Genomic DNA, 56,501 nt, shown 5'->3' with positions numbered 1-56,501 from the left:
GGCATCGCTGCTCGCCGCCATCGACGCGAACGACGCCGCGTCGACCGCGGTGCTCCGGCCGGCGCTCGAACGCCTCGCCGCCGACGTGCGGTGGGACGACGACGAAGAGGGCCATGGCGTGCTCGGGCCGGGCGCGTGGTGGGTCACGGACGCCGCCGAGGGCAACGTCAACCACGTCCACGGTTCGCCGGACTGGGGCGTCACCGCGACGCTCGTCCGGGAGGACGTCCCCGTCCTCACCGTCGTGGCGCTGCCCGCGCTCGGACAGGTGTTCACGGCGGTGCGCGGCATGGGTGCACGGCTGAACGGCGAGCCCGTCACCGTCTCGGCGAAGTCCGAGCTGTCCGCTGCGCTCGTCGGGACCGGGCAGGCGAAGCCCGGCGAGGACCCGGCGGTCCGTCGGCGGATGAGCACGTCGATCGACCGGATGCTCGACGCCGCACTGCTGGTGTCCGCCACCGTCCCGGCCAACCTGCAGCTCGTGCAGGTCGCCGCCGGGCACACCGACGCGTTCTGGCAGGAGGGGCAGGTGCGGTCCGGCCTCGTCGCCGGGGCGCTGCTGGTCGCGGAGGCCGGCGGCGCCGTCATCGACTCGACCGGCGCGCCGTGGACCCTCGCGAGCGCCGACTTCATCGCCACCAACCAGGGGCTCGGACCGGCCGTCGCGGCCGTCCTCGCCCGATGACCACCAGCACGACGACCACGAAGGACAGCACCATGACCACCACGAACGACGCCACCACGAACGACGCCACCACGAACGACGCCACCACGAACGACGCCACCACGAACGACGCCACCACGAACGACGCCATCACCATCGCCGTCCTCGGCTCGGGACGCGTCGGCGGCACGCTCGCCCGCGGGTTCGCCGCCGCCGGGTACCCGGTCACCCTCGGGGTCCGCGACCCGTCGGTGCACGGCGACGGTCCGGTGCCCGTGACCGACACGGTGACCGCGATCAGCACCGCGGCACTGGTCGTGAACGCGACGCCGGGTGACTCGTCCCTGGAACGGTTGTCGGGCCTCCGTTCCGAACTCGCCGGGCGGATCCTGCTGGACGTGTCCAATGCGACCGTGCGGACCGCCGACGGGCTCCCCGGCGGGTTGCAGTACGCGGACGGGAGCCTGGGGGAGCGGCTGCAGCGGGCGCTGCCGGAGACGCGGGTCGTGAAGAGCCTCAACACGATGCTGTTCTCCGTGATGACGGATCCGGGTGCGCTGGACGTGCCGCCGACCGTGTTCGTGTCCGGTGACGACGGGGGCGCCAAGGGCGTCGTCCGGCAGGCGTTGCACGGGCTCGGGTGGCGGGACGAGTGGATCGTGGACCTCGGGGCGATCGCGACCGCGGCCGGACCCGAGGCGATGGCGGTGATGGTGCCGAGCCTGCTCGGGGCGATCGGGTTCGCGCCGTTCGCGCTCTCCGTGGCGCGCTGACGCGGCCGCGGGTGCTGCGGCCGCTCCGGTCCTAGGATGGCGGGGAAGGGCCTTTAGCTCAGCTGGTAGAGCGCCACGTTTACACCGTGGATGTCGTCGGTTCGATCCCGGCAGGGCCCACCCCGCAGACCCTCGCGGTCTCGTACGCGAGGAGCCCGTCGGTCTCCGTCGCATCGAGCGCCGAGCGCACCCGATCCAACCGAGCCAGTGCTGACCGTCGACGCGGCGGCAGGGTGCATGACGCTTCGGGCGCTGGAGAAACGGTCAGTCACTGTCACGTTCGCCAGGAGATCGTGGACGAGCTCGTCGCGCTGCTCGCCCTCGGCGGTCCGGGATGTGCTGGCGCCCATACCGGTGAATGAAAACAACGTGTTACAAGGTCAATGTGACGAATAAATTGCGTTGACGCCGGTCCAACGACCGATTACGTTCACTGCATGACCACCACGGACACCCACGCAGCGGGAGCGGACGACGTCGACCGCGCCGTGCTCCGCGCACTCGCCCACGACGGCCGTGCATCGTGGGCGACGATCGGGGAGCTCGCGGGCTGCTCGACCTCCACGGCCCAGCGCCGGGTCACCCGACTCGTCGAGGACGGTGCCGTCCGGATCATCGCCGCGTCGGACGTCCTCGCGTCGGGGTTCGGCGTCTCGACGAAGGTCCGGGTCCGCTCCGGCGCCGCCCGAGCGGACGCGCTGGCCGATGCGCTCGCCCGCCGGCCGGAGGTGCGGTTCGTCTCGACGCTGACGGGGTCCGCGGACTGTACGGCCGAGGTCGTCCTGCCACGGGTCGGCGACCTGACCGCGTTCCTCAGCACGATCGAGGTGGACGGCCGACCCGTCGAGACCGAGGCGCTGCCGATCGTCCGGACGTTCACCGCACCCTTCACGGTCTTCCCCGGCGACGCGCTCGCGCCGACAGCGGAACGGTCCACGACCGCGAACGCGCCGGCGCCGGACCCGTCGACGGGCCAGGGCGTCACCCCGGTGCACGCCGACGCGACCCCGGAGGAGCGAGCGGTCTTCGCCGCGCTCGTCCGCGACGGCCGGAAGCCGCTCACCGACCTCGCGCGTGAGGTCGGCCGCTCGGAGGCAGCCACCCGCCGCACCCTCGAGGACCTCGTGCAGAGCGGCCGGCTCCGCATCGGGCCGCTCGTGGCCCCGTCGCTGCTCGGCCGGGCGACCGAGCTCGAGGTGTGGATCTCCGTCGCGCCCGACCGGCTGTCGGCCGCAGCGGCGCAGCTCGCCGGGCACCCGTCGGTGCACTACGCCGCGGCGTCCCTCGGCCGGTTCAACCTGATCGGACAGGCGTTCCTGCCGGACTTCGCCTCCGTCTACACGTTCAGCACCGACGTGCTCGGGGCGCTTCCCGGCGTGCGCGAGGTCGACGTGACGGTGCAGCTCCGCACGGTGAAACGGATGTGGAGCCGCATCGAGGAGGGACGCTTCGTCCCGACGAGCGCCACCTCGGTTCCGGCGATCCCATGACCAGCAGCGCACGCATCGCATGACCGACAGCGCACGAGAGGACGACATGGACGACATCGCAAGCCAGCAGCCGTGGCAGTGGGACGAGGCCACCTGGCGCGGCCACGTGGAAGAGGTCCGCGCGGGTCGCACCCTGCTGCCGCCCGAGGGACCCGAGCGATGGCCGGGCGGTGCGCGCGTGGCGGTCGCGATCTCCTTCGACTCCGACCACGAGACCCCCTCGCTCCGCGACGGGGAGACGTCACCGGGCCGGATGGCGATGGGGGAGTACGGCGCCCGCGCTGCGGTCCCGCGCATCCTGCGCCTGCTCGACCGCTACGAGGCACCGTCCTCCTTCTACATGCCGGCCGTGTGCGCACTGCTCCGACCGGACGAGGCACCGTCCTACGTCGAGCACGGGCACGAGGTTGCGGTGCACGGCTGGATCCACGAGCGGAACACGCAGCTCGGCCACGACGACGAGCTCGACCTGCTGAGCCGCGCCGTGGACGTGCTGACGAGTCAGACCGGCGTGCGGCCGACCGGCATCCGGACGCCGTCGTGGGACTTCAGCGACTCCACCCTCGACGTCGCCCGGGAACTCGGGTTCCGGTACGACTCCTCGCTGATGGCGGACGACGACCCGTACGAGATCCTGCACCGCGGCGCCCCGACCGGGATCGTCGAGATCCCGGTGGACTGGATCCGCGACGACGCCCCCTACCTGATGATGGAACGCTTCCAGTCGCTGCGGCCGTACACGCCGCCGCACGAGGTCGGCCGCATCTGGCGCGACGAGTTCGACGTCGCACGCGCCGAGGGCGGCGTGTTCCAGCTCACCATGCACCCGCACTTCATCGGGCACCGGTCCCGCCTCGTGGTCCTCGAGGCGCTCCTCGCCCACATCCGCTCGTTCGACGACGTCTGGTTCACCACCCACGCCGGCCTCGCCGAGCACGTCGCGACCGTCAGCGGTCTCGACCCGGTGGTCACGCCCGCCACGGACGTCACCACCTGACGGACGGGAGGCTCGGTGCCAGCCCGCGCCGAGCCTCCAGTCCGCTGCTCCACCCGTTCCGCACCCCCGTTCCTCCCACCAGGAAGTCGACGCAACGATGACAGCAGAAGCACCCAACACCACGATCGGCGCCACCGGCGCCGGATCGACGGCCGTCCACGAGACACGACTCTCGGCCCGCGGCCGCAAGGCGATCCTGGCCGGCGGCATCGGCAACGTCGTCGAGTGGATCGACTGGGCCGTCTACACCACGTTCTCCTCGGTGTTCGGCCACCACTTCTTCCCGCCGGGGAACGACGCGGCGGCGCTCCTCGCGACGCTCGCGGTCTTCGCGGTCGGCTTCGTCATGCGCCCCGTCGGTGCGGCGGTGCTCGGCGTGTACGCGGACCGGCACGGCCGCAAGAAGGGGCTGATGCTCACCATCGGGCTGATGGCCGCAGCGTCCCTCCTCATCGGCATCACGCCCGACTACGGGACGATCGGGATCGCAGCACCGATCATCCTGCTCCTGGCACGACTCGTGCAGGGCTTCTCGGCCGGTGGCGAGTTCGGGTCGTCCTCGGCGTTCCTCGTGGAGTCGGCGGCCCCGAAACGACGGGCGTTTGCCGGCTCGTGGCAGCAGGTGTCGGTCGGCGCGGGCGTCCTGATCGCCTCCGGGATCGGCGCGATCATCACATCAGTGCTCTCGCCGGCAGCACTCGACGCGTGGGGCTGGCGCGTGGCCTTCGTGTTCTGCGCCCTCATCGGGCTCGTCGGCATCTGGCTGCGGACGTCCGTCCAGGAGACCGAGTCGTTCACCGCGCAGCGGGCGCGTGACGAGGAGTCCGCCGCCCCGAAGCGCAACCCGGTCGCCGCGATGTTCCGCGACCACCCGGGCGCGACCGCACGGGTGTTCGGCATCACCATCGCCGGCACGCTGCTCTACTACATGTGGGTCTCGTACATGCCGACCTACGCGCACGTGACCACCGGGCTCCCGCTGAACCAGGCCCTCATCGCGAACGTCATCGCCATGGTCGTGTTCCTGGTGCTGCTGCCCTTCGCGGGGATCCTGTCGGACCGGATCGGTCGCAAGCCGACGATGTCGATCTTCGCCGGCGGGTTCCTGCTGTTCGCGTGGCCCGCGTTCACGTTCCTCAACGGCACGTTCTGGTCGCTGCTCATCATCCAGGTGATCGGCATCCTGTTCCTGCTGGGCTACTCGGCGAACTGCGCGGTGATCATGGCCGAGCAGTTCCCGCCGGAGGTGCGTGCGACCGGCATCGGACTGCCGTACGCCCTCGCCGTCGCGATCTTCGGTGGCACCGCCCCGTACATCACGACCTGGATGAGCGGCGCGGGCTTCGGGAACCTGGTGTGGGTGTACTGCGCGGTCGCCGCCGCGATCGGCCTCGTCGTCTACCTGACCATGCCGGAGACGAAGGGCAAGGTGCTCCGATGACGCGGCACGTGCTCGTCACCGGGGCTGCGAGCGGGATCGGTCTCGCCGTCGCACAGCGGTTCGCCTCGCTCGGCGATCGCCTGACCCTCGTCGACCACCGTGCGGATGCGCTCGCCGCGGCCGCCGGGTCGATCGGTCCCACTCCCGTCGGCACGATCGCGGCGGACCTCCGTGACCCCGACGCGCCGACCCGAGCCGTGTCCACGGCGTGGGAGCAGGCACCGGTCGACGTCCTCGTGAACGCCGCCGGCGTCTACCCCGCGACACCGTTCCTCGAGCTCGACGCCGCAACGTGGGACTCGGTGCAGGACGTCAACGTCCGGGCGCCACTGCTGGCCACCGTCGCGCTCGCCCAGCTCGCCACGGCGGCGGGCCGGACGCCCGCCGTCGTGAACATCACCTCGGGAGCAGCGCTCCGCGCCCGACCGGGCGCCGCGCCGTACAGCACCTCGAAGGCCGCACTCGAGATGGTCACCCGGGCCAGCGCCCTCGAGCTCGGAGCCGCCGGGATCCGGGTGAACGCCGTGTCCCCGGGGTTCGTCGTCGTCGACAGCGCGGTGAACCGCGTCAGCGACGAGTACGCGGCCGCCGTCTCCCCGAACCCGCTCGGCCGTCCAGGGGAACCGTCCGACATCGCGAAGGCCGTGGTGTGGCTCGCCGACCCGGAGCAGTCCGGCTGGGTCACCGGGACGGTGCTCCGCGTCGACGGGGGATCGTCGACCGGAGCGCACACCCTGCCGCTCAGCACCGCACGAGAGGAAGTCACCGCATGACCGACACCACCCCGTACACGATCGTCGGCGCCGGCGCCATCGGGGGCACGCTCGCCGTGCACCTCCACGCCGCCGGCGTGCCCGTCCAGCTGGTCGATGCTGACCCCGACCACGTCGTAGCCGTCCGGGCCGACGGGCTCCGGCTCCGCACGGCGGACGGCGAACGGGTCGCGCGGTTGCCGATCTGGCACCTCGACGACGCCGACGCGCCGACGGTCCTCGGACCGGTGCTCCTCGCCGTCAAGGCACTCGCCACCGACGCCGCATCGGCCTGGATCGCACCCCGACTCGCGCCGGACGGGTGGGTCGCGTCGCTGCAGAACGGGCTCAACGAAGCGACCATCGCGCGGCACGTCGGGGCGGACCGCACGGTGATCGCGTTCGTCGACCTGTTCGCGGACGTCGTCGCCCCCGGCGTCGTGCAGGACGGCGGACTCGGCGCGATGGCGCTCGGCGAGTACGCCGGGGGCACGAGCGACCGGAACCGCCGACTCGCCGAGGACCTGCGGCTGTGGGGATCGCCGGTGGTCACCGACAACGTCGCCGGGTTCCTCTGGTCGAAGCTCGCGTTCGGCGCGATGCTCACGGCCACCGCGCTCACGGACGAGGACATGAGCGTCCTCATCGACCGGAACCGTGACGTCATGGCGTCACTGGCCCGGGAAGTGCTCGCGGTCACCGAGGCGCAGGACATCGTCGCGGAGCCGTTCGACGCGTTCGAACCCGCAGCGTTCGCTCCCGGCGCGGACCCGACCGCGACGTCGGCGGCGCTCGACGGCCTCGTTGCGTGGCTCGCCACGCAGGCGAAGACCCGTTCCGGCATCTGGCGGGACATCGCCGTCCGGCACCGGAAGACCGAGGTGCCGCTGCACTACGGACCCGTCATCGAGGCGGGGACGTCGCTCGGCGTCGCGACCCCCGGCATCCGCGCGCTCGTCGCCGAGATCGTCGCCGTCGAGGAGGGCGCGCCGATGGACGAGGACCGGATCCGCGGCCTGGTCGCTGCGGCGGAGGCAACCCGGTGACGGGGACGACCGTGCACAGCCCCCTGCTCGACGCCGCGGAGTCCCGGCGCGCCCGGATGGTCGACGACCTCGTGGCGTACGTCGAGACCGAGACCCCCTCGGACGACCTGGTGCTGCTCCGGGCCGGTCTCGCACACGTCGAGCGGTTCCTGGCAGAGACCGTCGGGCCGTTCACCGAGCGGACGCTGCACGAGCCCGAGCGCCACGGGCCCGTCGTGGTCGGTGACCTGGCGGCGCCCCGCCCCACCGACTCCTGGGTCGTGGTGCTCTGCCACTACGACACCGTCTGGGCAGCCGGGACGCTCGAGGGCTGGCCGGTCCGCATCGACGGTTCCCGGCTCACCGGCCCCGGTGCCTACGACATGAAGGCGGGGCTCGTGCAGTTCGCCCACGCCGTCGCCCTCCTGGACTCCCTCGACCTCGATCGGCCGAACATCCGCCTCGTGCTGAACGGCGACGAGGAGGTCGGCAGCGTCGGCTCCCGCCCGGTCATCGAGGACGTGGTCCGGCGTACCCCGGGACCGGTGCTCGTCTTCGAGGCCTCGGCCGGAGCAGACGGCGCGCTGAAGACCGCACGGAAGGGCGTCGGGCTGTTCGATGTGGACATCCGCGGCGTCGAGGTGCACGCAGGTCTCGACCCGGCCGGCGGAGCCAGCGCCGTGGACGAACTCGCCCGGGTGGTCCTCGCCCTGCACGGTGCGGCGGATCACAGCGCCGGCACCTCGCTCAACGTCGGGGTCGTCACGGGTGGGACACGGCCCAACGTCCGAGCCGGCGCGGCGACCGCCGCGCTCGACGTCAGGGTGTCGTCCGACAGTGAGGCCGCGCGGATCGACGACGTCCTCGCCGGGCTCGTGCCAGCGGCGTCCGCTGCCTCGATCACGGTCACGGGCGGGTGGAACCGTCCCGTCATGGCACGGACCGACCGGAACGTGGAGCTCTTCCGGACGGCCGAGGCCGCGGCGGCCGCGATCGGTCTCGTGGTCACCGAGACGAGCGTCGGCGGCGCCAGCGACGGGAACTTCGCGGCAGCGCTCGGCGCGGCCGTGCTCGACGGTCTCGGGGCGGTCGGGGACGGAGCCCACGCGCGGCACGAGTGGGTCGACCTCGACGCGATGGTCGAGCGGACGGCGTTGGCGGCGGAGGTGCTCCGGCGGCTCGCCTGAGGCGGGCGGTCGGCACGCTCCACGGCGGGTACCTGCTGCCGACCGTCGCGGGGTCGCTGCTCGCCGCGCAGTCGCTCGCCACGATCGGTGCGATGACGCTGGCGATCGGGTACTTCGCCGTCGGGATCCTGTTCTGGCTGCTGATCGGCGCGATGCTCATCGCGCGTCTGGCGACCGGCCCGGCGATCGCGCCGGCGTTGCTGCCGACCCTGGCGATCCTGTCCGCGCCACCCGCGGTCGCGGGCAACGCGTTCTGGGTGATCACGGGAGGAGCGCCGTCGGTCGTGCACACCGTGCTCGCCGGCACGATGGTCGCCCTGCTCCTCCCGCACCTCTTCCTCGTCCGCCGTTACGTCGCGACAGGCTTCGCGATCGGGTTCTGGGCGATGACGTTCACGGCCGCAGCGAGCGCGACCTACGGTGTCCGCCTCCTGGCCACGGGTGATCTCGGGTTGCTCGGGAACGTCGCCGCGTGGACGGTCGTCGGTGTGGCCACTGCGCTCGTCGGCACCATCGCGATCCGCTCGCTGGGTCTGATCCGAGCCGCGCATTCGCGAACTCTGCGTTAACTCTTCCTCGGATGTGACGGATGTTCGCCACACTGACGGTGGGCACGGCGCGCAGCCCCGAGTCCACTCCCATCCAGAGCCGCCAGCGCTGGCGGCGAAGCGAACGAAGGAACGTCCATGGGCACGATCACCACGACAGACGGCACCGAGATCTTCTTCAAGGACTGGGGCTCGGGACAGCCCATCGTGTTCAGCCACGGCTGGCCGCTGTCCGCCGATGACTGGGACACGCAGATGCTGTTCTTCCTGGCTCAGGGCTACCGGGTCATCGCGCACGACCGACGCGGCCACGGCCGTTCGACCCAGACGTCGGACGGGCACGACATGGACCACTACGCGGCCGACCTCGCGGCGCTCACGGAACACCTCGACCTGCACGATGCCATCCACATCGGCCACTCCACCGGCGGCGGTGAGGTCGCCCACTACATCGCCCAGTACGGCGAGGAGCGGGTCGCCCGGGCCGTCCTGATCAGCGCCGTGCCGCCGATCATGGTGCAGACCGACGCGAACCCCGGAGGCCTTCCGAAGAGCGTCTTCGACGACCTGCAGGCGCAGCTCGCCGCGAACCGGTCGAACTTCTACCGCGCGCTGCCCTCCGGCCCGTTCTACGGCTACAACCGTCCGGGCGTCGAGCCGTCGGAGGCGATCATCCAGAACTGGTGGCGCCAGGGGATGATGGGCGGCGCGAAGGCGCACTACGACGGGATCGTGGCGTTCTCGCAGACCGACTTCACCGAGGACCTGAAGAAGATCAGCGTCCCCACCCTCGTCATGCACGGGGAGGACGACCAGATCGTCCCGTTCGCGGACGCCGGCCCGCTCTCGGCGGAGCTCGTCCAGAACGGCACGCTGAAGGCCTACCCGGGCTTCCCGCACGGGATGCCGACGACGGAGGCCGACACGATCAACGCGGACATCCTGGCCTGGCTGCGCTGAGTCCGGAGTGCGGCGGCCGGTCGATGGCCGCCGCACCTCGGCGCGGCGCTCAGCACGCGTCGTTGCAGAACCTCCCGACGAGCGTGAAGCGGCTCGTCGTCGGGAGCTGGACGTCCAGGTGCACCGTCGACCCGGCGGGCAGGGGGATCTGGTAGTCGCTCGTGTCGTCCAGCCCGGAGCAGGTGTCCTGCTCGAAGACCCGCGGATCCTCCTGCAGCGTGTAGCCGCCGGTGCCGGTCGAGCAGGCGAACTCGGCCATCAGGTACCGGGGGTGGGATGCGGGGACGCGGACGGTGACGTCCTCCGGACCGGTACCGGATGCGTCCACGCCCGCAGGTGCGGCTGTCGTCGTCGGGGAGGCAGTGTGGGCTGGTGCGGTGCGGGCTGCGGCCGTGGTCGTGGTCGTGCCGGCGCTGGCACATCCGGTCAGCGCCGCGACGACGAGGACGGCGGTGATCGCTGCACCGACCTTGGTGGACCGTCCGTGCATGGGTGGCTCTCCGATTCCTGATTCGGCACCGTCTTCGGTGCCCCACACCGAAGAGCATCCCGGAAGTCGGGGCGCGGTGACAAGCCTCGACGGCTCCTGGAGAACCCGTCAGTCACTGTCATGATCGCCAGGAGGTCAGGAACAAGCGCGCCGCGCCGCGCAGCCCGCCCCCCGCCGCGGCCCCGCCCGACGGTCCTGGCCCCGGCCCACAGCCCCGGCCGCAGCGTCGGCGGTTCAGGCCACCGTCGCCCGCTCCACGTCCAGCGCCCGGTCCGCAACACGTTGCGCGAGGATCCGGACCTCCCCGATCGCCGTGGTCTCCCACAGCGCCCCACGGAGCGCGTGCCCGATCCCGAGCAGCCGCCCGTCGGCCACACCGTGCACGTCGCGGAGGGCCCCGCTCGCATCGGCGTCCGGCCCGAGCCCGACGGGCTCCGGCACGATCCGCCCCGCCGCCAGGAGCGCGTCCACCACCGGGCTCCACCCCGGCGTGGTGACCGCGGCCGGCCCCGTGCAGAACACCACGACGTCGTACGCCGCCGGGTCCGCGTCGCGCTCGTACCGCAGGGTGCCGGCGTCGACGAGCGCGGTGAGCTCGGCGTGCACGGACGGTGCCATCCGGTGCCGGTGCACGTCCCACCGTCGTGCGAAGTGCGACAGGAACCGTCGCCGTTCCGGCTCGCTGAGTCCGAGCCAGTGGTCCATGAGCCGCGGGCGGATCCCGTCGATGACCGGCTGCCAGGGGGCGCCGTCGGCGTCGGCCGCGACGAGCTGTGCCCGCAGGTCCGATGCGAGCGAACCGAGGGAGCGCGCGTCCGGGGAGAGTCCCGGTCCGGGTGCGGCGGGGGAGTCGAGGTGCACGGCCGGCACGAGCAGGTGTCGGCTGGTCGCGGTGAGGCGGATGCCGTCGTCGCGACGGGCGAGCGACGTGGCGACGTCGACCATGGTGAGTCCGGTCCCGATCAACAGGACGGAGGCTCCTGCCGTGATCCCGGCGATCGCGCCCGGCGCCCAGGGGTCGTCGATCTGCACCGCAGCTCCGGTCTGCCAGGTGGCGGGCGGCGGGTTGCCGATGGCGAGGACGGCGACGTCGGCATCGATGGTGATGCCGTCGGCGAGGGTGACCGACGCCCCGGCGTCGTCCACGCGGAGGTCGACGGCGTCGCCCTGGACGGCGCACACGCGGCCGTCGGACCGGGCGACGAGTCGCGCCCAGACGTCCTCGAGGTAGTCGCCGAAGAACCGGCGTTCGACGAAGTCCCCGGGGGCGAGTTCGCGACCGTGCTCGGCGGCCCAGCGCAGGAAGTGAGTGTCGTCCTCGGCGCTGACGCTCATCTTGCCCGCCGGGCTGTTCAGCCGGTGGTGCTCGTCGGCACGGCCGTACGCCACGCCCCGTCCGATCGTCGGTTCCGCGGCGACCACGGTGATCGTGGGGGACTCGGCCCCGCGGGCGAGCGACCGTTCCTCGAGCGCGACCGCGACGTACACCGCGCTCGCTCCACCACCGACGATGACGATCGACGTCCCGGTCACGTGTTCCTCCGCTCCCGCGCACCCTCCGGCACGCGTCTCCTCCGACGCTAGTGGCTCACCCGTGGCCGCGCGGCGACGATGCGGTCCGCGCCGACCCGGATCGCCTGGACCAGCTCGGTCATCGCGACGCTCGGCGGGCCCGTCCGCGACACCAGGGTGAACTCGGTGGGGCCGGGGTCGGGGAGCCCGACGAGGGGGACGAGTCCCGGCGGCAGGATGGCGCCGGCGTGCACCGTGACGCCGAGGCCCGCTGCGACCGCGGCGCGGATGCCCTGCTGGCTCGCCGAGACGCACGTGATCCGGTAGTGCAGCCCGGCGCGCTCGAGCGCGCCGATCGCGGCCTCCCGCGTGACGCTCGGCCCCGGGTAGGTCACCAGGCGGACCGGTTCTCCGGGGACGACCCGGTCGTCCGGACGCCCGGCCCAGACCAGGTCGTCGCGGAACACCAGGTCGCCGACGTCCTCGGTCGGGCGGCGCTTCACGAGCGCGAGGTCGAGCCGGTTGTTCCGCACCTCGTCGCGGAGCTCACCGGTCAGCCCGACGCGGAGCTCGAGGTCGACCGCCGGGAACGCCGTCCGGAAGTCGAGCAGGATGTCCGGCAGCCCGGTGGCGACGATGTCCTCGGACGCGCCGAACCGGATGTGGCCGGCGAGCCCGGTGTCGGTGAAGTACGCGGCCGCCTGACCCTGGGCGGCCAGGATCTCGCGGGCGAAGCGGACCATCGCGACGCCGTCCGGGGTGAGCTCGACCGTCTGCGTGCCGCGGCGGAACAGCTGCCGACCGGTCTGCTGCTCCAACCGGGCGACGTGCCCGCTCACGGTGGACTGGCGGATCCCGAGGTCCTTCGCCGCGGCGGTGAACCCGCCGGTGCGCTCGATCGCCAGGAACGTCTGCAGCAGTGTCGTCTCGAACACCGGGCCGTCCTCTCATCGTGGATCGTGATGACCCTACCCGGCCTGCGCGGGGGATCCGATGGGCTCCCGGTCCTCCCTCGGGTGCTCGTCGTCCTGTGCGCTGAGGTACAGGCGGTGGCTCGTGATGATCAGGGACAGCCAGCCCGCGCCGGTGACCCAGCCCACCGCGACGTCGGTGAACCAGTGCGCGCCGAGCAGCACCCGGGACAGACCGACCGTGACGGCCGTGCCGGCCGCTGCCCCGATCACCACCGCCTGCGGGCCGTCGTCCCGTTGCCGGAGCGCGAACAGGTAGGCCAGGACCCCGAGGATCGTCGTCGCGTTCAGGGTGTGCCCGGACGGGAACGACGGGGACTTCTCGAACGGCGGGATGGCGTCGCGGCGGTGCGGCCGGTTCCGCTTGATGAGGTCCTTGCCGACGAGGGTCATCGCGAGCGAACCGGCTCCCGCGGCGACGAGGAGCACCACGGGGCTCGCGCGGCGCTCCCGGACCGCGAACGCGACCGCCGACCCGATGGTCAACGCCGGCATCGCGACGGGGCCGAAGACGTGCGCGATGCCCGCGGCGGCACCGTCGGCGACCGGGGAACGGAGCCGCTTGGCCCGCTCGAGCACCGGACGGTCGAGGCTCGCGATGCCGTCCTTGCCGGTGACCCCGTCGTAGATGTACGCCGCACCGGCCGTCGCCGCGACGGCGATGCTGCCGCCGACGGCGAGGGTCGCGACGAGGGCACGCCGGGCGCCGATCCGGTCGGCGACCCGCTGGTGTCGCGACGCCAGGCGCCTGCCGGCGCGGCTGCGCCACTCGGTGAGGTCGCGACGGCCGATCCGCCGGTCGTGGGGGGTCGGGCTGGTGGACGCGGCGTCGGTCATCCCACCACCATGGCCCGACCCGAGGTCGCGCGTGCTCACGCGACGCTGCGCAGCGCGGCCGCCGGACGCAGTCGGGATGCGCGCCACCCGCCGAAGGCGCCGGCGAGTGATCCGCCGAGGACGGAGAGTCCGACGGCGACGAGGACGATCCCCGCCGTGATCGGGATCTGCAGGACGATGTCGCTCGCCACGCTCGACGACGCGGCTGCCCCCGGACCACCGGCACCGGCACCGCCGCCCGCCGTCGTGGAGGCGGTGGAGAGCGTCGGGGCGATGACGTTGACGACGATGATCCCGATGATCCCCGCCGCCGCACCGATCGCGCCGCCGATGAGCCCGGTCACCATCGACTCGCCGGCGACCTGCCGGACGATCCGGCCGTTCGACCACCCGATCGCCTTCAGCGTGCCGAACTCCCGCGTGCGCCGGGTCACACCGGACACGGTGAACAGGATCGCGATCGCGAACGCCGCCGCGAGGACGAGCAGGGACAGCCAGGTCCCGAGGTTCGACAGCAGGTTCGACACCGTCGCCAGCGACCCGGAGATGCTCGACGCGAGGTCGGCCTGCGTGGAGACCGTCGCCTTCGGCAGGGCCTTCTCGATGGCGGCCTTGACGGTGCTGACATCGGACGCGGAGGTCGCGGCGACGGAGATGTCGCTGATTTTCCCCGTCAGACCGGAGAGCGCCTGGGCGGTGTCGAGCGGGATGTACGTGTCGGTCGCGGTGGCGGAGTCCGACGACGTCGATGCCACGATGCCGACGACGCTGAACGTGGTGCCGCCGATGTCGAGCGTGTCACCCACGTCGAGGTCGGCACCGGTGGCGTAGGTGCTGTCGAGCACGACCACGTCCTCGCCGTCGTCGCTCGACTTCAGGTACCGGCCACCGGAGAGCTCCGTCGAGGACATCGGACCGACCGTCGTCGCGGCGGTGGAGATGCCCGTCACCGTGAAGGAGTCGACGCTGAAGGAGCTGTCCCCGGTCCCGGACGCCGACGGAGCCGCGGTCGACCCGGACGACGGTGCGGCCGTCGAGCCGGACGTCGGCGCCTTCCCGATCGACCCGGAGAACGAACTGTTCTGCAGCGACAGCGTCGCGGTCGCCGCGCTGACCCCGTCGATCGCCTCGACCTTCGTCAGCGCACTCGCACTGTAGGTCGCGGTGCCCATCGCCGCGGAGAGTGTGCTCTTCGCCACGCTCGTGTCCCCGCTGGAGTCGTCGGTCGACCCGTCGCCGGACCCGAAGTCGAACTGCTGCGGCCCGCCGGAACCTGCCGTCGCCGCCTGCGTGACGGTGATGTCCGTGCCGACGCCGTACACCGACTCGAGCGCGGTGGACTGGGCCTTCGCCACACCGGCGGAGAACCCGCTGACGACGATGACGAGCGCGATCGCGAGGGCCATGCCCAGCGCGATGACGACGCTCTGCTTCTTCCTGTTGACGAGTTCTCGTCGGAGGTACGCGAGGAACATCTGGACTCCCGGTTCGGTGGGTCGGCGGATGCCCGACGCTACGAACGGGGACGGGCAGCGACCCGGCAGCCGCCGGAGGACCGCCTAAGAGCGACCGAGCGTCGGGTCGACCAGCACCTTGGTCTCCTTGCTCGTCCCGCTCCCGAGGTCCCGGAGCACGGCCTCGAGCCCGTCCAGTCCGACGGTGGCGGTGTGCAGCACGTCGACGTCGACCGCGCCCGACGCGATCGCCGCCATCGCCCCGACGAAGTCCTCGTGGGTGTAGGCGAGCGAGCCGATCACGGTCAGCTGCCGGCTCTGCCAGTCGCCGTAGCTCACCTCGGAAGTCGTCATCGGGTACCCGAGCAGCGCGAGCGTGCCGCCCCGACGAACCAGCTCCGCGGACGCCTGGAACAGCGTCGGCGCTCCGGTGCACTCGTAGAGGACGTCGGCCCCGAGCCCGTCGCTGACGCGCTGCAGGTGCGCGCGGAAGTCGTCGCCGGGCGCGAAGACCGCATCGAAGCCGAGCGCCGTCGCCGTGGCGCGTCGTGCTGCGTTCGGCTCGACGACGATCACGGTGCGGGCCCCGGCATGCCGCGCGTGCTGGGCGGTGAGCAGACCGATCGGACCGGCGCCCTGCACGACCACGACGGCACCGAGTCGCTGTCCCGCGCGGCGGACGGCGTGGAACGTGACGGTGGTCGGCTCGACGAGGCCGGCCTGCTCGTCCGTGAGCCCGTCGAGCAGCGGCTGCACGCGGCGCTCCGAGACGACGACCTCGGTCGCGAACGCCCCGTGTGCCGGAGCGTCCGGGTCGATGCCGTTCGCCTCCTGGTACACGAGCTCGCACTGGTCCGTCTGGCCGGCGCGGCAGTACGCGCAGCGCCCGCACGCGGGACCGACGCTCGCGACGACGCGCTGCCCGACCTGGATGGTCGAGACGCCCTCACCGACGGCGGTGACCGTGCCGGTCCACTCGTGCCCGAAGACCGCGGGCGGCAGGAACTCCGGCGCCTGGAAACCGTGCACGTCCGTCCCGCAGACGCCGACGTAGCGCACCCGGACGACGACCCGGCCGGCTGGGGGAGCAGCGACCTCCTCGTGGTCGACGGTCAGGGTGTCGGGTTCGACGACGTGGGCGAAACTGGAGGTCATACCGCCACAGTAATCCGACAGGCGTCGTTTAGTCCGCGGACGGCGACGGCGGACGGGAGGCACGGGGCGGGCCCGACCCGTGCCTCCCGTCCGGTTGATGGCTAGGTTCAGGGCCATGGATGCAACGCAGCAGACCGTCACCACCCCCGACGGCACCGCGATCGCGGTGACCCGCCGCCACGGCGGCGGCCAGGCCGTCGTGTTCCTGCACGCCGGGGTCGCCGACCGCAGGTCGTGGGACGCGGTCGCCGCGCTCCTCAACGACGACGACGACGACCTCGACCTGGTCGCCTACGACCGCCGTGGGTACGGCGAGACACCCGCCGCTGCTGACCCGGCCTCGTTCACGCACGCGGCGGACCTGCTCACGGTCCTCGACGCACTCGGGCTCGACCGGGTGTTCCTGGTCGGGAACTCGATGGGCGGGGCGCTCGCGCTCGACGCGGCGCTGCTCCTGCCCGAGCGGGTCACCGGGCTCCTGCTCATCGGCGCCGGGGTGTCCGGCATGACCGACGACGACACCCCGTTCGACTGGGAGCTCGACCCCGCGACGGAGCCCCTGCTCGACCGTGCCGAGGACGCTTCAGCGGACGTCGAGGCCCGGATCGCCGCCCTCGCGCACCTGTGGCTCGACGGGCCCGTGGCACCCGAGGGACGCGTCGGCGGCGCGCCCCGGGAGCTGTTCGCGGACATGAACCGGCGGATCCTCGAGGTGGGCGCGCCGGACTCGGCGGGGGACAACGGCATCGAGGCCTGGACGCGCCTCGGCGAGGTGTCCGCCCCGGTGACGTGCACGTGGGGCGACCTCGACATCCCCGCGGACCTGCCGTTCTACGCGGAGATCGCGCGGCGGCTCGACCAAGGGCCGGCGCGGGTGCTCCCCGGCGTGGCGCACCTACCGGGGCTCGAGCAGCCCGACCTCGTCGCGGGCCTGGTGCGGGACACGCTGCCGCGCTGACGCGACGACGACCCACGCCGCGGCGCGGGCCGTAGGGTCGTGGGCGTGACTGTGACGATCGCGGGCTGCGGCGACCTCGGCATCGAGACGGGGCTGCGGTTCGCGGAGGCGGGGCACCGGGTGGTGGGGCTGCGGCGTCGCGCCGAGCTGGTCCCGGCGCCGATCGAGGGCCGTACTGCGGATCTCCGGGGTTCCGTCCCGGCGATCGACGCCGACACGTCGGTGCTCGTCGTCGCGCTCGCCGCGGGGTCGCGCGACGTCGAGGAGTACCGCGCGACGTACGTCGACGGGCTCCGGAACGTGCTCGACGGGGTCGATGCGGCCGGGGCGTCGCCGCGGGTGCTCCTCGTCTCGTCCACCTCGGCGACCGGCGGCAGTCCGACTGGCGACGTGCTGCTCGAGGCCGAAGCGTTGCTGCGCTCGCGGGTGCCGGGTGGCACCGTCGTGCGCCTGTCCGGGATCTACGGACCTGGTCGCACCCGACTCGTCGACCAGGTGCGGACCGGGACCGCGGTGCTCGCGCCGACACCGGACGGCTCCCGGATGACCAACCGGATCCACCGCGACGACGCTGCTGCCGCGCTCGTGCACCTCGCGTCGCTGGACGACCTGCCGCCGCTCGTGATCGGCACGGACGACCAGCCCGTCCGGCTCGACGAGGTGTACCGGTTCCTGGCCGCCTCGCTCGGGGTGTCGCTCGAGGTCGCACCAGCAGCGGGCGTGGGTGGCGGTGTGCCCCTGTCGAACGCGGTGCTGCGGTCGACCGGGTTCACGTTCACGTACCCGACGTACCGCGAGGGCTACCGTGCCGTGCTCGCCGGGGAGGGTGTCCGCCACCGGTGATGAGCGCCGCGGCGACCACGCGGGCGACCGTCGTGTCGTAGCCGGGGTCGCGCAGGCGCATCGCCAGCGTGCCGGAGACGACGAGCGTCAGCTGCTCGCCGACCGCGGCGGCCCGGTCACCGACTAGCGGCGAGGCGAGCGCGGTCAGGCGGGTCCGGAGCCCCGACGTCTCGGTGTCGAGCACCGCGCGGATCTCGGCGGGAGCGTCTGCGTACTCCGAGGCCGTGCCGAGGAACGCGCACCACCGGGAGGCGTCGGACCGGGTGCGGAACGCGTCGAGCGCGTCGAAGACGGCCAGCAGCCGCTCGAGCGGATCGGTCCGGCGCGCGACCGCGGCGGCCCAGGTGTCCTCCCAGTCCCGGTGCCGGCGCGCCAGTGTCGCGGCCACCAGGGACTCCTTGCTCGCGTACCCCCGGTACAGCGTCGCCGAGGAGACCCCGGCGCGCTCGAGGACGGCGTCCACGGAGGTCGCCGCGATGCCGTGGGCGAAGAAGAGCTCCTCCGCGGCGTCGAGCAGCTTCTGCTCCGTCCCTGAACGCATGGCCATGCCAGCACCCTAGACTCCGAAAAGTGAAACGATCGTTTTTGTTCGTGCCGGCCGCCACCGCGCTCATCGCCGTGACGTACGGACTCGTCCGCCTCGCGTACGGCCTGGTGTTGCCGGACGTGCAGGCGGACCTGCACCTCGGCTCGACCGGGGCCGGGTGGATCTCCGCCGGCGCCTCGGTCATGTACTGCGTCGGTGCGGTCGCGGGGTTCCTCCTGGCGTCCCGGTACCCGCGATCGCTCGTGGTGCTCGCGGCGGCCACGGCGGGCATCGGGTCGGCCGGGGTCGCCGCGAGCGGGAACAGCGCCGTGTTCGGGGCAGCCGCGGTGCTCGCGTCCGCGGGTGCCGGGCTCGCCTCGCCGGCACTCGTCCGCCTCGTCGTCCGCAACACCCGCGCCGATGCGGTCGCCCGGACGCAGTCGATCGTCAACGCGGGGACCGGGCCGGGGCTCGTCGTGGCGGGCGTCCTCGCGCTCGTGCTGCTGCCGGAGTGGCGGACCGCGTGGGTGATCAGCGCCGTGTGCGCGTTCCTGGCCGGCGCGGCGGTGCTGTGGTCGGACCGCGCAGCGCCGGGCGCGCCGAGCGAGCGGCCGTCCCTGCCGTCCGGCGACTGGTGGTCGCGGCACCGCGGACTCCTCCTCGGGGCGCTCCTGCTCGGCGCCGGGTCCGCCGCCGTCTGGAACTCCGGCCGCGCGGTGCTGATCGCGAGCGGTGCCGACCGCACCACCTCGGTGCTGGCCTGGATCGCGCTGGGTCTCGGTGGCGCCGCCGTGATCGTGACGGAGCGGTGGATCGGTCGGCGGTCGCCGTCGCGGGCGTGGGCCGTCACCGCGCTCGGCGTGGTGGTCGGCACCCTCGCGCTCGGCGTCGCACCCACGGTGGTCCCCGTCGCGATCGTGGCGTGCGTGCTGTTCGGCTGGGGCTACACGGCCGCCACCGGGGCGTTGATCGCCTGGACGAGCGAACTCGATCAGGAGCACGCGCCGTCGGGCACCTCGATGCTGTTCGTCACCCTCGTGCTCGGGCAGGCACTGGGCGCCGCCGCTGCCGGCGTCGTCGTGGACACCGCGGGCTACGGGGTGATGTTCGTCCTCGCCGCGGCCGTCACCGCGCTGGGAGTGGTGGTCCCGACCCTCGCCACACGCCGGGCACACCCGACGCGACGAGCGGTACGGCAGGATGGTCTCCCGTGAACGGACAACCCCAGCAGCCGAAGTGGCGGACCACGTGGTCGACGATCCAGGTCGGCGTGCTGTCCGCCGCCGTGATCACCTGCATCGTGCTGCTCGTCGTCGGCGACCGCACCCTGGCGCGCGTGTGGGCGGTCGCGCTCGTCTTCTTCGGGATCGCGCTCCTCGGGCACATCGCGTTCCTGCTGTACACCCGGCACACGGAACGCGACCGGCCCTGAACCAGGACCGGCCGCGCTCGGATGTGGTGCGCGGTCAGGGTGTGACCATGCCGCCGTTCACGTTCAGCGTCTCACCCGCGACGTAGCTCGATTCCTGCGACGCCAGGAAGACGTACGCGGGTGCGAGCTCCGCCGGCTGCCCGGCGCGGCCCATCGGCGACTCGCTGCTGCCGAACTCGGGCAGCGACTCCGGGTCGACGCCGCCGGTGACCTGCAGCACCGACCAGGTCGGTCCCGGGGCGACGACGTTCACGCGGATGCCGCGCTCGACGAGCAGCTGTGAGAGCCCCTTCGAGAGGTTGTTGATCGCGCCCTTCGTCGCCGCGTAGTCGAGGCGGTCCGGGGCGGGCTTGTACGCCTCCATCGACGCGGTCGTGGTGATCGTCGCCCCCGGGTGCAGGTGGGGCAGTGCCGCCTTCACGAGTCGGAACAGGGCGAACACGTTGACGTCGAACGTCTCCTCGAACTGCTCGTCGGTGACGTCGAGCACGTCCGGCTGCCAGCGCTGCTTGCCGGCGACGCTGACCAGGGCGTCGATCCCGCCGAGCCCGGCCACGGCCTCCTCGACGAGCCGTCCCGCGTAGGAGCGGTCCCGCAGGTCGCCGGGGATCGCGACCGCCGTGCGTCCGGCCGCGCGGATCTGTTCGATGACGTGGTCGGCGTCCTCCTGCTCGTCCGGCAGGTAGGCGAGCGCCACGTCGGCGCCCTCACGGGCGAACGCGATGGCGACGGCGCCGCCGATCCCGGAGTCCGCCCCGGTGATCAGGGCCTTCCGGCCGGCGAGCCGGCCGGTCCCGCGGTAGCTCGACTCGCCGAGGTCCGGGACCGGCGTCATCCTGGACTGGAGGCCCGGCTCGGCCTGCGTCTGCGGCTGCGGGCTGACATCGGGGTAGCGCGAGCGGGGGTCGCCGAACTCGTACTGGTCGGTGGGCATCAGTTGGCCTCCAATTCGTTCGACGCCCAGCGAACCCGGGTGGCCCTCGGAACACGTCCAGCGAGGTCGGCGCCGCGGGGGAGTACGCAAAAGCGACAGTGCTCGGCGCTGGACCGACGAGCACTGTCGCTTTCGTGGACCTGATCAGCCAGAACCGGGGTCGTCCGGAACCGGGGTCAGGCGGAGACGGGGTCGACCTGCAGCACCGCGGCGATGCTGCCCGCGCGGGCGCCCTCGTACGCGGCGAGGATCATGCCGAGCACCGCGATGCCCTCACGCTCGGTGTGGATCGGTCGGGTGCCGTCCCGGAGGCACGCCCCGAACGCGCCGATCTCCGCCGCGAAGGTGTCGACCTCCTCGAACGTGACGGTCTCGCTGGTGCCGTCGAGCAGGTCCCACCGCAGGGTGGTGCCGTCGCTCGTCAGGGACCCGAGCTCCCCGACGACGCTGAACCGTTCCGTCCCGGCGGCCGGCTCGTAGGCCCAGCTCGTGACGAGCTGGCCGACGGCGCCGTTGTCGAAGCGGAACAACGCCTGCGCGGAGTCCTCGCCCTCCATGAACGTCAGGCGGTGCGTGGAGAGCATCGCGGTTGCCTGCACCGGGACGCCGCCGGCGAGGTGCATCATCAGGTAGCTGGGGTGGTAGCCGGTGTCGATGAGCTCCCCGCCGCCGCTCGTCGACGCGTGTGCACGCCAGCCCATGTTCGACGGGTCGAAGTGGTTGCGGAAGCTGTCCGTGGTGCGGACCTCGTACACGGTGCCGAGCGCGCCGCTGTCGATGAGTTCCTTGGCGCGGGCGACGGCGGGCATGAACAGCTGGTTGTGGGCGCACATCAGGGTGACGCCGGCCTCGGCGATCGCGGCCTGCACGTCGCGTGCTTCCTCCGGGGTGAGGCAGAGGGGCTTCTCGCAGAGGACGTGCTTGCCGGCCTGCGCCGCGGCGACGATGGCGTCACGGTGCAGGTGGTGCGGCAGGCAGATGTCGACGGCGTCGATGTCGGCGCGCTCGAGCATCTCCCGGTAGTCGGTGAAGGACGGCACGCCGAGCTCGTCGCCGCGTGCGGACGCGGTGGCCTCGAAGGCGTCCGCCACCGCGGTGATGCGGATGAGGTCCGGGTGCTGGGCGTACCCGTTGATGTGGACGGTGGCGATCCCGCCGCCGCCGATGAGTCCGACGCGGATGGTGTCGGTGGACATGGTGACTCCTGTTGGTGCTGGGGGGCGTACTGGTGGTCGGTCAGGCGGCGACGGGGGTCCGAGCCGCCTCGTTCGCGGCGACGACGAGCCTCGTGAGCTCGACGGCGCGCGCGATGTTGTCGTCGGCACGTGTGCCGGCGGTGATGTGGTCCACCCACTGGCCGAAGGCGTCCTGCGCGTCCTCGGGGACCGGGATGGTGACCGGCTCGTCGCCGTAGGCCGACCCGCCGGCGGTGAGCCGGGCCTCCAGGTCGGAGAACGAGAGCCAGCCAGCGGTCCCGGCCACGTCGATCGTGAACGGGGTGCCCGCGACGAAGCCGGCCTCGATGATGCCGATGGCCTGCGAGGGGTAGCCGACGGTGACGACGGCGTGGTCCTCGACGGCACGGCCGGTGACGGAGCGGTAGACGGCCTCGACCGTGTCGGGGCGGGCGCCGAGGAACAGCTGCGTGAGGTACACGGGGTGGCAGCCGAGGTCGGTGAGTGCGCCGCCGATCGCGGTCGACGGGTCGAAGAATCGCTCCGGCAGCCACGGCCGGACCGCGCCGTCGTGGGAGAGCCGGACGCGGGCGTGGTTGACCTCGCCGAGGCGGCCCGACGCGATCTCGTCGAGGATCGCCTGCGTGTACCCGTGGTACAGGCGGGGGAGCGAGACGATGAGCTTGACCCCGGCGGCGTCGCAGGTGGCGACGATCTCCTCGCACTCCTCCACCGTCGGGGCGAGGAGCTTCTCGGTGAAGACGTGCTTGCCGGCGCGGGCTGCGCGGGTGATGACGTCGCGGTGCACGTCGGTGGACGTGGTGATCGTGACCGCGTCGACGTCGTCGCGGGCGAGCAGGGCGTCGAGGTCGTCGGTGAACTCGACGCCGAACTGCGCTGCTCCCTCCTGCCCGCGGGCGATGTCGTCGTCCCACACGGCGACGAGCTCGGTGCCGGGGTGCTCGACGGTCTGGCGGGCGTAGTCGCCGGCGTGGACGTGCCAGAAGCCGAGGACGGCGACGCGGATCGGTGTGGTGGTGCTGGGCATGGTTGCCTTTCGCGGCTCCGGGTCAGACCCGGACCTTGTCGTAGTCCTTGGGCAGGGTGAACGGGCAGTAGGTCTGCATCATCGGGTCGACACGCGCCTGGGCACGCTCGACCGCCTCCTGTGGCGACGCGGTGCCGAGCAGGACGCTCGAGCGGGCGTCGGCGAGGGAGTCCCACCACGCGCCACCGACGGGCAGCGGCGGGCGGCAGGTGGAGGTGGGCATGGCCTCGACGAAGTACTCGATCGACTTCGCCGAGCCCTTCGGGTCCTTCAGCGCCGCGATGTTCGAGGGCACCGTGGTCGCCGGCGGCATGTAGATCTCCTGGCCGCGCTTGCTCGTGTAGTACTTCATGAACTCCCACACGGCGCGGTTCTTCTTCGACCCCTTCGGCAGGCACAGCGCGAAGCCGCCGGACCACGTGTACGGGTCGTCGCCCTGCTCCATGGTGGGCAGGTAGGTGACGCCCCACTCGAGGTCCTTGACGTAGTTGTCGAAGGTCTGGATGGTCGACGGGACGCTCACCATGAACGCCAGGCGGTTGTTCTGGAACGAGGTCTGCGCGGGCGGATGTCCGGTCGGCTCGTACGTGGCCTGGAACGTGTCCGTGGCCTTGTAGTTCAACTGCTTCGCCCAGTCGTCGTAGAACTCGAAGATCTTCCGGACCTTCGGGTCGTTCATCGTCATGCCGCACTGCTGCTGGTCGAAGTACGTCGCGCCGAAGCCGAGGCCCCACGTGAACGGCCAGCCTTCGCCGTACCAGGGGATGAAGCCCATGTGCGTGTAGTCGGCGCCGTCCTTCTTCGACAGCTGGTCGTTCAGCTCCGCCATCCGGGCCATCGTGACCGGGCCGTTCTGCTTCCAGTCGAACTCGTCCTGGTCGATGCCGGCGTCGCGGAGCATCTTCCGGTTCACGAAGAGCCCGCGGGCGTCGGTGTCGAACGGCAGCCCGTACGTGTTGCCCTGGTAGGTGAGCTCCCCGACGGTGAAGCCGAGCCAGTCGGCGAGGAACTCCTCCTTGGACTTGTCCTCGAACTCGTCGATGAGTCCGTCGATCGGTTCGATGAGCCCGATCGCGGCGTACTGGGCCGCGCTGAACCGGTCGAGCAGCCAGAGGTCGGGCGCGGTCCCACCGCGGACGGCCGTGATGACGCTCGTGGCGTCACCGGTGCCCTGCGAGGGGACCTGGTTCACGTCGACCTTGATGTCGTGGTGCAGCTTGTTGAAGTCCCGGATCATCTTCGTCTGGTACGGGACGAACGTGCCCGTGACGCCCCACAGCGAGACGGTGTTCGGGTCGCTCTTGGCCCCGGAACCCGCAGCGCACGACGCGGCGAGGAGGGCGAGGGCTCCGGCACCGCCGGCGGCTGCGGCGCTCCGGATGAACGTGCGGCGGTCGAATGCGTTGCTCACTTGAAGCTCCCGATCTGGATGCCCTTGAGGAAGGTCCGCTGGAAGAAGAAGAAGAGGATCACGAGCGGCAGGATGATGAGGACCGAGGCCGCCATCAGCTGGTTGAACTGGAAGTCCCCGGCGTTGTTGAGGCGGAACACCTGCAGACCGATGGACAGCGTCTGCACGCTCTGGTCCTGCAGGTAGATCAGCGGCCCGAGGAAGTCGTTCCACGCGCCGACCGCGGCGAAGATGCCGACGGTGACCAGCGCGGCACGGGCCTGCGGGAACACGATCCGCCAGAGGATGCGCCACTCCGATGCGCCGTCCATGCGGGCGGCGTCGAGCAGGTCCTTCGGGATCTGCAACAGGAACTGCCGGAGCAGGAACACGTAGAACGCGGACCCGAACAGGCTCGGGACGACGAGCGGCAGGAACGTGTTGATCCAGCCGAGCCGCGCGTAGAGGTCGAACATCGGGATGAGCGTCACCGGGAACGGGATGAACAGCGTCGCCAGGACGACGTAGAACAACCGGTCACGGCCACGCCACTGGATGCACGAGAACCCGTACGCGATGACCAGGTTCGACACCATCGAGAACACCGTCACGAGCACCGTGATGATCAGCGTGTTCCGGAAGAACGTGAAGAACGGCATCGCGTTCACGGCGTCCGCGAAGTTCGACCAGTCCAGCCACTTCGGGAACCAGGTGGGCGGGAAGGCGCCGAGTTCCGCGTTCCCCTTCAGCGCGGAGATGATCATCCAGTAGATCGGGATGAGGAACAGCAGGCTCATCGCGATGAGGACCACACGGGCCCCGATCGACGACCACGGGGACCGGATCGACCCGTCCGCGTTCCGGGAGCGTTCGCCCTTCCGACCGGCGCGGCCCTTCGGCCGGACCGTCTCCAACGACGAGGTCACCGTCTCGTCCTTCGTTGCGTGCAGCGTCATCGCCTACTCCCCGCTCACGTCGTAGTTCACGAACCGCTTGGACAGCCAGTACACGAGCCCGGAGAGGAGCATGCCGGCGATGAACAGCAGGACCGCCATCGCGCTCGCGAACCCGAGCTGCGCGTAGCTGAAGGCGTTCTTGTAGAGGTAGAGCATGTAGAACAACGTCCCGTTGTCCGGTGACCCGAGACCACCGGTCCCGGACGAGATCACGTACGCCTCGGTGAACACCTGCAGGCCGTTGCTGATGCCGGTGATCAGGTTGAACAGGATCGCCGGGGAGATCAGCGGCAGCGTCAGCGCGAAGAACTGCCGCATCGGGCCGGCACCGTCGACACGGGCTGCCTCGTACAGGGTCTTCGGGATGCCGCGCATGCCGGCCAGGAACACCAGCGCCGCGTTGCCGGCACCCATCTGCGCCAGCGCGACGATGACGAGCTTCGCCGTCGTCGGGTCACCGAGCAGGTTCGTCGCCGGGACCCCGACGAGCTTCAGCGCCTGGTTCACGATGCCCGTCTGCGGGTTCACCAGCACGACGAAGATGAACGCGAGCGCGAACGTCGGGATGAGCGACGGGATGTAGAGCGCCGTCCGGTACCAGCTGATCTCCTTGACGTCCTGGTTCATCGCCAGGGCGATCACGATCGCGACGACGATCCCCACCGGGACGGCGATGACCGCGTAGAACAGGGTGTTCTCCACCGCGGTGTGCACCAGCGGGTCGATCACCGCCGCCACGTAGTTGCCGAACCCGACGAACGTCGCCGCGTTCATGCCCGAGTAGCGGGTGAGGCTGATCACGAAGGAGTAGATCAGCGGGTACGCGATGAAGACCAGCACCCCGAAGATCCACGGGGAGATGAACGCGATCCCGATGCGGAGTCGTCGTTTCTCCGCCGCGGTCCAGGGGTGTTTCTTCCCCGCGCGTCGACCGGTGCTGCTGGTCGAGGTCGCGGGTCGCACTGCGGTGTCCGGGCGAGCGGTCGTCGTCACGGGCGTCCCTTCGGGTTCCCCTCGGCCACCTCACTGTGACCGCGGGCGCCGCCACCTCGGTGTGGCTGCTGACGAGATTGTTCAATCCAATTGATTGACAAATTCGCTTGGAGAGTGATGCTAGGGAGCATGACCGGAACTCGTCAAGCAGCAACGCCCTGAGATGTCTGCAGGGCAGAACCACACGTCCATCGGGGCGCACAACCGCGCCGTGGTGCTCGACATCGTGCGCCGGAACGGACCCGTCACGCGCACCGACCTCCGCGACCGGACCGGCCTCACCGCACAGACCGTGTCGAACATCGCCGCACGCCTGGTCGCCGACGGGCTCGTCCGCGAGGACGGCCGCGCGCTGACGCTCGACCCCGACGGCCGCTTCGGCATCGGCATCCACCTCGACCCCGCGCAGGTCACGGTCGTCCTCGTCGACCTGGCCGGAGGACTCGTCGAGGAACGGTCCCTCGGCGCAGCCGACACCGACGACCCGACGTCCACCATCGACGCGATGGCCGACGCCGTCGACGACCTGCTGACCCGCACCGACCGCAGCCGCACCCGCGCCGACCGCACGCGCGCCCGCACCCGCACCGACCGCACCCGCGCCCGCACCGCCGGCATCGGGGTCGCCGTCCCCGGCCCGATCCACCCCGGCGGCAGCACCCTCGGCCGCCCCGCACAGCTCACCGCATGGGCCGGCATCCCGATCGCCGCCGAACTCACCGCACGCACCGCCCTCCCCGTCCTCGTCGAGAAGGACGTCGTCGCCAGCGCCCTCGCCGAGTGGTGGACCGCATCGAGCACCGACGACCTGGTGTCCGTGTACCTCGGCCACGGTGTCGGCGCCGGCATCGTCACCGGCGGCGAGGTCGTCCGCGGCAGCACCGGCAACGCCGGCGAGTTCGGCGGGATGCCCGTGCACGCACACGGCGGGTGGACCGAGCTCTGGGAGGCGTGCCAGCCCCTCCAGCAGGTCCGACGCGCGATCACCGCCGGACTGCTCGACCCCACCGACGACGAGAGCCCGGCCGCCGTCCGCCTGGCCTTCGAACGGCTCTGCGCCATGCCGGCCGCGCGCCCGCTCCTCACCGAGGCCGGCACCGCACTCGGCTCGGCACTCGCCCACGTCGTGGAACTCCTCGACCTCCCCAGGGTCGTCATCGGCGGGAGTGCGGCGCTCGCCGGAGGGCCGACCCTGCTCGACGCGCTCGGCGCCCGCCTCGTCGAGCGTCTGCCCGCCGGGACGGCACCGACGGTCGCCTTCACCACGCTGGGCGAGGACGTGGTCGCCCGGGGAGCCGCGTGCGCCGTGCTCAGCGGCGAGCCGGCGTCGTCGGCGTCCGTCCCGCGGGCGGTGCGGATGGTCCGGACGGGAGGCCCGGCTCGGCCCCGCGACATCGCGCACCCCTGGTAGGTGGTCGCGCTGGGCTCACCCGGGCGCGGTGCGTGGCCGCGGTCGGCTCACTCGGCCGCGATGCGCAGGAGCAGGGGGCCGAGCAGCCCGATCACCCAGACCGCGACGAGGGCCGCCGCACCGACGGCGAGCATCCGCCGCTTCCAGCGTCGACGGGGTGTCGGCGGGGTCTCGCCCCACATCTGGGTGCGCACCAGGATCCGGTTCGCCTCACCCACGAGCTTGCGGATCTCCGGGTCGTCGAGTTGCAGGCGACCTTCGCGGGCGTGCTCGGCGATCGCGGTGGCCTCCTCCAGCGAGAGCCCGTCGCTCGTGCCGTCGCGACCTGTCATGCCGCCATCGTCCCACGCGGGACGGCCCGCCGACCGGGGGACGCCGCGCACGGGCGAACCCCAGCGCCGACGGCGTAGCAGGGACGCATGGCACATCGTTTCCGTGGACAGGTCGTCGTCGTCACCGGGGCATCGAGCGGCATCGGACGCGCCGCCGCCCACGAGTTCGCCCGGCAGGGCGCGACGGTGGTGCTCGCCGCCCGCAGCCACGACAGCCTCGAGGCCGCGGCCGCCGAGTGCCGGGCGCTCGGCGCCGAGGCGCTCGCGATCCCGACCGACGTCGCCGAGGAGCACCAGGTCAAGGACCTCATCGGGACCGTCACGAGCCGGTACGGGCACATCGACGTCTTCGTCGGCAACGCGGCGCTGTTCGTCTACGGTCTGTTCGAGCAGACCCCCACGAAGGCGTTCAAGCGTGTCGTGGACACGAACCTCTACGGCCACCTCAACGCCATCACGCACCTGCTCCCGCACTGGAAGCAGCGCGGGCGTGGCACCTACGTGCTGGTCGGCAGCATCCAGTCGCTGCTCTCCGCGCCGTACCAGTCGGCCTACGTCACGAGCAAGCACGCGGCGCTCGGCCTCGTCGACGTGCTCGGCGACGAGTTCGCCCACACCGGCATCCACTTCACCACGCTGATGCCGTCGACGATCGACACCCCGATCTACCAGAACGGCGCGAACTACACCGAGAAGAACTCGCACCCGCTGCCGCCGACGGTCTCCGTCGAGCGTGCGGGGAAGGCGGTCGTGACCGCGGCACTGCACCCGAAGCGCTACCGGTTCGTCGGACGCATCCAGGCATCGCTCGTGCCGCTGCAGTACGTGTTCCCCGGTCTGTTCCACATGATCACGAAGCCGATGGTCGAGACCTTCGCGCTCCGCGGGCGGCAGGCGCCGACCGACGGGAACCTCTACGAGCCCGCCGACGCGGGCAACGCGACGGACGGCGGGTGGGTCGCGAAGCGACGGCGCGTCACGCGCCCCCTGCTCTGGATCGGTGCCGCCGCTGCGGTGGCGACCGTGGCCCTCGGCCGACGTCGCTGACGGACGGGAGGCCCGGTGCCAGCTGGCACCGGGCCTCCCGTCGGTCCGTGTCGAGCGAGCAGACGATGTCCGGTCGGCGCCCTGCACCCGACGTCGTCTGCTCGCTCGATCGCGTCAGAAGAGCTTCGCGGACGCGCGACGGGCGCCCTCGCCGAGCGTCTCCAGCTTCGCCGCGGCGATCTGCGGGTGGATGCGCCCACCGAGGCCGCAGTCCGTGCCCGCGATGACGCGCTCGCGCCCGACGACCGAGGCGAAGCGTTCGATGCGCTGCGCGACCAGGTCAGGGTGCTCGACGACGTTCGTGGCGTGCCCGACGACACCCGGGACGATGACCTTGCCGTCCGGGAGCGTGACGTCCTGCCAGACGGTCCACTCGTGCTCGTGCCGGGCGTTGGCGGCCTCGAACGAGTACGCGCCGGCGTCGATGTCGAGCATCAGGTCGACGATGTGGCGGAGCTCGATGTCGGTGGTGTGCGGGCCGTGCCAGGAGCCCCAGCAGAGGTGGAAGCGCACGCGGGACGTGTCCAGCCCCTGGAGGGCGTGGTTCAGCGCCTCGACGCGGATCCGGGTGAAGGCGCGGTAGTCCTCGATGCTCGGCTCCGGGTTGATCTGGTCCCAGTTCTCCGCGATCGACGGGTCGTCGATCTGCAGCACGAGGCCGGCGTCGAGGATGGTCTTGTACTCCTCGCGGAGGGCGTCGGCCCATGCCCAGATGTGCTCCTCCTCGGTCGCGTAGTACTCGTTCGCGACGCGGGCGGCCGAGCCGGGGGAGAGCGCGGTGATGAATCCGTTGTCGGCGCCGGCGGCCTCGACCGCGTGCTTCAGGTTCGCGGCGTCCGTGGCGGCGGCCTGGTGCCCCGTGTACGTGATCGGGCCGGTCGTCGTCGGGAAGGCCGTGGCGTTCTTGCCGGTGCCGATGCCCGACTCCGGGTCGGTGTACGCCTCGCGGAAGATCGTCCAGTCGCGGCGGTCCGGGAAGCTCGTCAGCCGGACGTTGCCCGGGGAGGAGCGGACCGGCTCCTGCGAGAAGATGTTCGCGTCCGTCAGGCTCAGGCCGCTGACGCGCTGGAACGAGTAGCCCCACCAGGCGCCGTAGTCGACGGAGTTCGACATCGCCTTGCCGAACTCGCCGTCGCCGGGCTGTGTGATGCCGAGGCGGGTCTGGCGGGCGACGACGTCGTCGACGGCCTTGCTCGTGAGGGCCCGGACCTCGTCGGTGGTCTCCAGCGTGAAGCCGTCCGCGGCGAGCGGCCGTGCGGCGTTCGCGGCGATGAGCTCCGGCGTGCGGGGGAGCGAGCCGGCCGTGGTGGCCTGGATGTGGTCGGTGTTCTCGAAGGTCATGCGGGGGCCTTTGCAGATCGGGGTGGATCGGTGTCTGCGCGCGAGGCTTCGCGGTGCGCTGCTGCGTCCAGCGTGCCACGCGGGGTCGCGGTGCGCGGGGTCGCGTTACGGGATGCGTCCGCGCGCCGCTGCTGGTGCTGACTCGGATCGACAGGGTCGCTGTCGTACGACAGCGAGGATGTCGTACCGCGGCACTCTTCCGACACGGCGGGCGTCGTTCGACTTCTGCGGTGTCGAAGCATGCGCACGCAGCGATGGCGAGGTTGCGAGCACCGGTGATGTCTGACATGTTGGACGTCAGTTGATCGGAGTGATCGACGGGGAACGGGGACACAGATGAAGAAGACAGTGGGCATCATCGCGGGCACGGCGCTGGCGATCGGACTGATCGCCGGGACCGCGACCGCGGCTTCGGCGGAGCCACTCGACGGGGGAGTCACCATCGGGGACGGTCAGCAGAGCAGCATCGGCATGAGGATCGGCGGGAGCTTCTGGCAGTGGGGAGTCGGTTCGCGCGACACGTGGTCGAACTACTTCCACGAGAACCAGTGTCACGGTGCGACTGCGGTCGGCATCAAGTCCAAGCGTGTCTCGAACGTCCGAGGCGGGCTCTACGCGATGGCCACGACGCCGAAGAAGTCCAGCGGGAACCAGGCGTTCTGGCATCGCTGCTGATCGTCGGGGCCGTGGACGACGAAATGGGGGTGATGCGCCGTGGTACCTCGTACGATCCGCGCCGCGTACGCGGTCGCACCGCTCGTCGCGTGCGTGATCGCGTTCCTCGGGCTCTTCCAGGCTGATCAGACCGGCGTCCTCGGGGCGTCGACCTCGATCACGGCGGTCGGGGGCGCCGGGTCCGACAACAACGCGCGGCTCGCAGCGTCGCTCGAGGAAACGGCGGGCGCGAGCATCGGCACCCTCGTCCGCGAAGTCGCCGACCGGTCGAGCCCGTCGACCGAACGGACGCTGCTCGTCACCGGCGCGCCCGGGTCGGTCGGCGCGGAGTGGCTCGAGCGCGGTTACCCGGACTTCACCCGGTCGATGACCACATCGGTGCGGCCGATGTCCGACCTCGACCGGTACGACGCGTCTGCCGAGTACCAGGTGTTCGGCGGGCAGCGTTCGACGAGCGCGTTCGAGCACACGCTGCGGGATGCGCGGTTCAGTGTGACCACTGTGGCGATCCCCTCGGTGTTCGAGCGCGCGATGGGCAGTGGGTTCGGCGACCTCGTCGGACTGGTGGTCATCGTGTCGCTGGGTTGCGCCGTCCTGTGCCTCGTCTCGACGGCAGGTGCGCCACGGCGGTTCGCAGTCCGCCGCGTGGCCGGGCGCGGTCGGATCGCCGCCGTGTTCCTCGACCTGACCGCGGCGCGGTGGTCCGTCGTGGCCGCCGGCGTGCTGGTCGTGCCGGTCGGTGCTTCCCTCGCCGTGTACAACGGGTTCGCGCGCCCCGTGGAATTCGCGCTCACCGGTGTCGTGGCGTGGGGCATCCTCGTCGCGCCGATCCTCCTGGGCCACCTGGTCGGGGCCGGGATCGCCAGCCGGGTGCCTCCCTCGATCGCCATCCGGGGCCTGCGGCCCGCTCGTTCCGCGGTCGTGCTCACGGTGCTGGCTCGGGTACCGGCAACCGTGCTGGTGGTCACGACGTGCTTCGACCTCGTCGGGAGCGCTGCAGTCGTCCGAGCAGGTGGTGCCGAGCGTGAACTCCGCGCTGCTGGTGACAGCGTGCAGCTCTGGGTGACGGCGGAACCGCGCTCGGAGCGGAACACGCAGGCCTACTGGGATCGGCTCGGTGCCTTCGCGGGTGCCGGGCTGACGGACGGCGACGCGTTCCTCGCAGCCGTCGGCGAGCTCGCCGCGCCCGGGAGCGAGCCGGTCCCGGCGCTCTACGTCGACGCCGGGTACCTCCGGCGTCATGCGCTGACCGCCCTCGACGGAACGCGGATCCAGGCCGGCGAGGATCCGGTGGTCTGGGTCCCGAGCGTCAGGAGCCGAGCGCAGGAGCAGATCGTCGACGAGGTCCGTGGGTGGTCGCTCGACCGCGTCGCGGACGACGTCGGGTCCGGAGTCCTGGCGGGTGGCGCTGACGTGTTCACGTACCCCGATGACGGCAACGTCGCTGCATGGCTCCGTGACCCGGTGGTCGTCGTCGTGCCGGATCCGGAGGCCGCGTTCTCCGAGGACCAGCTCGGATCGTGGTTGTCGACCGGCGACGTCGTCTTCGTCTCCGAGGGCCGCGCTCGCGCCGCGCTCCGCGCTGCTGGTCTGTCGTCGGAGATCAGCGCAGTCGTCGGCGTCGGGCAGGAAGCCGCAGAGCGAGCCCGCGCGGCGCGGGTGCTGGAACGGATCGATGCCGGCGTCCTCGTCACGACGCTGCTCACCGCGATGGTGCTCGCGGTCCTGGCCGCCGTGGTCCACCGGCGGCGCGAAGGGCAGACCGTGTTCGTGCGGTTCGGATCCGGCTGGTCGTGGTGGCGTGCGAACCGGGCGCTGCTCGTCGGCGAGGTCGCGTTCCTCGTGACCGCGGTCGTCGTCGCGGGTCGGGAGCTCGAGGAACGGGGCATCGGTCGCGGTGGCCTCAATGCCGCGACCGACCCGGCAGCGATGAGTGCGCCGTCCGCCGTGCCCCTCGCCGTCGCAGCAGCGTTCATGGTCGCCCTCGTCAGCACCTGGGCTCTGTCGTCGACGTCCCGCCGAACCGTCCGAACCCATGGAAGAGCGACCTGATGATCGAGCTCGAACAGTCCAGCAAGTGCCGCGGGACCCGGACGCTCTGGGAGCGGCTGTCGCTCCGCATCGGGCCGGGGGAGATGGTCGCGCTGACCGGTCCGAGCGGATCGGGGAAGTCGACCTTGCTCGACTGCATCGGACGGATCGACGAGTTCGACTCCGGAACGCTCCGGATCGACGGCGTGACCGCAGGCCGTGCCGGAGTCGACCGTCGGCTGCGGCGCGACGTGCTCGGGTACCTGTTCCAGAACTACGGCCTCGTCGAGGACTCGACGGTCCACGAGAACCTCGACGTGGTCCACGCCGGTGGTCGCCGACGCCGACGCCGATCGGTGAACGAGACGGCGCTCGACCGCGTCGGTCTCCACGGCCGGGGCGGTGCCCGTGTCCACGAGCTCAGCGGCGGCGAACAGCAGCGCGTGGCGCTGGCCCGACTGCTCGTGCAGGCGCCGACGGTCGTCCTCGCCGACGAGCCGACGGGTGCGCTCGACCACGACAACGCCGAGGTGGTGCTCCGCGTGCTGCGCGAGTTCGCGCAACAGGGCAGCGCGGTGCTCATCGCGACCCACTCGGACGCGGTGCGGGCGACCTGCGACCGAGCGTTCGCGCTGCCCGGCGTCGTGGGCTCGGGCGGTCAGTCGACGACGGCGGCGACCGCCTCGACCTCGACGAGCTGGTCGTCGTAGCCGAGCGCCTGGCGGAGGTTCGCCACGCACGCAGCCGCCTGCCCGGCGTGGTCACCGACCGCGATGAACGACCGCGACGAACGACCGCGACGAACGACCGCGACGAACGACCGCGACGAGCTGGAACGACGAGGTCGCTGTCGGACGACAGGAACTGTGTCGTTCCGAGTCGACCACGCCACCACCGCCCACCCGGACGACGTACCGTCGGAGCATGACCACGACGACCGACGGCACCGCGTTCGCAGCGGACTGGCAGACCTGGCACGACGAGCACGAGGCAGCCCGGGCGAGCGAGCACGGCTTCCTCGCGATCACGAGCATCCGGTGGCTGACCGCGACGCCCGAGCGGTTCGAGGACGCCCCCGGCACGTGGTCGACCGACGCGGACGGCCCCGTGGTCGAACTCGCGGACGGGGAGTCCCTCGAGATCGCCGGCGCGACCGTCGCGGGCACGCACCGCTTCGGCCCGCTCCCGGAACGTTCGTCCACGAACCTCGTCTGGCACGCCCCCGACGGGGACGTCGTCATCGAGGTCGCGCGCCGCGGCGGCAGCGACGTCATCCGCCCGCGGCACCCGGCGAACCCGACCCGGGTCGAGTACACCGGCACGCCGTCGTACGCACCGGACGAGCGCTTCGTCGTCGACGCCCGGTTCGCGCCGTTCGACGAGCCGCGTGCAGTCACGGTCGGGTCCGTCGTCGACGGACTCCAGCACGTGTACACCGCTCCCGGAACGCTGTCGTTCGACCTCGACGGCCCGCGGACGCTCCTGGCGTTCAACGGGCACGGCGACGGGCTGCACGTGCTGTTCACCGACCGGACCAGCGGCGTGACGACGTACGCCGCGAACCGGAGCCTGGACATCGCGGCTCCGGACGCCGAGGGGCGCACGACGATCGACTTCAACCGCGCCACGAACCTGCCGTGCGCCTACACGGAGCACGCGACGTGCCCGCTGCCGCCGGCGGAGAACCGGCTCGACGTCGCGGTCGAGGCGGGGGAGCGCCTCCCCGCCTGACGAGCGCCCGCGGATGGGTCCCGGGACACATCCCCGAGCGCCGACGCGCGAGGACCAGCCGCGCCCGCCCTAGGCTGCCGGTCGTGGACACGGGGGAATCGATCGCCGACCGCTCCGAGCGGGCGGCGCGGGTCCGACCAGTCGTCCCGATCGCCGCCGTCGCCGGCGCGGTCGTGTGGCTGCTGGTCGGACTCGCCGGCGCCGGACTCTCCTGGTCCGCCGGGACGTCGCGGTACTCGTCGGTGATCGACCTCGTCCTCCCGCCGACCGCGCCGCCGGTGGTCTGGGCGCAGGTCGCACCCTGGAACGTCGTGCAACCGGTCCTCGTGGCCGTGCTGTTCGGCGCGCTGCTCGGACTCGGACTCGCCCTCGTCGCGGGCCGACCAGGATGGGCCACGTCCTCCCGGCTGCTCCGCATCGGTGCCGCGTGGCTCGTCGCCGTGTTTGCGGCAGACCTCACCGCCCTGCTCTGGACCGTCGGCACCGCGGTCGTCGACCCCGGCCCGAACGGGTACATGTGGGTGCTCCGCGACGCGATCCCGACCGCGGTGGCGACCGGGTGGTTCGGGACCGTGTGGGGCTGGGTGCCGGCGGTCATCGTGGGAGCCGCACCGCGCCTCCCGGCCGGGTCGACGTCGAGGACGCGAGCCGGTCGCCGGACCGCCGCCGTCGCCGGAGCCACCGCGCTCGTGGTCGCGGTCGTGCTGATCGCCGTCCAGCCGACCATCGCCCGCGACGCGCGGGTCGCCGCCGGGGGCACGCCGGACGGGCTGCCGACCGAGACCGTGACCCCGACGCCACGGCCGGCGGCGCCGGCGCCCGTTGCTGCCGATCCCGTCACGCCGGGCGCGGGCTGGTGCTCCGCCGAGGACGTGCAGCTGTCGCTGTCCGGGGTCGACGGCGCGCTCGGACACCGGGCGATGTCGGTCGTGCTGGTGAACCGGTCGTCCTCGGCGTGCATCGTCGACGGGTTCCCGGACGTCGCGTTCGCGGCCGACGACGGGGCGACCGTCGCCGTGCCGCTCGAGCACGGGGCCTCGTACATGGGCGGCGCGGCGACGCCCGCTCCGGTGACGGTGGCGCCCGGAGCGACCGCGGTCGCCGCGCTGTCGTGGGGTGCCGGCGGGACCGGCGAGGCCGTCTCGACGTTCTGGCTCGCGCCCTACGCCGGGGCGTCCCGGACGCCGCTCACGGCGGACACGGACCTGGCCGCGGACGCGACGGTCACCGTGAGCGCCTGGGCGACGCCGACCACGGGCAGCGACTGAGCGGTCAGGGCGTGACGCGCGACCACCGGGAGCGGGCGCTCCAGGTGCGCGGGTCGAACGTGAACACGCTGCCCATGCCGGGCTGGTCGAGCGCGCGCGAGATCGGCTCACCGAGCAGGTCTGCCAGGAGCAGCGCCCCGACGGCACCGTGCGACACGATCGTGACGTCGGACCCGTCCGCGGTGTGTGCCCGGACCGCGGCGACGATGCGCGCCTGGGCGTCGACCGCCCGTTCCCACCCGCGCACCGACTCGGTGGGGCGGGCGAAGAACGCATCGACGACGGGCTCGAACTCGGCGGGCGGCAGGTAGCCCGTCGCGCTCCGGTCGATCTCGCCGAGCAGCGGGTCCGTCGTCGGGGTGCCGGACACGGCTGCGCCGAGGAGCGCGGCGGTCTCGACGGCCTTGCGCTCCTCGCTCGAGGCGATGCGGGCGATGGCCGGGTCCCAGGCGGTCCGGTGCGCTGCCCCGGCACGGATGCGTCCGGTGGCGGACAGCCTCCACGACTCGATCGGTTCGGCGGGGTCCACGTCCACTTCGGCGTGGGTCAGGAAGTACGAGGGCACTCGTCGATCCTGGCAGGTGCGCGGGTCACGTTGCCCAGTTCGCGCTCGCGCGTGGTCGATCCGCGCGTAGGGGGTTGGATCGCGCGTAGGGGGTCGAAACGCGCGTAGGGGGTCGAAACGCGCGTAGGGAGTCGATTCGCGCGTAGGGGGTCGAATCGCGCGTAGGAGGTCGATTCTTTTGCCCCCGTAAGCGCGTTCCCACTTCCCAGCGCGAGCGTCATGGGAAGGAACGCGCGGCGTCGGGCGATCTGCGCGGGCCCGGCAGGGGCGGTTGCGCCGACCAGCTGACGGACGGGAGGCTCGGGTCGGGCCGGTCACGAGCCTCCCGTCCGGTGATTGCCGGGTGGTGTTTCCGGGGTGACGGGTCACGGACCTCCCGTCCGGCAGTTGCCGGGTGCAGCCCGTGGTGACGGGCCGCGACGTCGTTCGGGGGAACGACCCTGCCTCACTCCAGGTCGTCGGCGACCGTGGGGTCGACCACGCGGACGCCCTCGACCTCGCCGAGGCGCGCCAGCAGCACGTCGGGCTCCCGAGCGCCGGTGACCTCGAGGCGCACCGCCGTCGCGCCGTCGCGGTCGCTCTCCTGCTGCACGAGCCGGCCCACGTGCCACCCGCCGGCGGTGACGAGCGCGAGGACCCGGGGGAGCACCCCTCGACCGGCGTCGTACACGACGTCGAGCGTCAGGGACGTGTCGGAGGACCGCGGGAGCGCGCGGATCAGCGCGGTGTAGCCGAAGACGACGACGAAGTGCAGCGCGGTGACCACGAGGGCGAGGAGCCACAGCCCGGCGCCGGCGGCCATGCCGATCGCCGCGGTCTCCCACACCGAGGCTGCGGTCGTCAGTCCCCGGACGGCTCCGCGCCGGGTGAGGATCAGGCCGGCACCGAGGAACCCGACGCCGGAGACGATCTGCGCGGCGACGCGGGACGGGTCGAGCACGACGTGGCCCTCGACGAGGACGTCGCTGAAGCCGTACTTGCTGACGAGGAGCAACAGGGCGGACGCGGTGCCGACGATCGTCTGGGTGCGCATGCCCGCGCTCTTCGACCGGAGCTGCCGTTCGAGTCCGATGAGGGACGCGAGCACGAAGGCGAGGAGCACCTCGCCGATCTGGAGCAGCCCCTGTCCGGCGAACGGCACGGTCAGGTCCTGGATGCTCATCGGGTCGACGGTACGCCTGTGACGCCGTGTTGCGTCCGGTTCCGTCCCGTTGCGGCAGGGCTCCCGCGGGCGTGAGCGCGTCGGTAGCGTGCGCCGCATGTGTCCGAGCGAGATCCCCGCAGATGACCGGTACGACGACCTCATCGCACCGCTCCGGCCCGTGATCGAGCGGATCGGCGCGGACGCCCTCGAGCGCGAGCAGGCGGAGCGGCCGGCGACCGAGCAGCTCGGGTGGTTGGTGCACGCCGGGTTCTCCCGGTGGCTGACCCCGACGGCGTGGGGCGGTGCCGGTGCGCGGCTGTCGGACCTGTTCCGGGCGATCGCCGAGATCGCCGAGGTGGACCCGAACCTGGCGCACGTGTGGCGGAACCACTTCTCGTTCGTCGAGGACCGGGTGCACGCCGAGGGGACAGCGTTCGACCGGCACGTCGTGGAGCGGCTCGGGAACGGGGAGATCGTCGGGGGCGGCTGGAGCGAGACGCCGAACGCCGCGGGGGAGCGCATCACGACGACGGCGCGACGCGACCCCGACGGCGGCTGGCGGGTGAGCGGCGCGAAGTTCTACTCGACGGGCAGCATCTACGCCAGGTGGGTCACGGTGATGGCGCTCGACGAGACCGGCGACCAGGTCGTCGCTCTGGTCGATGCCGAGGACCCCGGTGTCACGATCGGGGATGACTGGGACGGCTTCGGGCAGCGCATCACCGGCAGTGGGAGCGTCCGGTACACCGACGTGCACGTCCCTGACGAGCGGGTGCTGCCGTTCGCCACCCGGTACCCGTACCAGGAGCAGTACTACCAGACCTTCATGCACGCGATCCTGGTCGGGATCGGTCGTGCGGCCCTCCGCGACGGCGTCGACGCACTCCGTGCCCGCGCGCGTGGACACCACAACGGCACCGAGGTCCGGCCGACCGACGACCCGGAGCTGCTCGCCGCGATCGGGACCGTCGCGGCGCGGGTGTACGCGGCGGACGCGGCGTTCGTCGCGAGCCTCGGCTCGATCGACGCGGTGGTGTCCCGGCACGCGGAACTCCGTGCGGCCGGGGCCGACCCGACGTCGGACGAGCTCCTCCGCGCCGGACTCGAGCGGAGCTGGATCACGGTCGCCCAGGCGCAGACCGTCGTCACGGACGCGGTGCTCGACGCGACGACGCTCGTCTTCGACGCCCTCGGTTCGTCGGGCACCTTCCGGTCGCTCGGACTCGACCGGCACTGGCGGAACGCCAGGACCCTGTCCTCGCACAACCCCCGGGTGCACAAGCGGCGCATCGTCGGGGACCACCTGGTGAACGGCGCGAGCCCGCTCGACCGCTCCGAGCCGCGCGCGCGCACGACGCCCCGCGAGACCGCCGACCCCGGCGCGCGCACGACGCCCCGCGAGACCGCCGACCCCGTCACACCGGGCAGCGCTGCGACGACGTCGTCGTAACGTCCCGTCATCGCGGGCAACCCGGTGACACCTCGGCGCACCGGAGCGCGCCGAGCCCGTACGGTCGTCGGCATCGGCCCGTCACCGACGCTGGGGAGGCGGAGATGACGGGCCGTTCCACACCCGGGAGGCCCACGTGCACGCACCCACCGCCATCGACCGCCACGTCGGCGTGCCGGACGCCGACCTCACCGCCGCGGTCACGCGGCCGGGCGGGGTCGCGCTGCTCGCCGACCGGATCCGCGCTTCCGGCGCCGACACGGTCGTGATCGGTGCCGACCGCTTCGACCCGCAGCGCGGCCGCGGGTACCGACTCGACCCGACCTCGGCAGCGCTGGCGCTCGGTCGGGCCCTGCCGGAGCACCGCTTCCTGATCGCCGTGGCGCCCACCCGCGAGCACCCGTACAACGTCGCACGCCGGATCCTCTCCCTCGACCACGTGCTCGGAGGCCGGGTCGGGATCCTCGTCGGCGCCCGGGACCACGGCGTGCCCCCGTCGGACGAGGAGCACGACCCCGCCGAGTTCGCCCGGGTGGTGTCCGGCCTCTGGACGACCTGGCCGCTCGAGAGCATCGTCGGGGACCGGGACACCGGGGTCTTCGCCGACACCGGGCTCGTCCGACAGCTCGACCACGACGGCGGACTCGGTGGCTACCGCGTCCGCGGCCCCCTCACGACGCCGTCGAGCGTGCAGGGGTCTCCGGTCCTCGCGGTGTGGGACGACGTCGACCTGCCGGAAGCGGACCTCGTCCTCTCCGCGACGACCGTGTCCGACCTCCGACCGGGGCCGGGGCCGGCATGAGCGGGCGGGACGCGAACGCCGGCCTCGTCCTCGGCGTCAACCTGCAGGGCTTCGGGCAGCGGCCAGCGGCCTGGCGGACCCAGGACGTCCAGCCGACCGACCTGCTCGGCGCCGCGTTCTGGGAGGACCTCGGTCGCACCGCCGAACGCGGGCTGCTCGACATGGTCTTCCTCGCCGACCACCCGTCGTACAGCGACCCGAACGTCCGCGCCTACGGGCTCCTCGAACCGTTCGTGGCCCTCGGCGTGATCGCCGGCGCCACGACGCACCTCGGCCTCGTCGGGACCGCCTCGACCACCTACAACGACCCCGTCGAACTCGCCGAACGGACCCTCTCGCTCGACACGATCTCCGGTGGCCGGTCCGCCTGGAACGCCGTGACGACCTACGACCGCTCGGTGTCCGCGAACTTCGGCGTGGACCAGAACCCGGACCGGCCCGAGCGCTATGCCAGGGCGGGGGAGTTCGTCGACCTGGTCCAGGCGCTCTGGCGTTCGGCGGCGACCGGCGAGGACGTGCGGTTCCGCGGCGAGTTCCTGTCGCACGACGGTGCAGCGCTCCGGATCCCGCCGTCGGCGCAGGGCCACCCCGTCGTGTTCCAGGCGGGCGGGTCCCCGCACGGTCGTGACCTCGCGGCCCGGGTCGCGGAGGGGGTCTTCACCGTCGAGCTGACCCCGGAGCCTGCGCGCGAGCACCACCGGGCGGTGAAACTCGCCGCGGAGACGTACGGGAGGCGGTCCTCCGACGTGACGATCGTCCCCGGACTGTCGCTCGTCCTCGGCAGCACCGAGGCCGAGGCCCGCGCCCGTTTCGACCACCTGGAGTCGCTCGCCCCCGACGGCTACGCGCTCCGCGCGCTCGGCACCCACCTCGACGCGGACCTCACCGACTTGCCGTTGGACGCCCCGATCCCGGCACGGATCCTCGATCGCGAGGTCGATCCGGTCACGTACGGGCCGTCCCTCGGCTACCACGAGACCGTCGTCGGGTGGGTCCGCGCGAAGAACACCTCGTTGCGGGACGTCCTCCGGGGGTTCGGTGGCTACGGGGCCCGGATCGTGGTCGGCACCCCCGAGCAGGCAGCCGACACGATCGAGGACTGGTACCGGAGCCGCGCGGCCGACGGCATCAACCTCATGATCGACGAGTTCCCGCGGGGGCTCGAGACCGTCGTGGACCACCTCGTCCCCATCCTGCAGGAGCGCGGAGTCTTCCACCGCGAGTACGAGCACGCGACGCTGCGCGCCCGCCTGGCAGCACGAGCGCGCCCGGCGTGACGCGCAGCGCGCCCGGCGTGACGCTGTGTGACGCGCGGCCGCCGGGCCGAGTCACATGACGAAACCCCCGGTCACGGGCCGCAACACCTGTCGTGCGACGGCCCCTCCGGCCGTACCGTCGGCGCATGACCGACTTCCTCGACCGTGAGCACGACAAGACCTTCACCGCCGTCTACAAGCGCGAGACCCCGGACATCCTCAGCGCCTTCGCCCGGTTCGACGACGCGGTGTTCCAGGCCGACGAGCGCGCGATCCCGCTGAAGTACCGGGAGCTCATCGCGGTCGCGGTCGGCATCACGACTCAGTGCGTCTACTGCATCGACGCGCACTCGCAGCGCGCGGTCACGGCCGGTGCGACGGAAGCCGAGCTCGCCGAGTCCGCGTGGGTCGCGACGGCGATCCGCGCCGGCGGCGGCTTCGCCCACGGCCGGCTCGGCTTCAAGTTCGGCGCCGACGCCGCACCGAGCGTCGACGCCGCACCGAGCGCCGCCGCTGCGGCCCCAGCAGCAGCAGCGCACACCCACTGACACCCAGGACCGAGGACCCCATGCCCGATCGCATCACCCTCGTCACCGCGCTGCAGGGCGCCGGCTGGCACCCCGCCGCCTGGCGCGCGGCCGACTCCGACGCCGAGCGGCTCACGACGCTCCGCCACTGGCGCGACGTCATCGTCGAGCAGGACCGCCTCGGCGTCGACGCCGTCACCATCGAGGACTCGTTCACCGCCGGCCCGACCACCAGCACCACCGGCGACCTGGACACCCGCACCGTCGTCGGCCGCCTCGACGCCCTCCTCATCGCCGCTGCAGTGGCCCCGGCCACCCGCCAGATCGGCCTGGTCCCGACCGTCAGCGTCACCCACACCGAGCCGTTCCATGTCGCCACCGCCCTGCAGACCCTCGACCACGTGTCCCTCGGCCGCGCCGGCTGGCGCCTGCAGGCCAGCCCGACCCAGCGCGAGGCGGACCTCTTCGGCCGCCGCACCCTCCCGACCGCATCCGGTGTCCCCGTCCCCGCACCCGAGCAGATCGCGGACCTGTTCGCCGAAGCCCGCGAGGTCGCCGAGGTCGTCGACCGCCTCTGGGACAGCTGGGACGACGACGCCGTCATCCGCGACATCACGACCGGCCGCTTCATCGACCGGGACCGGATCCACAACGCCGAGTTCACCGGCGAGCACGTCTCGGTCCACGGCGCGTCGATCGTCCCCCGGTCGCCGCAGGGCCGGCCGCCGGTGTTCTCGCTGGCGCACCGCACGGACGCGGCCGCGCTGGCCGTGGACGTCGCGGACGTCGTGCTGGTCACGCCCGGCATCGACGGCCGGGAGGCCCGTGCCTGGGTCGACGAGGTCCGTCAGCTGGAGCAGGCAGCCGGGTCCACGGCCCCGCGTCCGGTCCTCGCGGACCTCGCGGTGCTCATCGGGTCCACCTCGGCGGAGGCGACCGACGCCCTCGCCGCGCTCGACGCCGCCGCGGGAGCCCCGTACGCGGTGGGGTCCGGTTCGGACGCCGCGGTGCTCGCGACGACGGTCCCCGACCTGGTCGAGCGCATCGCCGATCTCCGTGCGGTCGGGTACGCCGGCGTCCGGCTCCGGCCGCTCCGCATCCCGGAGGACAGCACCGCCATCGCGCGTCGGCTCGTCCCCGCGCTCGTCACGGCCGGCCTCCGCGCCGACGTGGCATCCCGTCCCGCGGCCGACCTGCGCACCCGGCTCGGCATCGCGCCAGCCGTCAGCCGGTACGCGACCGCCGCCAGCACCGCCCTGACCGGAGGAGTCCCCGCATGAGCACCAAGCGCCAGGTCCACCTCGCCGCGCACTTCCCCGGCGTCAACAACACCACCGTGTGGAGCGACGACCGAGCGGAGAGCCAGATCGCGTTCTCGTCGTTCGAGCACTTCGCCCGGAACGCCGAGCGCGGGCTGTTCGACTACCTGTTCCTCGCCGAGGGGCTCCGGCTCCGCGAGCAGAAGGGCCGGATCCACGACCTCGACGTCGTCGGACGGCCGAACACGCTCGCGATCCTGGCGGCCCTGGCCGGCGTGACGGAGCACATCGGACTCGTCGGCACCCTGCAGACGACGTTCAACGAGCCGGTCGAGCTCGCGAAGCAGCTCGCCACGCTCGACCACCTGACGGGCGGCCGTGCCGGCTGGAACGTCGTGACGAGCTCGGACGCGTTCCACGGTGCGAACTTCCGCCGCGGCGGCTTCCTCGACCCGTCCGAGCGCTACACCCGGGCCGCCGAGTTCATCGACGTCGCCCGTGCGCTGTGGGACTCGTGGCAGGCCGACGCGATCGTCGCGGACCGACGCACGGGCGTGTTCGCCGACCGCTCCCGGATCCGGGACGTCGACCACCACGGCGCACAGTTCGACGTCACCGGGACCTTCGCGGTGCCGCGGAGCCCGCAGGGGCACCCGGTGATCGTGCAGGCCGGCGACTCCGACGAGGGCCGGGACCTGGCGGCGACCCGCGCCGAGGTGGTCTTCTCGCTGCACACCGAGTTCGCCGACGCCCAGCAGTTCTACGCCGACGTCACGGCACGGCTCGAGCGCGTCGGACGGTCGAAGGACGAGCTGCACATCCTCCCCGGTGCGACGTTCGTGATCGGGGACACCACGGCCGACGCCGAGGAGCGCGCCCGGGCCATCCGCCGCGCCCAGGTCAGCCCGGCGACCGCGATCGCGTTCCTCGAGCAGGTCTGGAACCGCGACCTGTCCGGGTACGACGTCGACGGTCCGCTGCCGGAGGTCGAACCGGACCTCGACGGCGCCGCGATCACCCGGGGGCGTGCACGGCACGTCCGGGACGTCCCGGCCCTCGTGCAGGGCTGGCGTGACCGGGCGGCCGCCGAGCGCCTGTCGATCCGGGACCTGGTGATCGAGGTCTCGACCCGCGGCGGCTTCGTCGGCACGGCGTCGCACATCGCCGCAGAGATCGACCGGTACGTGCAGGAGCGGGCGACCGACGGGTTCGTCGTCGTCCCGCACACGAACCCGTACGGCCTCGACGAGTTCGTCGACACCGTCGTCCCGATCCTCCAGGAGCGCGGCGTGTACCGGCGCTCCTACGACGAGGGCGCGACGCTCCGCCAGACGCTCGGGCTGCCGGGCGTCTCCACCAGCCAGGAGGTGTTCGCGTGAGCATCGACAGCCTCGCCGTCCTCGTGCCGGGGAACTTCGACGACGACGCACCGGCGGCCGGCCTCGAGTCCACGCTCGACCTCTTCGCCACCGCGGAACGGCTGGGCGTCGACGGCGCCTGGGTCCGGCACCGCCACCTCGAGCACGGCATCGGGTCCGCGGCGGTGTTCCTCGCCGCGGCATCGCAGCGCACGACGCGCATCGAACTCGGCGTCGCGGTGGTCCCGATCGGGTGGGAGAGCCCGTTCCGCCTCGCCGAGGACTTCTCGCTCGCCGACGTCCTGTCGCACGGCCGCGTCCAAGTCGGACTCTCGACCGGTACCCCGCACGCGGACCTCCTCGGTGACCGGGTGTTCGACGGCGACTGGCGCTCCTTCGACCTCGGGTACGGCCGGGTGTCCCGCTTCCTGGAGAACCTCCACGGGACGTTCCTCGGCGACGCGGACACGGTCATCGCCAGCCCGGGGAACGTGCAGCGCCCGCGGCTGCAGCCCTACGCGCCGGGGCTCGTCGACCGCGTCTGGTACGGCGCCGGGTCGCTCCGCTCGGCCGCGTTCGCCGGCAGCGCCGGGCTCAACCTGCTCCTCGGGAACCTCACCTCGGGCGAGGACACCGACGACTACGGGACCGCGCAGCGGAACCAGCTGGCAGCGTACCGCGCCGCGCTCCCCGAGGGCCACCGGCCCCGCTTGGCCTGGGGTCGCTGCCTGGTGCCGACCGACTCCGCCGACCGGGTCTCCCGCGACCGCTACACCGCGTGGCGGGACTCCCGGCTGGAGCGGCAGACCGCGCCGCAGGGCCCGCGCCGGACCCTGTTCTCGGCGGACCTCGTCGGGACGAGCGAGCAGATCGTCGAGCAGCTCGTGCACGACGCCACGTTCGCCGAGGTCGACGAGTTCCGTGTCGAGCTGCCGTACGAGTTCGCTGCCGACGAGTACGAGCAGATCGTCGAGGACGTCGTGACGAAGGTCGCCCCGGAGCTCGGCTGGACCCCGGCGATCCACCGCGCCGAGGCGGTTCCCGCATGACCCGGTACGTGCTCTCCCGGATCGGTCAGGCGGTCCTCGTGCTCTGGGCCGCCTGGACGATCTCGTTCTTCGTCCTCTACGTGCTGCCGAGCGACCCCGCCCGGATCCTCGTCGGCCCGGACGCGACCGACGTCACGGCCGCCCAGCTCGACGCCCTCCGGCACCAGTACGGCCTCGACCAGCCGGTGCTCGTCCAGTACGTCCAGCACCTCGGCGCGCTGTTCACCGGCGACCTCGGCCGCGCCATCGGCAGTGGTCGTCCGGTCGCCGACGTGATCGGCGAGGCGGTCCTGCCCACGGCGCAGATCGCGGTCGCCGGACTCGTCCTCGCGGTCCTCGTCGGCGGTGGCCTGGCGGTCCTCGCGACCTGGACGCGCAACCGGGCGCTCGGACAGTTCCTCCTGCAGCTGCCCCCGATCGGCGTCGCCGTGCCGGGCTTCTGGTTCGCCCTGCTCCTGGTGCAGTGGTTCTCGTTCGGCCTGCACCTGTTCCCGGCCTTCGGCGGTGCGGGCGCGGCGTCGATCGTGCTGCCCGCGATCACGCTGGCGCTGCCGACCGGTGCCACGATCGCGCAGCTGCTCTCGAAGTCGCTCGTGCAGACGCTCCGCGAGCCGTACGTCGACACCGCCTACGCCAAGGGCGCCGGCCGGTGGCGGGTGCAGCTCCGGCACGCGCTGAAGAACGCCGCCCTGCCGGCGCTCACCGTCACCGGGCTCATCGTCGGGCAGCTGTTCTCCGGAACCGTCGTCACCGAGACCGTGTTCTCCCGACCGGGCCTCGGCCGGGTGACCGCGACGGCCGTGCAGCAGCAGGACATCCCGGTCGTGCAGGGGATCGTGCTCCTGGCCGCGGCGGTCTTCGTCGTCGTGAACCTCATCGTCGACCTCGTGTACCCGCTCCTCGACCCGCGTGTGGTCGTCGCCGGCAGCCGCCGGAGGCTCCGCGAGCCGGACAGGTCGTCGAGCAACGGTCCGACCGGCGGACCGACCAGCGAACCGACCGGACCGACGCCCCAGGGGGTACCCGCATGACCGAGACGACCGGGCTCGCGCTCGGCGCCGGCCTGACGACACGGCGGAGCACCGGCCGCAGCGGCACCCTCGCCGGCGCCCTCGTCGCCCGCCCGACCCTGACGATCGCCGTGGTCTGGCTCGCGCTCGTGGTCCTCGCGGCACTGCTCCCCGGAGCCCTGACGCACCACGACCCACTCGCCGCCGACCCTGCCGCGAAGCTCACCGCACCCGACGCCGCGCACTGGTTCGGCACCGACCAGCTCGGCCGCGACCTCTACGCCCGCGTCGTGCACGGCACCGCGCTCACGCTGCAGGCCGCCGTCCTCGCGATCGCCATCGGCCTGGTCGGCGGCTCGCTCGTCGGGCTCGTCGCCGGGTTCGTCGGCGGGGTCGTCGACGCCGTGCTGATGCGCGTCGCCGACGTCCTCCTCGCGATCCCGAGCCTGCTGCTCAGCCTGACGATCGTCACCGTGCTCGGCTTCGGCACGGTCAACGTCGCGGTGGCGGTCGGCGTCGCGAGCATCGCCACGATCGCCAGGATCATGCGCTCCGAGGTGGTCCGCGTGCGCACGGCGCAGTACGTCGAGGCGGCGTCCGCGAACGGGAACCGCTGGTGGCGGGTCCTGCTCGTGCACGTGCTGCCGAACGCCGCAGGACCGGTGCTCGTGCTCGCCGCGCTCGAGTTCGGCACCGCGATCCTCGCCGTGTCGAGCCTGAGCTTCCTCGGTTACGGCGCCCAGCCGCCGCAGCCGGAGTGGGGCTCGCTCGTCGCCACCGGCCGCGACTTCATCGCCACCTCGTGGTGGCTCACCACGATCCCGGGTCTCGTCATCGCGGTGACGGTCCTCGCCGGCAACCGGCTCGCCCGGGCACTCGACACCGAACGGCGGGCGATCCGATGAGCCTCCTCACCATCCGCGACCTGACGGTCGACCACGGACACGGCGCGTCCCGCCGCACCACGCTGCACGGCATCTCGTTCGACATCGGGCGCGGCGAGCGCGTCGCGATCGTCGGCGAGTCCGGTTCGGGCAAGTCGACGACGGCCCACGCCGTCCTCCGGCTCCTGCCCGCAGCGGCGACCCTGACGGGAGGCTCGGCGAACCTCGCCGGGGCGGGCACCGGTACCGCGGACCTCGACCTGGTCACCGCCACGGACGCGGAGGTCCGCGCGGTCCGCGGCCTCCGGATCGGCTTCGTGCCGCAGGACCCAACGGTCTCGCTCAACCCGGTCACGAGGATCGGCACCCAGGTCGCCGAGGTCCTCCGGATCCACGGCATCGCCACCGGCGCCCAGGCCGCGGCGCGCGCCGTCGAGGAGCTCCGTCGCGCCGGCATCGACCGCCCGGAGCTCCGCGCCCGGCAGTACCCGCACGAGCTCTCCGGCGGGATGCGACAGCGCGTGCTCATCGCGATCGCGCTCATCGGCGACCCGGAGCTCCTCGTCGCCGACGAGCCGACGAGCGCGCTCGACGTCACCGTGCAGCGGACGATCCTCGACCACCTCGACCGTCTCGTCGCGGAGCGGGGCACGAGCGTGCTGTTCATCACGCACGACCTCGGGGTCGCCGCCGACCGGGCCGACCGGATCGTGGTGCTCTCCGAGGGGCGGATCGTCGAGCAGGGCACCCCGGACGAGGTGCTCGGCTCGCCGCGCGAGGCGTACACCCGTGCCCTCATCGCCGCCGCGCCCAGTCTCGACGACGTGACCGGTGTCGTCGGGGCCGAGCCGAGCCTCCCGTCGGTCTCCGGTGACCCGCTCGTCGTCGCGACCGGACTGCGGAAGTCCTTCGGCCACGTGACCGCCGTCGACGGGGTGGACGTGACCGTCCCGCGCGGCCGCACGCTCGCACTGGTGGGGGAGTCGGGGTCGGGGAAGTCGACCACGGCGCGGCTCGTGCTCGGCCTGGAGCGCGCCGACGCCGGCACGGTGCTGTTCGACGGCAGCCCCGTCGGCCACCGGGGTGCAGCACTCCGCGCGTTCCGGCGTCGGGCGCAGATCGTGCAGCAGAACCCGTACGCGGCGCTGCACCCGAAGCTCGCGATCGAGTCGGTGATCGCGGACCCGCTCGCCGCGTTCGGCATCGGTTCCCGCCGGTCCCGGGCCGCCCGCGCCAGGGAACTCGTCGACCTGGTCGCGCTGCCGGCGTCCGTGCTGCGACGTCGTGCGGACGAGCTCTCCGGTGGGCAGCGACAGCGCGTCGCGATCGCCCGGGCGCTGGCGCTCGACCCGGCCTTCGTCGTGCTCGACGAACCCGTGTCGGCGCTCGACGTGTCGGTGCAGGCGCAGATCCTCGACCTGCTCGCCGAGCTGCAGGAGCGGCTCGGCGTGTCCTACCTGTTCATCTCGCACGACCTGGCCGTCGTCCGCCGCATCGCACACGAGGTGTCCGTCCTCCGGGGCGGCCGCGTCGTCGAGCACGGCGACGTCGCCCAGGTCCTGCACGACCCGCAGCACGAGTACACCCGTGCGCTGCTCGACGCGATCCCGGGACGGTCCCGGCGCGTCGCACCCGACGCCGGCCCCTCGGGCCGGGTCGCACCCGATGCCGGCCCCTCGGGCCGGGTCGCACCCGATCTCGGCGTCGTCGACGTCGTCACCCCCGAAGGAGCATCATGACCACCGCACGAACCCCGTACCGACTGGTGGCCGCGATCGCGGCCGGCGCCGCGGCGGCCCTCGTCATGGCCGGCTGCTCCTCGGGCGGGACGGCCGCGTCGGCCGGGTCCGGCTCGTCGAAGCCGGTCGGCGGCGGCGACCTGACCTACGCGATCGCCAACGACCCGATCTCGCTCAACCCGTCCGGGATCGGTGCGGGCAACGACACGCTCGCCATCACCCGGCAGCTCGTCGACTCGCTGCTCTGGCAGGACCCGTCCGACGGGTCGCTGAAGCCCTGGCTCGCGACGGGGTACACCGCGAACAGCGACGCCACGGCGTTCACGTTCGACCTGCGGTCCGGCGTGACGTTCTCGGACGGCACCGCGTTCGACGCGACCGCGGTCAAGGACACCTTCGACGACATCGCGGCCGCCGGCGCCGCGAGCACCGCCGCCTCCTCCTTCTCCGGGTACCGCGGGACGAAGGTCGTGGACGACGACACCGTCGAGGTGGACTTCTCGAGCCCGAACGCGGCGTTCCCGAACGCGGCGTCCTCGGTCGCACTCGGCATCGTCTCGCCCGGCACGACGAAGGCCCCCTTCGTCGACCGGGCGACCGGCGCCGACGTCGTGGGCACCGGGCCGTTCACCCTGTCGTCGTACACGAAGAACACGTCGACCGTGATCACGAAGCGGAAGGACTACGACTGGGGGCCCGCCGCACGGTCGAACGCCGGCGCCGCCCACCTGTCGAAGGTCACGTTCCAGGTCGTCCCGGAGGCGAGCGTCCGCTCCGGCAGCCTGCAGTCCGGACAGCTCGATGCGATCAGCAGTGTGCAGCCGAGCGACACCGACTCCCTGCGGTCGCAGTTCGCCCTCGTCACCCGCGCGAACCCCGGCCAGGTGTTCGGCCTGACCTTCAACCAGGAGCGGCCGCTCGTCGCCGACCTGGCGGTGCGGAAGGCGATCGCGCAGGCCGTCTCCCCGAAGGCGGTACGGGACACGTCGCTGAACTCGCTGTTCAAGGTCGGCAAGTCCGTCCTCGGGTCGACGACGCCCGGGTTCACCGACACCTCCTCCACGCTCGCGTACGACCCCTCGGCGGCGTCCGCCGCGCTGACGAAGGCCGGCTGGGTGAAGGGTGCCGACGGGATCCGTGCTCGTGCGGGGGAGAAGCTCCAGCTCAAGCTGGTCTGGATCACGAACTTCGGCCCGAACCAGACCTCGCTCGAGCTCATCCAGCAGGAGCTCAAGAAGGTCGGCGTCGGCCTCACCCTCGAGAGCGGTACCGTCCCGCAGTACCTCGCCAACCTCGCCAGTGGGAACTGGGACGTCTCGTGGGACAACAACTCCCGCGCCGACGGTGACGTGCTCCGCTCCAAGTTCACCAGCACCGGCGCGCAGAGCATCGGTGCGGACGACCCGACCCTCGACGCGCTGTTCACGAAGGAGCTGTCGCAGTCGTCCGTGACCGAGCGCGAGGCGACCTTCCACCAGATCCAGGAGCGCATCGCGGCGCAGGCCGACTTCGTCCCGGTGCACGAGCTCACGAGCATCATCGCCACCGCGAAGGACGTGCACGGCATCGCGTACGGCGCCGACACACGCCTCGACCAGCTCACCGGCGCCTGGAAGGACGCCTCGTGACGACGCCGCTCGCCGTCCTCGACCTCGTCCCCGTCAGCGCCGGGTCGACCTCCACCGAGGCGCTCCGGAACGCGGTCGACCTCGCGCAGCACGCCGAGCGGGCCGGGTACTCCCGGTACTGGCTCGCCGAGCACCACCTCAACCCCGGGGTGGCCGGCAGCGCGCCGAACATCGTGATCGGGGCGATCGCGGCGGCAACGTCGTCGATCCGCGTCGGCAGCGCGGCGACGCTCGTCGGGAACCAGCGGGCGCTGCAGATCGCCGAGACCTTCGGCACGCTGACCGGGCTGTACGGCCCGCGGTTCGACCTCGGACTGGGGCGCTCCGGTGCCCCGGCGCCCGGGGCGGCTCGTGCGCCGTCGCTCACCCCGCGTGCCGACGAGGTCGTCGACGGCCTGCTCATCCCCGCGCCGTTCGACTTCACCATCGCGCCGAACAGTCGCTTCGCGCTGCAGGGTGCGCTCCTCGGACGCGTCCCCGGCGACGTCGAACGGTTCGCCGGCGAGGTCGCCCTGATCCGCGACTTCCTCGCCGGCACCTTCACCCGCGACGGCGAGGTCGTCGAGGCCACCCCGGCCGACGGCGCCGACGTCGAACTGTGGATCCACGGCTCCACCGGGGGCGAGAGCGCGCGGATCGCCGGCGCGCTCGGGCTGCCCTACGGTGCGAACTACCACACGTCGCCGGGCACCGTGCTGGCGTCCGTGGCGGCGTACCGCTCGGCCTTCCGCCCGGGGGTCCTCGCGGCACCGCACGTCATCGTGTCCGCGGACGTCGTCGTCGCGGACACCGCAGCGGAGGCCGCACGGATCGGCGCCGGGTACGACACCTGGGTGCACTCGATCCGGTCCGGCGTCGGCGCGGTCCCGTACCCGTCGCCCGAGGACGCGGCAGCGCACCCGCTCGAGGTGTCCGCCGCTGCGTCGGTGGCCGATCGTGTCGCCACGCGGTTCGTGGGCGCTCCGGAGCAGGTCGTCGCCGGGCTGGAGACCCTCCGCCGGGCGACGGGCGCCGACGAACTCCTGGTGACGACGATCACCCACGCCCACGAGGCCCGCGTCCGCTCCTACGAGCTGCTCGCGGCCGCGTGGGCCGCGCGCGCCGCGGCCGCGCCGGCGGCGGCAGCGGCGGCCGCGGCGCACGCGCGCGCCTGACCCGCCCGCGCGCGCGGCGCCGCCCTGACCCCGAACGACGAGGTCGCTGTCGTACGACAGCGACCTCGTCGTTCTCCCGCGCCCGCAACACCCCGCGCGTGCAAGGAACGACAGCGGCGCTGTCGTACGACAGCGCCGCTGTCGTTCCGGCTCGGGGGGGGGGGGGGCTCCGGCTCGGGCAGCGTTCCGGCGCGGGTTGACGGCGGCGGCCCGTCACCCACCGGACGGGAGGCTCGTGGCGGCCCGGCACCGAGCCTCCCGTCCGGTGCCGGGCCGGCCACACTGCCCGCGACCCGTTGCAAGCGCATGTTCCGACACCGCACGTGTCGATCGACCGGCGTCGTGTCGGAACTTGCGGACACATCGAGTGCGTGCGCATATTCCGACAGCGCACGTGTCGATCGACCGGCGCCGTGTCGGAACTTGCGGACACATCGAGGGACACCGCCGATGTCGTACGACATCGAGCCTGTCGTAGCCACGCGTCCGCACCAGGTGCAGGCGCGCGACGACGACGGCGTCGCTGTCGTACGACGGCGACCTCGTCGTTCGGGCGCGCGGCCCGGCGGCTATCGTGACCGCATGACAGCGCACCGCGTGACCGCGCCGGAGCCCCCGGCGGACGGATCGAAGGCGAAGGGGCCGGCGTCGTACTTCCCGAGCATCGAGACGACCTACGGACGTCCCGTGCAGGAGTGGCTCGACCTCGTCGCGGACCGGCTCGACACCGAGCGGCACATGGAGGTCGTCACGTGGCTGAAGACGGAGCACGGGATGGGGCACGGGCACGCCAACGCCCTCGTCGGCTACGTCAAGAACGCGCTCGCGTCCTAGAGCGCCCTCAGGAGCGGACGAGTCGCGCGATCGCCTCCGACGCTTCCTTGACCTTCGCCGAGGGGTCCCCGCCGTCGGCCATCGCATCGGCGACGCAGTGGCTGAGGTGGTCCTCGACGAGTCCGAGTGCGACGGACTGCAGGGCCTTCGTCATCGCGGACACCTGCGTGAGGATGTCGATGCAGTACTGCTCGTCCTCGACCATGCGCTGGAGCCCGCGTGCCTGACCCTCGATGCGCTTGAGCCGCTTGAGGTAGGCGTCCTTGGACGAGATGTAGCCGTGCTCGTGGTGCTGCTCGTGTTCGCTCATGAGGCCTCCCTGGACCGGTACCCCTCCAGGGTATGCCATCGGACACAACTGGTTGACGTGGTTGACGCGCCGGTCGTAGTCTTGGTTGACACGGTTGCAGGAAGGCGGACGCGGTGACACCGACAGAACGTGCAATGGCGGGGCGGACGACGACGGCACGAGCAGCGACGGCCCGGGCGGCGGCGGACACCGCGGAGACCGCACTCCTCTCCGCCATCCGCGACCGACTCCGCGCCGGGCGCTACGACGACGCGATCGCCGCGACGTCCGACGTCGGGGCGCTGGCGGACCGGATGGTCGCCGCGCTGCCGTCGGTCAAGCACGAGGCCGACGAGCTCATCGGCCCGTTCTACGACTCCTCGTCGCTTGCCGCCTGGCGCGGGGTGTCGCGGCAGGCCATCAGCAAGGCGAGCGCCAAGGGCGACCTGCTCGGGCTGAAGATCGGTGACGGCACCCGGATCTTCCCCTCGTTCCAGTTCGGGCCGGCCGGCGCACCGCTGCCCCGGCTGCGCGAGGTCCTCGCGCTCCTCGACCCCGACCGGATCGACCCGTGGGGCAGTGCGCTCTGGCTGAACACCGTCGCCGACGAGTTCGGCGGCACCACCGCGGCCGCGGCACTCCGCGACGGTCGTCACGACGCCGTGCTCGCAGCAGCCCGACGTGCGGCGAACGCCTGGCTGGCGGACGCGTGACGGAACGCCGGACCGACGTCGCCCAGCGCGCCCCGGGTCCCGACGCCGACCTGCCCGGGTTCCCGACGGTCGAGTCACGGGGCACGACGTTCTACCGCGCGAAGCGGCACGACCGTGGTGCCTGGTGGTTCGCGAGCACCCCGGCGGACGCGGACGGCGTCGACGGCGGGCGGTTCGACCTCGCCGATCCCCGCGGCACCTGCTACTGGGCGGACTCGGTGGAGGTCGCGGTGCGCGAACGCCTGGCGCACCACACCCTGCACACGAACACCGTGTTCGTCGGCCGTGCGCGGGAGATCGTCGTCGTCGCCGCGCGGGCGTCCCGGGGGCGCCGGTTCGCGGACGTCACCGCACCGGACGCTGTCCGGCACGGCGTCGGGGCCGAGCTGCAGACGATGGGGGACTACCGCGTGCCGCAGGCGTGGGCGCGGGGCTTCGACGCCGCGGGGTTCGCGGGCGTCCGGTACAGCACCCGGTTCACGAGCGATGCCGCACCGAACGCGTGGGCGGTGTTCGGGGACGCCGGGGTCCCGCGGCGGCCCCGCCCCGAGCGGGTGCACCGCGACGGGGTGACCGCGTGCCGGGAGTCGGGCATCCGCGTGCTCGAGGACGGGTCCGCGGCGGGGCCCGAGCGCTTCACGATCGTCCCGCCGCCGGGCGACTGACGGGCTCCCGGGGGCGCCGTGTGTCGGTGGCCCGTCGTACGGTCGTGGCGTGGTGGAACCCGTCGACGCGTGGTGGCGCCGCCGGCAGTGGTCGCGCGGCGTGCCGATGCCGTACGCCGTGGGGGAGTTCCGCGACGCCTGGCAGTCCTACCCGGTGCTCATTCGGCAGTACCACCCGGAGTGGAACGCCGGCATCGTCCTGACCCAGATCCCGCCCGCCGCCGACGTGCTGCTCACCTGGGAGTGCGACGTCGGCCACGTCTTCGTCGCGACCCCCGCCGAACAGCGCGGCCGCCCCGGGCGTGAGCGTCGCCGGTCGGTGTGGTGCCCCGAGTGCCAGGTGATGGCGAAGCCGCAGCGGTGGCCCGTCCTGCCGGAGGACTGGCCGGCCGTCGTCCCCGTGCCGCAACGCGCGGTGCGGACGACGGGCCGCCAGACGCTCCCGGCAGCGGGTCGGGGGTCGTCCCTCCCCACGGGTGCCGTCGCGTCCTCGCGTGCCCGGGGAGCGGGCTGGCGTCCCTCGGGGCAGCGTGCGCCGCGTCCTCCGCGGACGATCTGCCCGAAGACCCCGCGGCTCCCCTCGGGGGACGCGTTCATCAGCGTGTGTGCCCCGGCGACGGCCTCCGCGGTGGAGGCCGAGCTGCGCCAGGCGCTCTCCGACCGCTTCGACTTCACGTTCGACCGCACGGCGATCCGCCTCGACCGGCCCTTCCACGACCACGTCGAGGCCTGGCCGGACATCATCCTGCCGGAGCTCCGCGTCGCGATCGAGTACGACTCCACCGGGCGGCACGGGCTCGAGCACGTGGGCCCGCGCGAGGAGTCCGACCGCCGGAAGGACCGGGCGCTCCGTGGTGTCGGCTGGGAAGTGGTGCGTATCCGGACCGGACGGCTGCCCGCACTCGGGCCGTACGACCTCCAGGTGTCCGGCGTCTCCGGGCGCACGATCGAGCGGCTCGTGGACACGCTGCGCGACGTGCGCGGCGCCCTCTTCGTCGACGCGTACGCGCGCTGACGCGCCGGGCGTCACCCGCGCAGCGCCAGCGCCTCGCTCAGCCACCGCGCGTGCAGCGCCCACGGGTCCGGCACCCCGGCGCCGACGACCGCGACGTGCTCGAGCAGCGCGGGCGTCACCCGGAACCACTCGGTGCCCGGGTACCGCGACGCGGTGAACTGCGCGTGCCGATGCCGTTCGAGCATCCGGTCGCCGCGCTCGAACGCCAGCAGGTCCTGGTGCGCGATCCGGGCCAGCCGCTGCCGCGGGTTCGCGGTCGTGCCGATCTTGATGCGGTCCCCGACGCCGTCCTGCTGCCGGAGGTAGTACACGACGTCGACCCGCGGGGGAGCGAGGTCCTGGTCGGGGACGTCCCCGTACGGCCACTCGCAGACCGCGCAGAGCATCCCCGAGGCGAACCGCACCCCCACGCGGGACCCGCAGACCAGGCACGGTCCGGGCAGGGCGTCCTCGGTGCCGTGGTGCGCCGCGCCGAAGTCGCTGACGACCAGCACGTGCGACGAGCACAGCGGGACCGGCGCGCCGGGCGCGCTCGCGCCGGCGCAGCCCGGGACGCAGCACGACTCGACCATGCGCCGAACGCTACCGGCGACCGCCGACGCTCAGGCGTCGACCGTGTGGTGCCTGCGCGCTGCGGGTCCGAGTGCGCCGAGGAACAGCGATGCCCGCGGAGCTGATCCGCGGGCATCGCTGTTCGGACGGTCTGCTGTCTAGCGCTTCGGTCCGTTCAGGTGGAGGGTGAGGGGGTTCTGGCCGGAGTCGGTGGTGAAGGTGACGGTGTAGTCGGCGGTGGGGCCGAGGTCGCGGTCGAAG

The 56,501-nt window shown here is 72.5% G+C and carries 56 protein-coding genes and 1 tRNA gene (1 of these 57 cut by a window edge); 38 read left to right on the top strand and 19 right to left on the bottom strand.

The window, feature by feature from the left end:
- From EDF24_RS15290 to EDF24_RS15245, 11 genes are all read left to right on the top strand, one after another.
- On the top strand, positions 1–685 hold the 3' portion of the coding sequence (locus tag EDF24_RS15290) for an inositol monophosphatase family protein (protein ID WP_123703949.1). 131 nt of this gene lie to the left of the window's left edge; the window shows 685 of its 816 coding nt (coding positions 132–816); its start codon lies beyond the left edge, outside the window; it ends in the stop codon at positions 683–685.
- A complete protein-coding gene (locus tag EDF24_RS15285) occupies positions 682–1,437 on the top strand; it encodes an NADPH-dependent F420 reductase (RefSeq protein ID WP_221181384.1) in 756 nt (251 codons plus the stop codon). The genes EDF24_RS15290 and EDF24_RS15285 overlap by 4 nt, the downstream gene beginning before the upstream one ends.
- A gap of 47 nt (positions 1,438–1,484) precedes the next feature.
- Positions 1,485–1,557: transfer RNA gene (locus EDF24_RS15280), tRNA-Val, on the top strand.
- 317 nt (positions 1,558–1,874) lie between these two features.
- Positions 1,875–2,927 (top strand): Lrp/AsnC family transcriptional regulator, encoded by a 1,053-nt coding sequence (locus EDF24_RS15275; RefSeq protein WP_123703947.1) that lies wholly within the window; start codon positions 1,875–1,877, stop codon positions 2,925–2,927.
- Positions 2,928–2,973: 46 nt separating this feature from the next.
- Positions 2,974–3,924, top strand: coding sequence for a polysaccharide deacetylase (locus EDF24_RS15270; RefSeq protein WP_123653180.1), 951 nt, complete (start codon positions 2,974–2,976; stop codon positions 3,922–3,924).
- A gap of 97 nt (positions 3,925–4,021) precedes the next feature.
- Positions 4,022–5,365 carry an MFS transporter gene (locus tag EDF24_RS15265; protein WP_123703945.1) on the top strand — a complete coding sequence of 448 codons (1,344 nt, stop codon included), beginning with the start codon at positions 4,022–4,024 and terminating at the stop codon, positions 5,363–5,365.
- Positions 5,362–6,138: an SDR family NAD(P)-dependent oxidoreductase gene (locus EDF24_RS15260; RefSeq protein WP_123653182.1), complete on the top strand. Its 777-nt coding sequence runs from the start codon at positions 5,362–5,364 to the stop codon at positions 6,136–6,138. Before EDF24_RS15265 ends, EDF24_RS15260 begins: the two co-directional genes overlap by 4 nt.
- Positions 6,135–7,163, top strand: coding sequence for a ketopantoate reductase family protein (locus EDF24_RS19385; protein WP_221181383.1), 1,029 nt, complete (start codon positions 6,135–6,137; stop codon positions 7,161–7,163). The genes EDF24_RS15260 and EDF24_RS19385 overlap by 4 nt, the downstream gene beginning before the upstream one ends.
- On the top strand, positions 7,160–8,329 hold the full coding sequence (locus EDF24_RS19380) for a M20/M25/M40 family metallo-hydrolase (RefSeq protein ID WP_221181382.1): 1,170 nt from the start codon (positions 7,160–7,162) through the stop codon (positions 8,327–8,329). Before EDF24_RS19385 ends, EDF24_RS19380 begins: the two co-directional genes overlap by 4 nt.
- Positions 8,260–8,898, top strand: a complete 639-nt coding sequence (locus EDF24_RS15250; protein ID WP_123703943.1) for a transporter — start codon at positions 8,260–8,262, stop codon at positions 8,896–8,898. Before EDF24_RS19380 ends, EDF24_RS15250 begins: the two co-directional genes overlap by 70 nt.
- A 117-nt stretch (positions 8,899–9,015) precedes the next feature.
- Positions 9,016–9,837, top strand: a complete 822-nt coding sequence (locus EDF24_RS15245) for an alpha/beta fold hydrolase (protein ID WP_123653184.1) — start codon at positions 9,016–9,018, stop codon at positions 9,835–9,837.
- 49 nt (positions 9,838–9,886) lie between these two features.
- On the opposite strand, the gene EDF24_RS15240 is transcribed toward EDF24_RS15245, so the two are convergent.
- From EDF24_RS15240 to EDF24_RS15215, 6 genes are all read right to left on the bottom strand, one after another.
- The gene (locus EDF24_RS15240) at positions 9,887–10,327 is read right to left on the bottom strand and encodes a hypothetical protein (RefSeq protein ID WP_123703941.1); all 441 of its coding nucleotides are present in this window, start codon (positions 10,325–10,327) and stop codon (positions 9,887–9,889) included.
- 234 nt (positions 10,328–10,561) lie between these two features.
- Complete coding sequence (locus EDF24_RS15235; protein WP_123703939.1) at positions 10,562–11,860, bottom strand: FAD/NAD(P)-binding protein; 1,299 nt, start codon at positions 11,858–11,860, stop codon at positions 10,562–10,564.
- A 47-nt stretch (positions 11,861–11,907) separates the two neighbouring features.
- The gene (locus EDF24_RS15230) at positions 11,908–12,774 is read right to left on the bottom strand and encodes a LysR family transcriptional regulator (protein ID WP_123653187.1); all 867 of its coding nucleotides are present in this window, start codon (positions 12,772–12,774) and stop codon (positions 11,908–11,910) included.
- 33 nt (positions 12,775–12,807) lie between these two features.
- Positions 12,808–13,647: a phosphatase PAP2 family protein gene (locus EDF24_RS15225; RefSeq protein WP_148070908.1), complete on the bottom strand. Its 840-nt coding sequence runs from the start codon at positions 13,645–13,647 to the stop codon at positions 12,808–12,810.
- 35 nt (positions 13,648–13,682) lie between these two features.
- Entirely contained in the window at positions 13,683–15,122 is a 1,440-nt protein-coding gene (locus EDF24_RS15220) for an ABC transporter permease (RefSeq protein ID WP_123703935.1), read from the bottom strand.
- A gap of 84 nt (positions 15,123–15,206) precedes the next feature.
- On the bottom strand, positions 15,207–16,256 hold the full coding sequence (locus EDF24_RS15215) for a zinc-binding dehydrogenase (RefSeq protein WP_123703933.1): 1,050 nt from the start codon (positions 16,254–16,256) through the stop codon (positions 15,207–15,209).
- A 115-nt stretch (positions 16,257–16,371) separates the two neighbouring features.
- Between EDF24_RS15215 and EDF24_RS15210 the strand changes: the two genes are divergently transcribed.
- Together EDF24_RS15210 and EDF24_RS15205 are read left to right on the top strand one after the other, a co-directional pair.
- Positions 16,372–17,214 carry an alpha/beta fold hydrolase gene (locus tag EDF24_RS15210; RefSeq protein WP_185021683.1) on the top strand — a complete coding sequence of 281 codons (843 nt, stop codon included), beginning with the start codon at positions 16,372–16,374 and terminating at the stop codon, positions 17,212–17,214.
- Positions 17,215–17,259: 45 nt separating this feature from the next.
- Positions 17,260–18,057, top strand: a complete 798-nt coding sequence (locus tag EDF24_RS15205; protein ID WP_123704124.1) for an SDR family NAD(P)-dependent oxidoreductase — start codon at positions 17,260–17,262, stop codon at positions 18,055–18,057.
- Here EDF24_RS15205 and EDF24_RS15200 read toward each other — a convergent pair.
- Complete coding sequence (locus EDF24_RS15200; RefSeq protein WP_123704122.1) at positions 17,990–18,604, bottom strand: TetR/AcrR family transcriptional regulator; 615 nt, start codon at positions 18,602–18,604, stop codon at positions 17,990–17,992. The two genes, EDF24_RS15205 and EDF24_RS15200, sit on opposite strands and share 68 nt — an antisense overlap.
- A gap of 23 nt (positions 18,605–18,627) precedes the next feature.
- On the opposite strand from EDF24_RS15200, the gene EDF24_RS15195 reads away from it, so the two are divergent.
- Both EDF24_RS15195 and EDF24_RS15190 read left to right on the top strand, forming a co-directional pair.
- A complete protein-coding gene (locus EDF24_RS15195) occupies positions 18,628–19,797 on the top strand; it encodes an MFS transporter (RefSeq protein WP_185021682.1) in 1,170 nt (389 codons plus the stop codon).
- Positions 19,794–20,015 (top strand): hypothetical protein, encoded by a 222-nt coding sequence (locus EDF24_RS15190; protein WP_123653195.1) that lies wholly within the window; start codon positions 19,794–19,796, stop codon positions 20,013–20,015. Before EDF24_RS15195 ends, EDF24_RS15190 begins: the two co-directional genes overlap by 4 nt.
- A gap of 34 nt (positions 20,016–20,049) precedes the next feature.
- On the opposite strand, the gene EDF24_RS15185 is transcribed toward EDF24_RS15190, so the two are convergent.
- The 6 genes from EDF24_RS15185 to EDF24_RS15160 all read right to left on the bottom strand — a co-directional run bounded on the left by EDF24_RS15185 (position 20,050) and on the right by EDF24_RS15160 (position 26,511).
- Entirely contained in the window at positions 20,050–20,949 is a 900-nt protein-coding gene (locus EDF24_RS15185) for an SDR family oxidoreductase (RefSeq protein WP_123703926.1), read from the bottom strand.
- Between the two features lie 176 nt (positions 20,950–21,125).
- Positions 21,126–22,145, bottom strand: a complete 1,020-nt coding sequence (locus tag EDF24_RS15180; protein WP_123703924.1) for a Gfo/Idh/MocA family protein — start codon at positions 22,143–22,145, stop codon at positions 21,126–21,128.
- A gap of 40 nt (positions 22,146–22,185) precedes the next feature.
- Positions 22,186–23,172 (bottom strand): Gfo/Idh/MocA family protein, encoded by a 987-nt coding sequence (locus tag EDF24_RS15175; RefSeq protein WP_123703923.1) that lies wholly within the window; start codon positions 23,170–23,172, stop codon positions 22,186–22,188.
- Between the two features lie 22 nt (positions 23,173–23,194).
- Positions 23,195–24,583 (bottom strand): ABC transporter substrate-binding protein, encoded by a 1,389-nt coding sequence (locus EDF24_RS15170; protein ID WP_123703920.1) that lies wholly within the window; start codon positions 24,581–24,583, stop codon positions 23,195–23,197.
- A complete protein-coding gene (locus EDF24_RS15165; protein ID WP_123653200.1) occupies positions 24,580–25,518 on the bottom strand; it encodes a carbohydrate ABC transporter permease in 939 nt (312 codons plus the stop codon). The genes EDF24_RS15170 and EDF24_RS15165 overlap by 4 nt, the downstream gene beginning before the upstream one ends.
- 3 nt (positions 25,519–25,521) lie before the next feature.
- A complete protein-coding gene (locus tag EDF24_RS15160; RefSeq protein WP_243698335.1) occupies positions 25,522–26,511 on the bottom strand; it encodes a carbohydrate ABC transporter permease in 990 nt (329 codons plus the stop codon).
- 163 nt (positions 26,512–26,674) lie between these two features.
- Between EDF24_RS15160 and EDF24_RS15155 the strand changes: the two genes are divergently transcribed.
- Positions 26,675–27,922, top strand: a complete 1,248-nt coding sequence (locus EDF24_RS15155) for an ROK family transcriptional regulator (protein WP_123703918.1) — start codon at positions 26,675–26,677, stop codon at positions 27,920–27,922.
- Between the two features lie 47 nt (positions 27,923–27,969).
- Here EDF24_RS15155 and EDF24_RS15150 read toward each other — a convergent pair whose 3' ends face one another.
- Entirely contained in the window at positions 27,970–28,254 is a 285-nt protein-coding gene (locus EDF24_RS15150; RefSeq protein ID WP_123653202.1) for a hypothetical protein, read from the bottom strand.
- Between the two features lie 87 nt (positions 28,255–28,341).
- Between EDF24_RS15150 and EDF24_RS15145 the strand changes: the two genes are divergently transcribed.
- Positions 28,342–29,301 carry an SDR family oxidoreductase gene (locus EDF24_RS15145; RefSeq protein WP_123653203.1) on the top strand — a complete coding sequence of 320 codons (960 nt, stop codon included), beginning with the start codon at positions 28,342–28,344 and terminating at the stop codon, positions 29,299–29,301.
- Between the two features lie 114 nt (positions 29,302–29,415).
- Here the strand turns inward: EDF24_RS15145 and EDF24_RS15140 are convergent, their stop codons facing one another.
- A complete protein-coding gene (locus tag EDF24_RS15140) occupies positions 29,416–30,642 on the bottom strand; it encodes a cobalamin-independent methionine synthase II family protein (protein ID WP_123703916.1) in 1,227 nt (408 codons plus the stop codon).
- Between the two features lie 336 nt (positions 30,643–30,978).
- On the opposite strand from EDF24_RS15140, the gene EDF24_RS15135 reads away from it, so the two are divergent.
- The 5 genes from EDF24_RS15135 (at position 30,979) to EDF24_RS15110 (ending at position 36,347) form a co-directional block, all read left to right on the top strand.
- Positions 30,979–31,317: a lactococcin 972 family bacteriocin gene (locus EDF24_RS15135; protein WP_123703914.1), complete on the top strand. Its 339-nt coding sequence runs from the start codon at positions 30,979–30,981 to the stop codon at positions 31,315–31,317.
- A gap of 39 nt (positions 31,318–31,356) precedes the next feature.
- Entirely contained in the window at positions 31,357–33,369 is a 2,013-nt protein-coding gene (locus EDF24_RS15130) for a hypothetical protein (RefSeq protein WP_123703912.1), read from the top strand.
- Entirely contained in the window at positions 33,369–34,058 is a 690-nt protein-coding gene (locus EDF24_RS15125; protein ID WP_123703910.1) for an ATP-binding cassette domain-containing protein, read from the top strand. The genes EDF24_RS15130 and EDF24_RS15125 overlap by 1 nt, the downstream gene beginning before the upstream one ends.
- Positions 34,059–34,272: 214 nt before the next feature.
- Positions 34,273–35,079 carry a DUF1684 domain-containing protein gene (locus EDF24_RS15115; RefSeq protein ID WP_123703906.1) on the top strand — a complete coding sequence of 269 codons (807 nt, stop codon included), beginning with the start codon at positions 34,273–34,275 and terminating at the stop codon, positions 35,077–35,079.
- 83 nt (positions 35,080–35,162) lie between these two features.
- On the top strand, positions 35,163–36,347 hold the full coding sequence (locus EDF24_RS15110) for a DUF4232 domain-containing protein (protein WP_123703904.1): 1,185 nt from the start codon (positions 35,163–35,165) through the stop codon (positions 36,345–36,347).
- 4 nt (positions 36,348–36,351) lie between these two features.
- Here EDF24_RS15110 and EDF24_RS15105 read toward each other — a convergent pair whose 3' ends face one another.
- Both EDF24_RS15105 and EDF24_RS15100 read right to left on the bottom strand, forming a co-directional pair.
- Positions 36,352–36,912, bottom strand: a complete 561-nt coding sequence (locus EDF24_RS15105) for a histidine phosphatase family protein (RefSeq protein WP_123703902.1) — start codon at positions 36,910–36,912, stop codon at positions 36,352–36,354.
- A 445-nt stretch (positions 36,913–37,357) separates the two neighbouring features.
- Entirely contained in the window at positions 37,358–38,074 is a 717-nt protein-coding gene (locus tag EDF24_RS15100; RefSeq protein WP_123703900.1) for an MgtC/SapB family protein, read from the bottom strand.
- Between the two features lie 97 nt (positions 38,075–38,171).
- Here EDF24_RS15100 and EDF24_RS15095 point away from each other — a divergent pair, with 97 nt between their 5' ends.
- The 13 genes from EDF24_RS15095 (at position 38,172) to EDF24_RS15035 (ending at position 53,006) form a co-directional block, all read left to right on the top strand.
- Positions 38,172–39,506 (top strand): acyl-CoA dehydrogenase family protein, encoded by a 1,335-nt coding sequence (locus EDF24_RS15095; RefSeq protein ID WP_123703898.1) that lies wholly within the window; start codon positions 38,172–38,174, stop codon positions 39,504–39,506.
- Positions 39,507–39,642: 136 nt separating this feature from the next.
- Entirely contained in the window at positions 39,643–40,308 is a 666-nt protein-coding gene (locus EDF24_RS15090; RefSeq protein WP_123703896.1) for an LLM class flavin-dependent oxidoreductase, read from the top strand.
- Positions 40,305–41,585, top strand: coding sequence for an NtaA/DmoA family FMN-dependent monooxygenase (locus tag EDF24_RS15085; RefSeq protein ID WP_123703894.1), 1,281 nt, complete (start codon positions 40,305–40,307; stop codon positions 41,583–41,585). The genes EDF24_RS15090 and EDF24_RS15085 overlap by 4 nt, the downstream gene beginning before the upstream one ends.
- Before the next feature lie 125 nt (positions 41,586–41,710).
- Positions 41,711–42,112, top strand: coding sequence for a carboxymuconolactone decarboxylase family protein (locus EDF24_RS15080; protein ID WP_123703892.1), 402 nt, complete (start codon positions 41,711–41,713; stop codon positions 42,110–42,112).
- A 20-nt stretch (positions 42,113–42,132) separates the two neighbouring features.
- Complete coding sequence (locus tag EDF24_RS15075; protein ID WP_123703890.1) at positions 42,133–43,371, top strand: LLM class flavin-dependent oxidoreductase; 1,239 nt, start codon at positions 42,133–42,135, stop codon at positions 43,369–43,371.
- Positions 43,368–44,729: an NtaA/DmoA family FMN-dependent monooxygenase gene (locus tag EDF24_RS15070; RefSeq protein ID WP_123703888.1), complete on the top strand. Its 1,362-nt coding sequence runs from the start codon at positions 43,368–43,370 to the stop codon at positions 44,727–44,729. The genes EDF24_RS15075 and EDF24_RS15070 overlap by 4 nt, the downstream gene beginning before the upstream one ends.
- On the top strand, positions 44,726–45,757 hold the full coding sequence (locus EDF24_RS15065; RefSeq protein WP_123703886.1) for an LLM class flavin-dependent oxidoreductase: 1,032 nt from the start codon (positions 44,726–44,728) through the stop codon (positions 45,755–45,757). The genes EDF24_RS15070 and EDF24_RS15065 overlap by 4 nt, the downstream gene beginning before the upstream one ends.
- Entirely contained in the window at positions 45,754–46,788 is a 1,035-nt protein-coding gene (locus tag EDF24_RS15060) for an ABC transporter permease (protein ID WP_123703884.1), read from the top strand. The genes EDF24_RS15065 and EDF24_RS15060 overlap by 4 nt, the downstream gene beginning before the upstream one ends.
- Positions 46,785–47,672: an ABC transporter permease gene (locus EDF24_RS15055; RefSeq protein ID WP_123703882.1), complete on the top strand. Its 888-nt coding sequence runs from the start codon at positions 46,785–46,787 to the stop codon at positions 47,670–47,672. The genes EDF24_RS15060 and EDF24_RS15055 overlap by 4 nt, the downstream gene beginning before the upstream one ends.
- Positions 47,669–49,390, top strand: coding sequence for an ABC transporter ATP-binding protein (locus tag EDF24_RS15050; protein ID WP_123703880.1), 1,722 nt, complete (start codon positions 47,669–47,671; stop codon positions 49,388–49,390). Before EDF24_RS15055 ends, EDF24_RS15050 begins: the two co-directional genes overlap by 4 nt.
- Positions 49,387–51,018, top strand: coding sequence for an ABC transporter substrate-binding protein (locus tag EDF24_RS15045; protein WP_123703878.1), 1,632 nt, complete (start codon positions 49,387–49,389; stop codon positions 51,016–51,018). The genes EDF24_RS15050 and EDF24_RS15045 overlap by 4 nt, the downstream gene beginning before the upstream one ends.
- Positions 51,015–52,172, top strand: a complete 1,158-nt coding sequence (locus tag EDF24_RS15040) for an LLM class flavin-dependent oxidoreductase (protein WP_260233465.1) — start codon at positions 51,015–51,017, stop codon at positions 52,170–52,172. Before EDF24_RS15045 ends, EDF24_RS15040 begins: the two co-directional genes overlap by 4 nt.
- Positions 52,173–52,754: 582 nt before the next feature.
- A complete protein-coding gene (locus EDF24_RS15035; protein ID WP_123703874.1) occupies positions 52,755–53,006 on the top strand; it encodes a DUF4287 domain-containing protein in 252 nt (83 codons plus the stop codon).
- A gap of 7 nt (positions 53,007–53,013) precedes the next feature.
- Here the strand turns inward: EDF24_RS15035 and EDF24_RS15030 are convergent, their stop codons facing one another.
- Positions 53,014–53,316: a metal-sensitive transcriptional regulator gene (locus tag EDF24_RS15030; protein WP_123653225.1), complete on the bottom strand. Its 303-nt coding sequence runs from the start codon at positions 53,314–53,316 to the stop codon at positions 53,014–53,016.
- A 113-nt stretch (positions 53,317–53,429) separates the two neighbouring features.
- On the opposite strand from EDF24_RS15030, the gene EDF24_RS19275 reads away from it, so the two are divergent.
- Genes EDF24_RS19275 through EDF24_RS15020 form a run of 3 tightly spaced genes read left to right on the top strand, consistent with a single transcriptional unit; the run spans position 53,430 to position 55,688 of the window.
- Positions 53,430–54,008, top strand: a complete 579-nt coding sequence (locus EDF24_RS19275; RefSeq protein WP_185021681.1) for a hypothetical protein — start codon at positions 53,430–53,432, stop codon at positions 54,006–54,008.
- Positions 54,005–54,673 carry an RES family NAD+ phosphorylase gene (locus EDF24_RS15025; RefSeq protein ID WP_185021680.1) on the top strand — a complete coding sequence of 223 codons (669 nt, stop codon included), beginning with the start codon at positions 54,005–54,007 and terminating at the stop codon, positions 54,671–54,673. The genes EDF24_RS19275 and EDF24_RS15025 overlap by 4 nt, the downstream gene beginning before the upstream one ends.
- Positions 54,674–54,722: 49 nt before the next feature.
- Positions 54,723–55,688, top strand: coding sequence for a hypothetical protein (locus EDF24_RS15020; RefSeq protein WP_123653227.1), 966 nt, complete (start codon positions 54,723–54,725; stop codon positions 55,686–55,688).
- A gap of 11 nt (positions 55,689–55,699) precedes the next feature.
- On the opposite strand, the gene EDF24_RS15015 is transcribed toward EDF24_RS15020, so the two are convergent.
- Positions 55,700–56,260 carry a GIY-YIG nuclease family protein gene (locus EDF24_RS15015; RefSeq protein WP_123653228.1) on the bottom strand — a complete coding sequence of 187 codons (561 nt, stop codon included), beginning with the start codon at positions 56,258–56,260 and terminating at the stop codon, positions 55,700–55,702.
- Positions 56,261–56,501: the final 241 nt, after the last annotated feature.

Source organism: Curtobacterium sp. PhB130, assembly GCF_003755165.1.
Classification (GTDB): Bacteria; Actinomycetota; Actinomycetes; order Actinomycetales; family Microbacteriaceae; genus Curtobacterium.
The sequence above is the reverse complement of the archived record's forward strand: the minus strand, read 5'-3'. Positions and strand labels throughout refer to the sequence as shown.

Coding starts and splice junctions, on each gene's coding strand:
- EDF24_RS15165 (WP_123653200.1), bottom strand. CDS start 25,518: ATGACGCTGCACGCAACGAAGGACGAGACGGTGACCTCGTCGTTGGAG.
- EDF24_RS15140 (WP_123703916.1), bottom strand. CDS start 30,642: ATGACCTTCGAGAACACCGACCACATCCAGGCCACCACGGCCGGCTCG.
- EDF24_RS15180 (WP_123703924.1), bottom strand. CDS start 22,145: ATGTCCACCGACACCATCCGCGTCGGACTCATCGGCGGCGGCGGGATC.
- EDF24_RS15175 (WP_123703923.1), bottom strand. CDS start 23,172: ATGCCCAGCACCACCACACCGATCCGCGTCGCCGTCCTCGGCTTCTGG.
- EDF24_RS15155 (WP_123703918.1), top strand. CDS start 26,675: ATGTCTGCAGGGCAGAACCACACGTCCATCGGGGCGCACAACCGCGCC.
- EDF24_RS15225 (WP_148070908.1), bottom strand. CDS start 13,647: ATGACCGACGCCGCGTCCACCAGCCCGACCCCCCACGACCGGCGGATC.
- EDF24_RS15275 (WP_123703947.1), top strand. CDS start 1,875: ATGACCACCACGGACACCCACGCAGCGGGAGCGGACGACGTCGACCGC.
- EDF24_RS15285 (WP_221181384.1), top strand. CDS start 682: ATGACCACCAGCACGACGACCACGAAGGACAGCACCATGACCACCACG.
- EDF24_RS15260 (WP_123653182.1), top strand. CDS start 5,362: ATGACGCGGCACGTGCTCGTCACCGGGGCTGCGAGCGGGATCGGTCTC.
- EDF24_RS15045 (WP_123703878.1), top strand. CDS start 49,387: ATGACCACCGCACGAACCCCGTACCGACTGGTGGCCGCGATCGCGGCC.
- EDF24_RS15240 (WP_123703941.1), bottom strand. CDS start 10,327: ATGCACGGACGGTCCACCAAGGTCGGTGCAGCGATCACCGCCGTCCTC.
- EDF24_RS15030 (WP_123653225.1), bottom strand. CDS start 53,316: ATGAGCGAACACGAGCAGCACCACGAGCACGGCTACATCTCGTCCAAG.
- EDF24_RS15080 (WP_123703892.1), top strand. CDS start 41,711: ATGACCGACTTCCTCGACCGTGAGCACGACAAGACCTTCACCGCCGTC.
- EDF24_RS15050 (WP_123703880.1), top strand. CDS start 47,669: ATGAGCCTCCTCACCATCCGCGACCTGACGGTCGACCACGGACACGGC.
- EDF24_RS15210 (WP_185021683.1), top strand. CDS start 16,372: ATGGATGCAACGCAGCAGACCGTCACCACCCCCGACGGCACCGCGATC.
- EDF24_RS15100 (WP_123703900.1), bottom strand. CDS start 38,074: ATGAGCATCCAGGACCTGACCGTGCCGTTCGCCGGACAGGGGCTGCTC.
- EDF24_RS15015 (WP_123653228.1), bottom strand. CDS start 56,260: ATGGTCGAGTCGTGCTGCGTCCCGGGCTGCGCCGGCGCGAGCGCGCCC.
- EDF24_RS15215 (WP_123703933.1), bottom strand. CDS start 16,256: ATGACCTCCAGTTTCGCCCACGTCGTCGAACCCGACACCCTGACCGTC.
- EDF24_RS15220 (WP_123703935.1), bottom strand. CDS start 15,122: ATGTTCCTCGCGTACCTCCGACGAGAACTCGTCAACAGGAAGAAGCAG.
- EDF24_RS15125 (WP_123703910.1), top strand. CDS start 33,369: ATGATCGAGCTCGAACAGTCCAGCAAGTGCCGCGGGACCCGGACGCTC.
- EDF24_RS15085 (WP_123703894.1), top strand. CDS start 40,305: ATGAGCGGGCGGGACGCGAACGCCGGCCTCGTCCTCGGCGTCAACCTG.
- EDF24_RS15200 (WP_123704122.1), bottom strand. CDS start 18,604: ATGGCCATGCGTTCAGGGACGGAGCAGAAGCTGCTCGACGCCGCGGAG.
- EDF24_RS15245 (WP_123653184.1), top strand. CDS start 9,016: ATGGGCACGATCACCACGACAGACGGCACCGAGATCTTCTTCAAGGAC.
- EDF24_RS15095 (WP_123703898.1), top strand. CDS start 38,172: ATGTGTCCGAGCGAGATCCCCGCAGATGACCGGTACGACGACCTCATC.
- EDF24_RS19385 (WP_221181383.1), top strand. CDS start 6,135: ATGACCGACACCACCCCGTACACGATCGTCGGCGCCGGCGCCATCGGG.
- EDF24_RS15135 (WP_123703914.1), top strand. CDS start 30,979: ATGAAGAAGACAGTGGGCATCATCGCGGGCACGGCGCTGGCGATCGGA.
- EDF24_RS15185 (WP_123703926.1), bottom strand. CDS start 20,949: ATGCCCACCGACCAGTACGAGTTCGGCGACCCCCGCTCGCGCTACCCC.
- EDF24_RS15075 (WP_123703890.1), top strand. CDS start 42,133: ATGCCCGATCGCATCACCCTCGTCACCGCGCTGCAGGGCGCCGGCTGG.
- EDF24_RS15115 (WP_123703906.1), top strand. CDS start 34,273: ATGACCACGACGACCGACGGCACCGCGTTCGCAGCGGACTGGCAGACC.
- EDF24_RS15150 (WP_123653202.1), bottom strand. CDS start 28,254: ATGACAGGTCGCGACGGCACGAGCGACGGGCTCTCGCTGGAGGAGGCC.
- EDF24_RS15055 (WP_123703882.1), top strand. CDS start 46,785: ATGACCGAGACGACCGGGCTCGCGCTCGGCGCCGGCCTGACGACACGG.
- EDF24_RS15265 (WP_123703945.1), top strand. CDS start 4,022: ATGACAGCAGAAGCACCCAACACCACGATCGGCGCCACCGGCGCCGGA.
- EDF24_RS15035 (WP_123703874.1), top strand. CDS start 52,755: ATGACAGCGCACCGCGTGACCGCGCCGGAGCCCCCGGCGGACGGATCG.
- EDF24_RS15060 (WP_123703884.1), top strand. CDS start 45,754: ATGACCCGGTACGTGCTCTCCCGGATCGGTCAGGCGGTCCTCGTGCTC.
- EDF24_RS15070 (WP_123703888.1), top strand. CDS start 43,368: ATGAGCACCAAGCGCCAGGTCCACCTCGCCGCGCACTTCCCCGGCGTC.
- EDF24_RS15270 (WP_123653180.1), top strand. CDS start 2,974: ATGGACGACATCGCAAGCCAGCAGCCGTGGCAGTGGGACGAGGCCACC.
- EDF24_RS15145 (WP_123653203.1), top strand. CDS start 28,342: ATGGCACATCGTTTCCGTGGACAGGTCGTCGTCGTCACCGGGGCATCG.